Source organism: Nostoc sp. (assembly GCF_036917655.1).
Classification (GTDB): Bacteria; Cyanobacteriota; Cyanobacteriia; order Cyanobacteriales; family Nostocaceae; genus Nostoc.
Map to the genome: position 1 here is coordinate 1 of NZ_JBALCY010000058.1, position 57,671 is coordinate 57,671.

General features: G+C 41.7%; 50 protein-coding genes and 4 pseudogenes (1 of these 54 running past the window's edge). 21 read left to right on the plus strand and 33 right to left on the minus strand.

Translation table 11 applies throughout. The features are described 5' to 3' along the window. The 3 genes and pseudogenes from V7K30_RS19595 to V7K30_RS19605 all read left to right on the plus strand — a co-directional run. A pseudogene (locus V7K30_RS19595) lies at nt 1-218 on the plus strand (hypothetical protein); the annotation flags it as partial. A 453-nt stretch (nt 219-671) separates the two neighbouring features. Beyond that, nucleotides 672-893, plus strand: coding sequence for a toll/interleukin-1 receptor domain-containing protein (locus V7K30_RS19600; protein ID WP_335002066.1), 222 nt, complete (start codon nt 672-674; stop codon nt 891-893). A gap of 54 nt (nt 894-947) precedes the next feature. Beyond that, nucleotides 948-1,619 carry a GUN4 domain-containing protein gene (locus V7K30_RS19605; RefSeq protein ID WP_335002068.1) on the plus strand — a complete coding sequence of 224 codons (672 nt, stop codon included), beginning with the start codon at nt 948-950 and terminating at the stop codon, nt 1,617-1,619. A 130-nt stretch (nt 1,620-1,749) separates the two neighbouring features. Here V7K30_RS19605 and V7K30_RS19610 read toward each other — a convergent pair whose 3' ends face one another. The 3 genes from V7K30_RS19610 to V7K30_RS19620 form a co-directional block, all read right to left on the minus strand. After that, complete coding sequence (locus V7K30_RS19610) at nt 1,750-1,878, minus strand: hypothetical protein (protein ID WP_335002069.1); 129 nt, start codon at nt 1,876-1,878, stop codon at nt 1,750-1,752. 224 nt (nt 1,879-2,102) lie between these two features. Beyond that, nucleotides 2,103-3,005, minus strand: a complete 903-nt coding sequence (locus tag V7K30_RS19615) for a S1 RNA-binding domain-containing protein (RefSeq protein ID WP_335002071.1) — start codon at nt 3,003-3,005, stop codon at nt 2,103-2,105. 131 nt (nt 3,006-3,136) lie between these two features. Next, nucleotides 3,137-3,877, minus strand: a complete 741-nt coding sequence (locus tag V7K30_RS19620; RefSeq protein ID WP_335002073.1) for a dienelactone hydrolase family protein — start codon at nt 3,875-3,877, stop codon at nt 3,137-3,139. Between the two features lie 260 nt (nt 3,878-4,137). Here V7K30_RS19620 and V7K30_RS19625 point away from each other — a divergent pair, with 260 nt between their 5' ends. The 3 genes from V7K30_RS19625 to V7K30_RS19635 all read left to right on the plus strand — a co-directional run bounded on the left by V7K30_RS19625 (nt 4,138) and on the right by V7K30_RS19635 (nt 5,671). Continuing rightward, nucleotides 4,138-5,121, plus strand: a complete 984-nt coding sequence (locus tag V7K30_RS19625; RefSeq protein WP_335002075.1) for a GntR family transcriptional regulator — start codon at nt 4,138-4,140, stop codon at nt 5,119-5,121. Between the two features lie 76 nt (nt 5,122-5,197). Then, on the plus strand, nt 5,198-5,419 hold the full coding sequence (locus V7K30_RS19630) for a hypothetical protein (protein ID WP_335002076.1): 222 nt from the start codon (nt 5,198-5,200) through the stop codon (nt 5,417-5,419). A gap of 36 nt (nt 5,420-5,455) precedes the next feature. Beyond that, entirely contained in the window at nt 5,456-5,671 is a 216-nt protein-coding gene (locus V7K30_RS19635; RefSeq protein WP_335002077.1) for a Uma2 family endonuclease, read from the plus strand. Nucleotides 5,672-5,982: 311 nt separating this feature from the next. Here the strand turns inward: V7K30_RS19635 and V7K30_RS19640 are convergent, their stop codons facing one another. From V7K30_RS19640 to tig, 4 genes are all read right to left on the minus strand, one after another. After that, entirely contained in the window at nt 5,983-6,894 is a 912-nt protein-coding gene (locus V7K30_RS19640) for an alpha/beta fold hydrolase (protein WP_335002079.1), read from the minus strand. A gap of 130 nt (nt 6,895-7,024) precedes the next feature. Then, on the minus strand, nt 7,025-8,365 hold the full coding sequence (gene clpX, locus V7K30_RS19645) for an ATP-dependent protease ATP-binding subunit ClpX (protein WP_335002080.1): 1,341 nt from the start codon (nt 8,363-8,365) through the stop codon (nt 7,025-7,027). Between the two features lie 9 nt (nt 8,366-8,374). Continuing rightward, a complete protein-coding gene (gene clpP, locus V7K30_RS19650; RefSeq protein WP_335002082.1) occupies nt 8,375-9,073 on the minus strand; it encodes an ATP-dependent Clp endopeptidase proteolytic subunit ClpP in 699 nt (232 codons plus the stop codon). 395 nt (nt 9,074-9,468) lie between these two features. After that, nucleotides 9,469-10,908: a trigger factor gene (gene tig / locus V7K30_RS19655; RefSeq protein ID WP_335002084.1), complete on the minus strand. Its 1,440-nt coding sequence runs from the start codon at nt 10,906-10,908 to the stop codon at nt 9,469-9,471. Between the two features lie 869 nt (nt 10,909-11,777). Between tig and V7K30_RS19660 the strand changes: the two genes are divergently transcribed. The 3 genes from V7K30_RS19660 (at nt 11,778) to V7K30_RS19670 (ending at nt 15,892) form a co-directional block, all read left to right on the plus strand. Beyond that, nucleotides 11,778-12,821, plus strand: a complete 1,044-nt coding sequence (locus V7K30_RS19660) for an aspartate-semialdehyde dehydrogenase (protein ID WP_335002086.1) — start codon at nt 11,778-11,780, stop codon at nt 12,819-12,821. A 132-nt stretch (nt 12,822-12,953) separates the two neighbouring features. Next, nucleotides 12,954-13,838, plus strand: coding sequence for a 4-hydroxy-tetrahydrodipicolinate synthase (dapA, locus tag V7K30_RS19665; protein WP_335002088.1), 885 nt, complete (start codon nt 12,954-12,956; stop codon nt 13,836-13,838). A gap of 281 nt (nt 13,839-14,119) precedes the next feature. Then, nucleotides 14,120-15,892 (plus strand): ribonuclease J, encoded by a 1,773-nt coding sequence (locus V7K30_RS19670; protein WP_335002090.1) that lies wholly within the window; start codon nt 14,120-14,122, stop codon nt 15,890-15,892. Between the two features lie 495 nt (nt 15,893-16,387). On the opposite strand, the pseudogene V7K30_RS19675 reads toward V7K30_RS19670, so the two are convergent. Continuing rightward, a pseudogene (locus V7K30_RS19675) lies at nt 16,388-17,210 on the minus strand (SLC13 family permease); the annotation flags it as partial. Between the two features lie 435 nt (nt 17,211-17,645). On the opposite strand from V7K30_RS19675, the gene V7K30_RS19680 reads away from it, so the two are divergent. Continuing rightward, nucleotides 17,646-18,023, plus strand: coding sequence for a Mo-dependent nitrogenase C-terminal domain-containing protein (locus V7K30_RS19680; RefSeq protein ID WP_335002092.1), 378 nt, complete (start codon nt 17,646-17,648; stop codon nt 18,021-18,023). A 156-nt stretch (nt 18,024-18,179) separates the two neighbouring features. On the opposite strand, the gene V7K30_RS19685 is transcribed toward V7K30_RS19680, so the two are convergent. Then, complete coding sequence (locus V7K30_RS19685) at nt 18,180-20,060, minus strand: caspase family protein (RefSeq protein ID WP_335002094.1); 1,881 nt, start codon at nt 20,058-20,060, stop codon at nt 18,180-18,182. A gap of 199 nt (nt 20,061-20,259) precedes the next feature. Between V7K30_RS19685 and V7K30_RS19690 the strand changes: the two genes are divergently transcribed. From V7K30_RS19690 to V7K30_RS19700, 3 genes are all read left to right on the plus strand, one after another. Beyond that, a complete protein-coding gene (locus tag V7K30_RS19690; protein ID WP_335002096.1) occupies nt 20,260-20,751 on the plus strand; it encodes a hypothetical protein in 492 nt (163 codons plus the stop codon). Nucleotides 20,752-20,931: 180 nt separating this feature from the next. Beyond that, complete coding sequence (rpmF, locus tag V7K30_RS19695; RefSeq protein WP_322642982.1) at nt 20,932-21,105, plus strand: 50S ribosomal protein L32; 174 nt, start codon at nt 20,932-20,934, stop codon at nt 21,103-21,105. Nucleotides 21,106-21,383: 278 nt separating this feature from the next. Then, on the plus strand, nt 21,384-21,989 hold the full coding sequence (locus tag V7K30_RS19700) for a sulfite oxidase-like oxidoreductase (RefSeq protein ID WP_335002098.1): 606 nt from the start codon (nt 21,384-21,386) through the stop codon (nt 21,987-21,989). Between the two features lie 280 nt (nt 21,990-22,269). On the opposite strand, the gene V7K30_RS19705 is transcribed toward V7K30_RS19700, so the two are convergent. Then, nucleotides 22,270-23,652, minus strand: coding sequence for an aldehyde dehydrogenase (locus tag V7K30_RS19705; RefSeq protein ID WP_335002099.1), 1,383 nt, complete (start codon nt 23,650-23,652; stop codon nt 22,270-22,272). Between the two features lie 194 nt (nt 23,653-23,846). Further along, on the minus strand, nt 23,847-24,986 hold the full coding sequence (locus V7K30_RS19710) for a hybrid sensor histidine kinase/response regulator (RefSeq protein ID WP_335002101.1): 1,140 nt from the start codon (nt 24,984-24,986) through the stop codon (nt 23,847-23,849). Nucleotides 24,987-25,169: 183 nt separating this feature from the next. Between V7K30_RS19710 and V7K30_RS19715 the strand changes: the two genes are divergently transcribed. From V7K30_RS19715 to V7K30_RS19725, 3 genes are read left to right on the plus strand one after another with little or no spacing between them, the layout of a single operon-like run. Then, nucleotides 25,170-25,517 carry a CU044_2847 family protein gene (locus V7K30_RS19715; protein WP_335002103.1) on the plus strand — a complete coding sequence of 116 codons (348 nt, stop codon included), beginning with the start codon at nt 25,170-25,172 and terminating at the stop codon, nt 25,515-25,517. Nucleotides 25,518-25,526: 9 nt separating this feature from the next. Beyond that, nucleotides 25,527-27,677, plus strand: a complete 2,151-nt coding sequence (locus V7K30_RS19720; protein ID WP_335002105.1) for an AAA-like domain-containing protein — start codon at nt 25,527-25,529, stop codon at nt 27,675-27,677. Further along, the gene (locus tag V7K30_RS19725) at nt 27,677-29,716 is read left to right on the plus strand and encodes an AAA-like domain-containing protein (RefSeq protein WP_335002107.1); all 2,040 of its coding nucleotides are present in this window, start codon (nt 27,677-27,679) and stop codon (nt 29,714-29,716) included. The genes V7K30_RS19720 and V7K30_RS19725 overlap by 1 nt, the downstream gene beginning before the upstream one ends. A 78-nt stretch (nt 29,717-29,794) precedes the next feature. Here V7K30_RS19725 and V7K30_RS19730 read toward each other — a convergent pair whose 3' ends face one another. From V7K30_RS19730 to ureC, 4 genes are all read right to left on the minus strand, one after another. Continuing rightward, nucleotides 29,795-29,998, minus strand: a complete 204-nt coding sequence (locus V7K30_RS19730) for a hypothetical protein (RefSeq protein ID WP_335002109.1) — start codon at nt 29,996-29,998, stop codon at nt 29,795-29,797. Nucleotides 29,999-30,134: 136 nt separating this feature from the next. Beyond that, nucleotides 30,135-30,374: a hypothetical protein gene (locus V7K30_RS19735; protein WP_335002110.1), complete on the minus strand. Its 240-nt coding sequence runs from the start codon at nt 30,372-30,374 to the stop codon at nt 30,135-30,137. Between the two features lie 124 nt (nt 30,375-30,498). Further along, the gene (locus tag V7K30_RS19740) at nt 30,499-31,089 is read right to left on the minus strand and encodes a hypothetical protein (protein ID WP_335002112.1); all 591 of its coding nucleotides are present in this window, start codon (nt 31,087-31,089) and stop codon (nt 30,499-30,501) included. 3 nt (nt 31,090-31,092) lie between these two features. Beyond that, entirely contained in the window at nt 31,093-32,808 is a 1,716-nt protein-coding gene (gene ureC / locus V7K30_RS19745) for an urease subunit alpha (protein WP_335002114.1), read from the minus strand. A 201-nt stretch (nt 32,809-33,009) separates the two neighbouring features. On the opposite strand from ureC, the gene V7K30_RS19750 reads away from it, so the two are divergent. Together V7K30_RS19750 and V7K30_RS19755 are read left to right on the plus strand one after the other, a co-directional pair. Then, the gene (locus tag V7K30_RS19750; protein ID WP_335002116.1) at nt 33,010-34,137 is read left to right on the plus strand and encodes an AAA family ATPase; all 1,128 of its coding nucleotides are present in this window, start codon (nt 33,010-33,012) and stop codon (nt 34,135-34,137) included. Next, on the plus strand, nt 34,134-34,883 hold the full coding sequence (locus V7K30_RS19755; RefSeq protein ID WP_335002118.1) for a hypothetical protein: 750 nt from the start codon (nt 34,134-34,136) through the stop codon (nt 34,881-34,883). The genes V7K30_RS19750 and V7K30_RS19755 overlap by 4 nt, the downstream gene beginning before the upstream one ends. Nucleotides 34,884-34,927: 44 nt before the next feature. On the opposite strand, the gene V7K30_RS19760 is transcribed toward V7K30_RS19755, so the two are convergent. From V7K30_RS19760 to V7K30_RS19780, 5 genes are all read right to left on the minus strand, one after another. Continuing rightward, a complete protein-coding gene (locus tag V7K30_RS19760) occupies nt 34,928-35,239 on the minus strand; it encodes an urease subunit beta (RefSeq protein WP_335002120.1) in 312 nt (103 codons plus the stop codon). Nucleotides 35,240-35,260: 21 nt separating this feature from the next. Beyond that, nucleotides 35,261-35,563, minus strand: coding sequence for an urease subunit gamma (gene ureA, locus V7K30_RS19765; protein ID WP_109007733.1), 303 nt, complete (start codon nt 35,561-35,563; stop codon nt 35,261-35,263). Between the two features lie 42 nt (nt 35,564-35,605). Further along, nucleotides 35,606-36,445, minus strand: a complete 840-nt coding sequence (locus V7K30_RS19770; protein ID WP_335002123.1) for an urease accessory protein UreD — start codon at nt 36,443-36,445, stop codon at nt 35,606-35,608. A 65-nt stretch (nt 36,446-36,510) separates the two neighbouring features. Next, nucleotides 36,511-37,794 (minus strand): photosystem II assembly protein, encoded by a 1,284-nt coding sequence (locus tag V7K30_RS19775; RefSeq protein WP_335002125.1) that lies wholly within the window; start codon nt 37,792-37,794, stop codon nt 36,511-36,513. Next, a complete protein-coding gene (locus tag V7K30_RS19780) occupies nt 37,787-38,725 on the minus strand; it encodes an SPL family radical SAM protein (RefSeq protein ID WP_335002126.1) in 939 nt (312 codons plus the stop codon). Before V7K30_RS19780 ends, V7K30_RS19775 begins: the two co-directional genes overlap by 8 nt. Nucleotides 38,726-38,987: 262 nt before the next feature. Between V7K30_RS19780 and V7K30_RS19785 the strand changes: the two genes are divergently transcribed. Then, nucleotides 38,988-39,197 (plus strand): type II toxin-antitoxin system HicB family antitoxin, encoded by a 210-nt coding sequence (locus V7K30_RS19785; RefSeq protein WP_335002128.1) that lies wholly within the window; start codon nt 38,988-38,990, stop codon nt 39,195-39,197. Between the two features lie 138 nt (nt 39,198-39,335). Here the strand turns inward: V7K30_RS19785 and V7K30_RS19790 are convergent, their stop codons facing one another. The 5 genes and pseudogenes from V7K30_RS19790 to groES all read right to left on the minus strand — a co-directional run bounded on the left by V7K30_RS19790 (nt 39,336) and on the right by groES (nt 43,683). Next, the gene (locus V7K30_RS19790; protein WP_335002130.1) at nt 39,336-40,409 is read right to left on the minus strand and encodes a ParA family protein; all 1,074 of its coding nucleotides are present in this window, start codon (nt 40,407-40,409) and stop codon (nt 39,336-39,338) included. 173 nt (nt 40,410-40,582) lie between these two features. Next, a pseudogene (locus tag V7K30_RS19795) lies at nt 40,583-41,035 on the minus strand (DUF4351 domain-containing protein); the annotation flags it as partial. A gap of 96 nt (nt 41,036-41,131) precedes the next feature. Continuing rightward, on the minus strand, nt 41,132-41,449 hold the full coding sequence (locus V7K30_RS19800; RefSeq protein WP_335002131.1) for a hypothetical protein: 318 nt from the start codon (nt 41,447-41,449) through the stop codon (nt 41,132-41,134). Nucleotides 41,450-41,648: 199 nt separating this feature from the next. Further along, a complete protein-coding gene (gene groL, locus V7K30_RS19805) occupies nt 41,649-43,283 on the minus strand; it encodes a chaperonin GroEL (RefSeq protein WP_335002133.1) in 1,635 nt (544 codons plus the stop codon). Between the two features lie 88 nt (nt 43,284-43,371). Beyond that, a complete protein-coding gene (gene groES, locus V7K30_RS19810; RefSeq protein ID WP_069071443.1) occupies nt 43,372-43,683 on the minus strand; it encodes a co-chaperone GroES in 312 nt (103 codons plus the stop codon). 1,088 nt (nt 43,684-44,771) lie between these two features. Here groES and V7K30_RS19815 point away from each other — a divergent pair. Next, the gene (locus tag V7K30_RS19815) at nt 44,772-45,449 is read left to right on the plus strand and encodes a response regulator transcription factor (protein ID WP_196525356.1); all 678 of its coding nucleotides are present in this window, start codon (nt 44,772-44,774) and stop codon (nt 45,447-45,449) included. A gap of 64 nt (nt 45,450-45,513) precedes the next feature. Here the strand turns inward: V7K30_RS19815 and V7K30_RS19820 are convergent, their stop codons facing one another. The 6 genes from V7K30_RS19820 to V7K30_RS19845 form a co-directional block, all read right to left on the minus strand. Then, nucleotides 45,514-45,822: an NIL domain-containing protein gene (locus tag V7K30_RS19820; protein ID WP_335002135.1), complete on the minus strand. Its 309-nt coding sequence runs from the start codon at nt 45,820-45,822 to the stop codon at nt 45,514-45,516. A 388-nt stretch (nt 45,823-46,210) separates the two neighbouring features. Continuing rightward, nucleotides 46,211-47,611, minus strand: a complete 1,401-nt coding sequence (locus tag V7K30_RS19825) for a hybrid sensor histidine kinase/response regulator (protein ID WP_335002137.1) — start codon at nt 47,609-47,611, stop codon at nt 46,211-46,213. 232 nt (nt 47,612-47,843) lie between these two features. Continuing rightward, on the minus strand, nt 47,844-48,833 hold the full coding sequence (locus V7K30_RS19830; protein ID WP_335002139.1) for a chemotaxis response regulator protein-glutamate methylesterase: 990 nt from the start codon (nt 48,831-48,833) through the stop codon (nt 47,844-47,846). 377 nt (nt 48,834-49,210) lie between these two features. Next, nucleotides 49,211-51,487: a hybrid sensor histidine kinase/response regulator gene (locus V7K30_RS19835; protein WP_335002140.1), complete on the minus strand. Its 2,277-nt coding sequence runs from the start codon at nt 51,485-51,487 to the stop codon at nt 49,211-49,213. A gap of 131 nt (nt 51,488-51,618) precedes the next feature. Beyond that, nucleotides 51,619-52,350 (minus strand): chemotaxis protein CheW, encoded by a 732-nt coding sequence (locus V7K30_RS19840; RefSeq protein ID WP_335002142.1) that lies wholly within the window; start codon nt 52,348-52,350, stop codon nt 51,619-51,621. A 9-nt stretch (nt 52,351-52,359) separates the two neighbouring features. Further along, on the minus strand, nt 52,360-54,120 hold the full coding sequence (locus tag V7K30_RS19845; RefSeq protein WP_335002144.1) for a HAMP domain-containing methyl-accepting chemotaxis protein: 1,761 nt from the start codon (nt 54,118-54,120) through the stop codon (nt 52,360-52,362). Between the two features lie 499 nt (nt 54,121-54,619). Between V7K30_RS19845 and V7K30_RS19850 the strand changes: the two are divergent. Then, nucleotides 54,620-54,824 (plus strand): annotated as a pseudogene (locus tag V7K30_RS19850) (dihydroxyacetone kinase subunit DhaK); the annotation flags it as partial. 71 nt (nt 54,825-54,895) lie between these two features. Here V7K30_RS19850 and V7K30_RS19855 read toward each other — a convergent pair. Both V7K30_RS19855 and V7K30_RS19860 read right to left on the minus strand, forming a co-directional pair. Then, nucleotides 54,896-56,668 (minus strand): methyl-accepting chemotaxis protein, encoded by a 1,773-nt coding sequence (locus V7K30_RS19855; RefSeq protein WP_335002146.1) that lies wholly within the window; start codon nt 56,666-56,668, stop codon nt 54,896-54,898. 789 nt (nt 56,669-57,457) lie between these two features. Next, nucleotides 57,458-57,671: the 3' portion of a CheR family methyltransferase gene (locus V7K30_RS19860; RefSeq protein WP_335002147.1), read on the minus strand. Its footprint extends 1,058 nt past the window's final position; 214 of the gene's 1,272 nt are visible here — the last part of the coding sequence; the start codon falls outside the window, past its right edge; its stop codon occupies nt 57,458-57,460.

The following is a 57,671-nucleotide window of genomic DNA, read 5'->3' on the forward strand; positions in this document are numbered from 1 at the left end:
AGCTTTTGAGTAAGTCAAATGCCATTTTGCTTGCGGAAAACACCAAAATGAGAAAGCAAACACAGCTTTTGAGTAAGTCAAATGCCATTTTGCTTGCGGAAAACACCAAAATGAGAAAGCAAACACAGCTTTTGAGTAAGTCAAATGCCATTTTGCTTATTAAATTCAACTTTAGGGACTCCCAAATAAAAAATACTCAATTACTTCTTGTGAGGTGAGCAACATGAGCGCCCATAGCCAAAAGCTGTTAAGAGGATGTTTGAAAAGTTATGATTGATGTATCAAATATTTTTTACCCCACCCTAACCCTCCCCTTATAAAGGGGAGCCACTGCGTTGGGCGGCTTTGCCGACTTGAAGCATGTGGCGTGAGGGAACCGGATTTTCTTATTTCCCCCCAATATATCGGGGGGATTAAGGGGGGTAATAATTCGATTAAAATCACAACATACCACTTTTCAAATAACCTCTTAGATGACCACTCCACAAGATTGAATAATTTATTTGTTGGAAATCCCTTATTCCTTTTTCCGATGTATTAACTAATAACTTAAGTAAGTAGGCAAGAATAAATCAAACTATATTACGTAATATAAAATTAATTAAAGCAGTAAGTACAATGCGTTGGCAACTATTGCCTATATAGAGAAGTGGATATTAGGAGACTTATAGATGAGTGACGAAGATCAGTATGATGTCTTCCTTTGCCACAATAGCAAAGACAAGCCTGAAGTTATAGAAATTGCTAATGAATTAACAACACGAGGAATTAAACCTTGGCTAGATAAGTGGGCACTTCGTCCTGGTTTAGCATGGCAGCCTGCACTAGAGAAACAAATAGAAAAGATTAAATCAGCAGCAGTTTTTGTAGGTAGCAGTGGATTTGGCCCCTAGCAAGATAAAGAGATGAGAGCTTTTTTAAACGAATTTGTAAGGAGAGACTGTCCTGTGATTCCCGTTTTGCTAGGGAATACACCACAGCAGCCCGAACTCCCAATTTTTCTTAGGGGTCATACGTGGGTTGACTTTCGGATAGATACTGAGGCTATGGAGAACTTAATTTGGGGTATTACTGGAAAACCGCCAGAGCGAAAACCAAAGCTACAGCCAGTAATTCAAGCCGATGACCTCAGTTCTGAGAAGGGAGTAAATTATACGCGATTGCGAGATTTGCTAGCAGCAGGCGAGTGGAAAGAAGCGGATGCGGAAACTTTCGCTGTCATGCTCAAGGCATCTAGTAGAGAAGAGGAAGGCTACTTTGATACTAAATCCATCAATAATTTTCCCTGTACTGACTTACGCACCATTGACCAACTTTGGGTAAAATATAGTGATCGGCGTTTTGGCTTCAGCGTTCAGAAGAAAATTTATCTAAGCGTTGGTGAAATCGTACACAGTAAATATTATGATGCCTGGGACATTAAATATTATTATGCCTGGGAGAAATTTGGCGATCGCGTAGGATGGAAAGTGGAAGAAAACTGGATTGATTACTCTGATGTAGCTTTTAACACTTCAGCACCAGAGGGACACCTCCCCAACTTTTTAATTCATATATTCTTAAATAAAGAACATAAAACACTTTTTCTCGCGTCGAGACTTGTGAAATGTAACATTTAAGCACTTCAGACTTTTATAACTATTTTTAACAGGGTTATTTTCTAGGAGTTAATCAATATTTCAGAGATCCGATACCTAGCACTGGGCGCTGATTAATTCTTGTTTAGTCCTCTTGAGAGGACTTTGACTATTAGCCGTAGGTTTCTAACCTATGGCGGGTGATGGGTTCAAACGTGAGATTGTGGACTAAGGTATTTGCATCATTACAGAATGTTGGCATTGCCCACACGTCCGCCTCAGAATAAATTCTGCGGCTCATAGCGAAAGTCATCTGAAGCTGACTGAAATTCTTGTTTTAGCGTGAGTTCGACGGCTCATATCATGTCCGCTTGATTACTTATAAAACCCGGAGAACCCCACCCCGCCAAAGCTCTCCTTTGTCTCCCCTCCCGAAGAGCGGGGAGGGGTTGGGGGTGGGGTTCTTTTTTTGGGCGCTATCGGTGACGCACTATTTATACTTTGTGCAAACAGCTCACTTCAAAATTATTCAGAAGCCTTGTTATTAGCCCTATTGGCACGCGCCTCAGCCGAAGCCATCACCTCATCCATATTCTCTAGCACTTCGCCAGGGAAGTTTTCCAAAACTCTGGTAGAAAGAGCTACCCGCCCTTTACCCTCATCCAAGTCAATAATTACAGCTTTAATTGGCTGACCAATTTTAAATACCTTTTCTAAAGATTCGATGAATTTTTGGCTTACCTGTTTGATATGAAGCAAAGCCCCCATACCATTTAAATCGACAAACACACCAAAAGGTTTGATGCCAGTAACTTTACCTTCCACCAGTTGACCTAGTTCTAATAAGCTGAAGTTGCTAGAACGAGTTGCTAATCGCTGCGAAAGGATGAGTTTGTTGGTGTTACGATTAATTTCCAAAAAGCCCACAGTCAGATTTTGACCTTTGAGTGCTTCTAAATTATCACGCTCTGCCAGGTGCGATCGCGGGATAAATCCCCGCAAAGAGAGAATATCGACGGTGACACCACCTTTATTCACACCCATAACCCGGACTTGCACAGTCTGAGCGTTTTCCTGCATTTCGGCCAGTCGTTCCCAGATGTGCTGAATTTCCAACTGCTTTCGAGAAAGGGTGACTTGACCTTCTGCATCCTGATCTCGGATAATCAAAAACTGCATTTCCTCTTGCAATGGCAGCACCTCCGATAAATCGGTAACTGCTCTCAAAGAAGCCTCATCGCGCGGCAGAAAAGCTGACGATTTGCCACCAATATCGACATAGGCTCCATCATGGTCAAGTTGGAACACTTTGCCATGTACAACCTGTCCCTTTTGAAACTGGTAGTCGTGTTTTTCTAGTGCTTTGGCAAAATCGTCCATTGTAAATGACGAATTGGCTGTTTGAGAAAGTTTCGATTCGGAATTCATGACTTTTGAAGATTAATTGTTATTTGATATGGTGCAACTGGAGTTTAGATTGTCATTTGTCCTTTGTCCTTTATCTCTAGTTTTTAATGACAAATGACAAATAACAAAAAACGAACTTGGCTGCATAGGCTTCAGTTCAGTTGACTAAAGAGTTGTTTGACTTGCTCCCAAGCGTCAGCAGCAGCTTTAGGATTATAACTGGCACGAAGGTCACAGAAAAATCCGTGATTAGCTCCATCGTAGCGAAACGCACGATGAGGAATTTTATATTTTTCTAACTCTGCTTCAATTTCATTTACTTGTTCGGGTGGGATGCTAGCATCTTCTGCGCCAAAGAAGGCATAGAGAGTACCTGGAATTTCTCTGGTGCGAGTGACAGTAGGAGCGCCACCCCCTGGTGTGCGGGTGGTAATTCCAGCACCATAGAAGGAAGCCGTAGCTTTAATATCTGGTAAGGTAGCAGCAAGATATGCGACATGACCGCCAAAGCAGAAGCCAATGCAGCCAAAGCCATCTTTTTTGACTTGGGGCAGATTTTTAAGGTAGTCAATTGCTAGTTGAATATCGCTCAATAACTCTGATGCTTGAGTTTGCATGGCGTAACCTCTGCCTGTTTCAATATCTTCGGGGGTGTATCCGGTTTCAAAGCCAGGAGCAGTCCGTTGAAAAAGTGCAGGTGCAATCACCACATACCCAAGTTTCGCAATCCGTTCTGTAACATCCCGAATATGAACGTTGACACCAAAAATCTCCTGCAATACCACGATTCCTGGGTAAGAACCAGATTCTTTTGGCTCTGCAAGATTTGCAGACACTTGAATATTATCTTGCAAAAGATTAACCGTTGTGGTAATTATTGCTTGCTCTGTCATAATAATTTTTACTAGTGCTATGTGATTAACCGTGTGTTTATTTGATATAACTATGCCAGTATGTCCAGGTTATTTCCAATTAAATTATCAATTACCAATAATGAGCGCATTAGAAATTTCTCCCAGAAAAACTTCATGTGTAAATAAAATATTTGACATGTAGCAAATGCAGCTGGTCACTAAAGGAGTGCTGTGTCCGAAAGCAACACTTATATACTCAGCACTCAGCACTCAGCACTTAGTATTCAGGAGGTTTGCTGATGATTCAATTCCGTATTCAGCCAGACAGCGAAATTCCCGCATCAACCCAGCTGTTTAATCAAATCCGGTTTGCGATCGCTTCCCGGCAATATCCGCCTGCTTACAAATTGCCAAGTACACGGGCGCTGGCAATGCAAACTGGGTTACACCGTAACACCATTAGCAAAGTTTACCGTCAACTGGAGGAAGACGGATTTGTTGAAAGTATGGCTGGTTCAGGAATTTATGTTCGTCCTCAAGGTCATGAGGGCGGTAGCAGGCTGCAATCACCAATTCTCAAACAAAATCCTGATGCATATCAAGTTGTCCAGAAAGCACTTGATGATCTGCTCTGCCAAGGATGTTCACTGAATCAAGCCAGAGAGCTATTTTTAGCGGAAATTGACTGGCGCTTGCGTTGTAGTGCGCGGGTACTGGTTGCAGTCCCATCTTATGACATGGGTGCTGGTGAGTTGATGGTGTATGAATTAGAACGATCGCTAAAAATACCAGTCCAGTTGGTAGCGATGGAAGAATTGACAGCTGTGCTAGATAAAACTACCTCTGCGACAGTAGTCACAAGTCGGTATTTTATCAGTAATGTGGAAGCGATCGCAGCTCCTAAAGCTGCACGGGTAATTCCTCTGGATATCTACGACTACAGCAAAGAACTCAACCTATTGAAAACCCTACCAAAAGAAAACTGTGTAGGCATAGTTAGCCTTAGTTCCGGGATTGCACGAGCAGCAGAAGTAATCCTCCACGGTCTGCGGGGGGATGAACTACTAGTGATGACTTCGCAACCAAAAGATACTTATAAACTTCAAGCTATGGTTAAACGGGCTGAGGTAATTATAAGTGATCAAGCCAGTTTTGCGGCAGTGCAAGCAGCCGTGCAAGCATGTGATGAAGATATTATTCGTCCACCGAAGCTAATTAAGGTTGAGAATTATATCGGCATTAACTCGATTAACTTGCTAAAACGAGAACTGGGTTTGGGTTAATTCAAAGATAATTAAGAGAGGGGTAAAAACATCTACAGCTACTTATCAATCAATAAAGGAACTGTTGAGAGGGGATATGAGTATTCCACTTCTAGACCATCCCATACAAGAGAAACTCGTAACCGTCGCTGATGTTTCTTGGGAGGAATTCAAAGGTATAGAGGCACAGTTAAAGGACAACCGCAATGTCCGACTCTCTTATTTGTCAGGAATATTAGAAATTATGTCACCCATTGGTGAAAAACATGAGGATGTAAAAAGAACTCTTGGATACTTGTTAGAAGCTTACATTAAATAGTTAGGCATCCGGTTCTATGGTCGTGGTGGTTTTACTTTGGAAGAACCTGGGTATACTTCTGGAACACCAGATGAATCTTACAGCATTGGTACAAAAAGAGAAGTTCCTGACATAGTTATTGAAGTTATTATTACTAGTGGAACCATTAACCGAAAGGAGTTATACAAACCCAAGAAAGTGCCTGAAGTTTGGTTCTGGAAATCTGACCAGATAAAAATATTCTGTTTAAATGCGGGTGGTGAGTATGAATAAGTAAACCGTAGTGATTTCTTCCCAAATTTAGACCCGACTTTGTTACTGTAATATATCTATCGGACATCCTGACCAGTATGACGCTGTTGCCGAATTTGTGCAGGCTATCCGAAAATAACTTCTTGCAACTAACTTTGATGCGAGAACAGATAACAAATATCTCAATCAACAAAGAAATTAACAGAGACTTCCAAATAGAGAAATATCCCAAAACTGGCGCAAAAATCCTCTTATCTGGCAATACTTTCACTTTCTTTCAGCAAGCCCTATTTGGATAATTTATTTCTTGGAAATCCTACAATTCATCACACCTATGGTTCTGGTATGGAAATTTGCAAAAACTCTTGCACCCGTTGCAGGTAAGTTGGTGCATCTTCCAACATTGGGAAATGCGCTGTACCGGGAATCATCGCAAATTCAACTTTGTCACTCAGTGCTGCTGCTTGACGCCCCATTTCGGCTGGAATAATTTTATCATACTCCCCCGCCACGAGTAGAGTTGGCACTGTCAGCTTGGCAAACTCTTGCGGCATCACTTCAGCTTGAGCCTTACTGACTGAAGTAAAAATTGTCCCTAAAGCCGCATCGTAATCTGCTTCGAGAAAATCTTGCAAAAAAGCTTGACGCTCAGAATGTGGTATGGAAGTATACAAAAATCTGGCCATAAACATCCGGTCAGCAAATGGGATTTTACTTAACCACTTGGGACGGAATTTCACTACATAGCCACCGAATTTATGAAAGGCACTAAAGGATTTTTCGTCGTACTCAAAAATGCCGCTACAAGTTAAAATTCCTTGTTCCACTCGTTGGGGGTAACGGTTAAAAAATAAAGTGGCAACAGAGGCGCCCATTGAGTGAGCATGAATATAGACACGCTGAATATGCAACCCATCTAACAAAGCTGCCAAATCATCAGCGTATTCCTCTAATTCATAGGTTAATTCTCTAATTGCCTCTGATTCTTCCTGAGGAGACTCACACTCGGCAACAGCTTCACTTGCTTGGGCTATGGTTGGCTTACCACGAGAACGGCCAAATCCCCGCAAATCGTAGAGTAAACAATCAAATTGCTGTGATAAAGCATTAGCGGTATTTTGCCAATACTTAGCCGAACCAGCCCAACCATGCAGAAAAACCATCACTGGTTTTACCAAAGAATCAGATGGTTTTTTTACCCATTCGTAGTAATGCTCAACGCCACGAACATTAATATAAGGCATCTTGAGAGTTAGGAGTTAAGAGTTAGGAGTTAGGAGTTTTTAATTTGGAGTTTTGAGTTAATTACTCATTCTCCACTATTGACTCCTAACTTTACGGGCTAAACCATAGCTATCCGCTAACAGCACTGATTTATGCTGATTCTGGTTTCGGTAGTGAAGATGGATGTATTATCAGTTCGGCAGTCGATCGCTTCTCGACCATCTCTCGTGTTACTGTACAGCGTGTCACATCTTTACGAGACGGTAACTCGTACATTACATCCAGCATAAGTTCTTCGACAATGCCCCGTAAGGCTCTCGCACCAGTTTTACGGCGGTAAGCTTCTTGAGCGATCGCTCGTAAAGCATCTGCTTTAAAATCTAACTGGACATTATCCATCTTCAGCAGTTTTTGGTACTGCTTCACTAAGGCGCTGCGTGGTTGGGTGAGAATCGCCATCAGCGCTTCTTCATCTAGCGGATCTACTACTGCTACCATTGGCACGCGCCCAATAAATTCTGGAATCATGCCAAATTTGACTAGATCATCTGGTGCTAGATGGCGGAGAGTATCTGCTGCCCGTTTTTCCTTCGATTGACCTTCTCCCGGTTGCACAAAGCCTATTGCTTTTTTGCCAACTCTCTGATCCACAACCTTTTCTAAGCCCACGAAGGCACCACCACAGACGAACAAAATATTACTTGTATCAATCTGGATGCAGTCTTGATAGGGATGCTTACGCCCTCCTTGGGGTGGTACGTTGGCGATCGTTCCCTCTAACATTTTCAGCAAGGCTTGCTGCACGCCTTCGCCAGAAACATCGCGGGTAATTGACGGGTTCTCACTCTTGCGAGCAATTTTGTCAATTTCATCAATGTAAATAATTCCCCGCTGCGCTTCCTCTATATCCAAATCCGCCACTTGCAACAGTCGCAGCAAGATATTTTCCACATCTTCTCCCACATACCCCGCTTCTGTCAGCGTCGTAGCATCGGCGACGGCAAAGGGTACATCCAGGATTTTCGCTAGGGTTTGCGCTAAGAGAGTTTTGCCGCAACCAGTCGGGCCAATTAACAAAATGTTGGATTTTTGCAGTTCTACAGCATCATCCGCCCCAGCTTTGCCACTGGCTTTAGACTGAATAACCGCCAGCCGCTTGTAGTGATTGTAAACAGCGACTGAAAGCACCTTCTTCGCTTCGTCTTGACCAATGACGTGTTCGTCTAGATACTTTTTAATCTCTCTTGGCTTGGGTATTTGATTAAACGAAATACTAGAAGAGTGAGTACGCCGTTTTTGAGGCGGCTCTGCTCTTGGTGCTGGTTGTGCTGCCGCACCATTGGTATCGAGTAACTCCTCGTCTAGTATTTCATTACACAAGTCAACGCATTCATCGCAGATGTAGACTCCCGGCCCCGCGATTAATTTACGCACCTGCTCTTGAGACTTGCCACAAAATGAACATTTTAAATGGGAGTCGTACTTAGACATACCAGCCTCTTATTTCAGAATGGTGACGTTTTCCCCTGCTACGGGAAGATTTTGCCTGGAAATGACCTGATCAATCAAACCGTAGTTTTTTGCCTCTTCTGCCGACATAAAAAAGTCGCGCTCAGTATCTGCTTCAATTCTTTCTAAGGGTTGGCCAGTATGGTGAGCCATTAACTGATTCAACTTAGCCTTAACGTAAAGAATTTCTCTGGCTTGAATTTCAATATCAATGGCTTGACCTTGAGCGCCACCAAGTGGTTGGTGAATCATAATCCGGGAGTCGGGCAGAGACATTCGCTTACCGGCAGCTCCTGCTGTCAACAAAAATGCCCCCATGCTCGCGGCTAATCCAAAACAGATGGTAACAACATCAGGGCGAATTTGCTGCATTGTATCATAGATTGCCATCCCTGCGTAGACCGAGCCGCCAGGAGAATTAACATACAGTTGGATGTCCTTTTCTGAGTCTTCGGCGTCTAGGAATAACAACTGAGCCACAATTGAGTTGGCAACAGCATCGTCTATTGGCGTTCCCAAAAAGACAATCCGCTCTCGCAGCAGGCGGGAGTAGATGTCGAAAGCTCTTTCTCCCATGCCAGATTGTTCTACCACCATCGGCACGATGTTGCTAGGGCTGCTCAACTGGGAGTTAATGTTTATTCGACTTTGGTTGCTGATGGGGTAATTTCCCGACTGCGATACAAGCATACAAGCTTTCTTTGACGATAATTGAGGACAAATGTTTCAGCAGCATGTTGCTGCCTTTTCGAGGAATGGGATTTTTCTAAGCTACGTATTAACCATTATGCCTCATATAATTTCCTCTCGTGTAACACAGTATCAAGCTCAGGTGATAACATGTGTTACTATTTGCTGAAATTCATTAATTCTTTAAATTCTTCTGCCTTTATCCCTGAGTTTTCAGGAGTTAAGAGTCATGGGGTATTGGGCATTGGGTATGGGGCATGGGGCATTGGGCATTGGTTATTTCTCCCCCTGCTCCCTGCTCCTCCGCTTCCTTATCTCCCTCATCCCTCTTACCTTACCCATTTCACCAGTACTTTAACTCAGAACTGGTGAACTCATGGCTGTGGGATTTTTTATTATCCTTCTGTGACTTCTGTGGAAGCTTCGCTGTTTTCTTCCTCTGTCTGAGGTGCATCAGCATCAGCATCTGATTCTGCGGCTTCCGTTTCCTCGATGGGACTCAAGGAGCCTTCGGGTACAAGTTCAACTGAGGAATGTTCTAAGAGCCAATCAATGGTTTTTTCGGTTAATAGTTCGTTTTCCACGATTGAGCGCAGTTTATCTTCATCAACATCCTGCTCCTCTGAGTACTGTTCCAAAAGTTCTGTGACTCTGGCTGCGATTTCTTCTGGTGTTACCTCGATAGATTCGCGTTTACCGACTTCCCGTAAGGATAAGGAGCGTTTGATGCGTTCAATAGCTTCAGTGCGCGATCGCTCCCGCAATTGAGGAATAATATCTTGAGTAAACAACTTCCTCACATCCAATCCCTGCTGAGACAGCCGCATTGCTGTTTGCGTTAGCATTGCATCCACTTCTTGCTCAATCAAGGTTGCTGGTAAGTCAACTTCTACGTGCTTGAGCAGTTCCGTTAACAAGGCTTCCTGCTTATTTGTTTTTGTTTTGTCGTCCGCTTCTTTTTGATATCGCTCTACCAAAGAAGCACGTAACTCCTCTAAGGTTTCAAAATCGCTGATTTCTTGGGCTAAATCGTCATTTACTTCTGGTAGTTCCTTTTCCTTCAATTCTTTGAGCGTCACTGTGAAAGTTGCGGCTTTTCCAGCTAAATCTTCATTAGCATACGGATCTGGGAACTGCGCCGCAATTTCTTTGGTTTCTTCCGGATTCATCCCCACTATTCCAGAAATAAAGCCTGGAATAAACTTATCTTCCTGCAACTCAACTTGAAAATCAGTTGCTTCGGCTCCAGGAATAGGTTCTGGTTCGGCTGTTTCGTCTTCGCTCTCGGCTTTGGAGAATACACCTTTAAAATCGACTACGGCAATATCGCCGATTTGGGCTGCACGTCCTTCCACAGGAATCAATGTCGCTAATTCTTGACGTTCCTTGTCGAGGGTATTATCCACTCGTTCTGGATCGTACTTGACTTCTTCAGCTTTAGCTTGCAAATCAGTGTACTGCACTAGATTTACTTCTGGTTCTACATCGACAGCAGCCGAAATTGTCAGGGGTTTTCCTGGTTCATAATTCTTAATCAAATCCTCAAAGGAGGAGCGCAATTGCGGCTGACCGATTGCCGGGATAGCTTCTTGTTTAACTGCTTCCTCAATGCCGTCTTGAATTAGTTCTTCCAGCGCTGCTGCCTTGATACGAGTTGTACCCAGCCGTTGTAGCAATATCGGCCGAGGTACCTTGCCTTTACGAAACCCAGGAATATTGGCAGTACTCGCTAAGTTTTTAATCACCTTTTCGTAAGTTTGCTTGGTAATTTCCGGCGTAATCTCTATTTCCAGGCCAATTTGGCTGGCGGGAAGTTTTTCCTGGGTAACTTTCATGCTTCGTCTCTAGTTTTCTGGTATTTTAATCTCCGAGTACACACAAGACGCAATAATTATTCGCATTTATGGCTTGATGTCTCTTAGGGAGGATGGGAGGTTGTCACAAGGCTTCATGACATCCAAGGATGGATGGTGTGTCCTGGCACAGAGATCCAGTTTACTGCCAATGACCAAGGACTTGACAATTTCCCGTCATAACAATTCTTGACACTCCCAGAGCTTAGAGCGTCTGGGCTTTTTTGCCTAATATTTGTAATAAGTGCTGAATCATTGCGGATTGCAAAGAGTTTAATCCCTATTCCCCAGTCCGTAATCTTCAGTTAATCTGAATTTAGCACTGGAAACTCAGGAATTAATTATTCGATGGGCGAACACCGTGATATCCTGGTTTTCAGCCAGTACTTAGTACTTCAAAGTTATAGCATTGAGTCTAGCTATCTTGTGGTACAGGAGTAAATCTGCTGCCTAGCCGCATAGCTCGATTTCATGGTTTGCCGATTTTATAACATTTGCATCATAATACATTCATCATCCTGGCAACCCACTTTACAGCCAAGACGTTTATTCACCTTACAGATCAAACGCCCAAGTGCAGATATATCTATTTTGATGCTAGATGGCGGTTTGTTGTAGAATACTATAATATAGTCTAGATAAATGAAAAAATTCGATGGCGGTTGTTGTAAAATGCAACATCACTTAACTTATTAAATAACCAAGCAAATAAATTTATTAAATCTATAAAGATAGACTAAATTAGAGAAAAATCTAAATTTATTTCAAGACTGCGATCGCTATTTAAATATAAACAAATTGTCAATTGTTTCAAAAAATTGCAGATAAGTCTCTTAAAGGAGGAAGCAAGTTTGTCGAAATCCTATCGTTTAGCTATTTTGGGAGCAACTGGTGCAGTTGGCACAGAGTTGCTGGAATTATTAGAAAGTCGTAATTTTCCGGTTGCTGACTTGAAGTTATTGGCATCAGAGCGGAGTGTCGGGCGATCGCTGCGGTTTAAAGGAGAAAATATACCAGTAGAATCAGTAAGCGATCGCGCCTTTGAAAATGTCGATATAGTACTAGCTAGTGCAGGTGGTTCCACATCCAAAACTTGGGCAGCAGTTGCTGTAGAAAAGGGTGCAGTGGTAATTGACAACTCCAGTGCCTTTCGGATGAACCCGGAAGTTCCTTTAGTAGTGCCAGAGGTGAATCCACAAGCCGCAGCTAATCATCAAGGCATTATTGCTAACCCCAACTGCACAACAATTCTAATGACTGTGGCAGTATGGCCATTGCATAAAGTTAAACCAGTGCAACGCATCGTGGCTGCAACCTACCAGTCTGCTAGTGGTGCTGGTGCTAGAGCAATGGCAGAAGTCAAAACCCAAACAAGCGCTATACTACAAGGACAGCCGCCAGTTGCTGAGGTATTGCCTTATCCACTGGCATTTAATTTATTCCCCCATAACTCACCATTAAACGATTTGGGTTATTGTGAGGAAGAGATGAAAATGGTCAACGAAACCCGAAAAATATTTGGCACGCAGCAAATCAGAATAACTGCAACCTGTATACGGGTTCCCGTACTCCGCGCCCATTCAGAAGCGATTAATTTAGAATTTGAGACTCCCTTTAGTGCAGAGGAAGCCAGAGAAATTTTAAATTCCTCCCCTGGAGTAAAATTGGTAGAAGATTGGGAAACTAATCATTTTCCGATGCCAATTGAAGCAACAGGTAGAGATGAAGTTTTAGTGGGAAGAATTCGTCAAGATATTTCTCATCCTTGTGGCTTGGAATTATGGTTGTGTGGCGACCAAATCCGCAAAGGCGCAGCATTAAATGCAATACAAATCGCCGAGTTGCTGGTAGAAAAAAATCTACTAAAACCTGCTAAGGCTTACGTTTCAAGCTAGTCATTAGTAAAAATAAACAACTAATGAAAAAGACCAAATATGCAAATCACTTTTGAAAGCATTTGCAGATAGGTTATTCCAATAGAAAACCACCAAGATACAAAAACATGGGTAATCAGGAGTGAAAACAGGGTGGGAGATTTTGGTAATGTTTTAACCGCTATGATTACGCCGTTTAAAGCAGACGGTAGTGTAAATTATGATGTAGCGGCAGAACTGGCAGCGCATCTAGCTAACAACGGTACAGATACATTGGTGGTGTGCGGCACAACAGGAGAATCCCCTACTTTGAGTTGGGATGAGGAATACCAGTTGTTTGTCGAAGTATTGCAGTCCGTGGCAGGAAAAGCCAAGGTGATCGCAGGTTGTGGTTCAAATTCCACCAAAGAAGCGATCGCTGCCACCCAAAAAGCGTCTAAAATAGGAGTACATGGTTCCTTACAAGTTGTTCCTTATTACAACAAACCGCCACAGGCGGGATTGAAAGCGCACTTTCAGGCGATAGCACAAGCCTGTCCCGACCTACCATTGTTGTTATACAATGTCCCCGGTCGCACCGGACAAAACCTTCAGCCAGAAACAGTTGCCCGATTAGCTGAGGTTAGCAATATTGTCGGGATTAAAGAATCCACTGGTAATATAGATCAGGCAAGCGAAATTCGTCGCTTGACACCAAAAGAATTCCACATCTATTCTGGTGATGATTACATGACTTTGCCCTTGTTAGCGATCGGGGCGAAGGGTGTGGTAAGTGTGGCTTCTCATCTGGTAGGAAACCAACTACAGGAGATGATCCAAGCTTTTAGTGCGGGGAAAATTGAGGTAGCCAGCAAGATTCACCTCCAACTCTTCCCGTTGTTTAAAGCTCTATTTCTCACTTCAAATCCCATTCCAGTGAAAAAAGCACTGAAACTTCAAGGTTGGGAGGTTGGTTCAACTCGTCCGCCGCTATGTGAAGCTGACTTAGAAGTAAGTCAAAAGTTAGAAGCGGTTCTGAAAGAACTTAGTTTAATCTAGCCACCAGATGGTTAAGCGCTGGTAATCTGCTGCTTTCTAAAGATACATATAAACAATGACCATAATTGTTCTATAAGTTGCAATTTAAAAACCTGTGCTAGGACTGATAGATATACTATGAATCCTTGAGTGTACAGTCGATTTTATTGAATAAAAAATTGAAGATTTCAATTAAAACTTGATTGCTTTCAGACTGACTTAAGAGGCAAATGATGTTGTCTTAAATACAAGGAAAGTTAACTATCAACTTAATTAACCACAAGTAACAATCTAAGGAGAAAATGGCTAAAAACGAAGCTAATAATTCCGCCTTGAAAATTATTCCTTTGGGCGGTTTGCACGAAATTGGGAAAAATACCTGTCTTTTTGAGTATGACGATGAAATTATCCTGTTAGATGCAGGATTGGCTTTTCCTACAGAGGCGATGCATGGAGTAAATATTGTTCTGCCAGATACCACCTATCTGCGGGAAAATCGCCACAAAATTAAAGGGATGATCGTTACTCATGGTCATGAAGACCATATCGGGGGGATTGCTTTTCATCTCAAGCAATTTGATATCCCCGTGATTTATGGCCCCAGACTAGCAATGGCAATGCTAGAGGGTAAATTGGAAGAAGCAGGAGTCCGCGATCGCACAGAAATCAGAACAGTTCTACCACGTGATGTGGTGCGGATTGGCAAAAACTTTTTGGTGGAATATATCCGTAACACCCACTCCATAGCTGATAGTTTCACTGTTGCCATTCATACTCCGCTTGGTGTAGTCATTCACACAGGTGATTTTAAAATTGATCACACCCCAGTAGATGGTGAAAAGTTTGATTTGCAACGCCTAGCAGAACATGGGGAAAAAGGCGTTCTTTGCTTGCTAAGTGATTCCACTAACGCCGAGATACCAGGATTTACACCTTCAGAACGTTCAGTTTATCCCAATCTTGAGAGAGTATTTAGTCAAGCCACTGGGCGATTGTTTGTCACTACCTTTGCTTCTAGCGTGCATCGGATCAACATGATTTTGGATATCGCGAAGAAGCAGAACCGTGTAGTGACGGTTGTGGGGCGTTCCATGCTGAACTTGATTGCTCATGCCCGCAATTTAGGTTACATCAAGTGTGATGATAATCTGCTGCAACCATTGCACGCAGTCCGCAATCTCCCTGATGAAAAAGTTTTAGTTTTAACTACAGGTTCTCAGGGTGAATTGATGGCAGCAATGACCCGCATTGCCAACAAAGAACATCCTCACATTAAAATCCGCCAAGGAGATACGGTAGTATTCTCTGCTAACCCAATTCCCGGAAATACGATCGCTGTAGTCAACACCATTGATAAATTGATGATTCAGGGTGCAAAGGTGGTCTATGGGCGGGATAAAGGAATTCACGTCTCCGGTCACGGCTGTCAGGAAGAACAAAAACTGATGATTGCCTTAACTCGACCCAAGTTCTTTGTGCCATTTCACGGCGAACATCGGATGCTAGTCAAGCACGCAGAAACGGCTCAAAGTATGGGAATTCCCGCAGAAAACATGATCATTATCCAGAATGGTGATGTTGTCGAACTGACTGAAGATGCAATTCGCGTTGCTGGTAAAGTGCCATCTGGTATCGAATTGGTGGATACTACTAGTTCGGGTATGGTAAGTGCCAAAGTGCTGCAAGAACGGCAACGCATGGCTTCAGAAGGTATTATCACGATCGCAGCTGCCATTGATTGGAATGGTAAACTGTTGGCAAAACCGGAAACTCACCTCCGGGGTGTAGTGACAAGTGTAGAGCGATCGCTGCTACAAACGTGGGTAAAACAACGGATTGAAGAAATCCTCACTGTGCGCTGGTCAGAATTTGCTCCTAGCGAAGGTGAAGCAGCAGATATAGACTGGGGTGGATTGCAAGGTACTTTAGAGCGAGAATTGCAACGTTCCATCCGCCGGGAATTGCAATGTCAGCCATCTGTGACTTTGTTGATGCAAATCCCTGATGAGCCGCCTGTGAAAGTTGCTGACGGCAGAAGACGACGCACTCGGACTGCTGCTCAGGTAGCATCATAGGGAATTCAAGGTAAAAATATCACGTCAAAGCGCAGAGACGCAGAGTTTATCTGAACGTCTTTGCGCTTTGGTGTGAGAGTTAGAGAAAACTCATTGCAAAAAACTAGTCCCAAAGGGAGTTGGAAAACTTACTGTAAAAATTCAAGCTGTCTTACTTATTAAAAGGCTGGACAAGACGATATCCGTATCCTACAGGGGAATGTATATCATGGAAAGTCAAGAAACCTTTGATAACAATTGAGTTTGGAGGAGGTAGAGGTTGACCTGAAAAATCAACAATATCGTAAGTTCCAGCAACTGGAACTTTGTCCCCAGGTAGATAAATTTTTTCTTTCATCATAAAAAGGAATATGAATACAAATATACTAGCAGCATTGCAAAGCTAAAAAAATGTTTCTCTAGCTTTTATAATCCATACATTTAAATGATAGTAAAGACACGTTAGTTTTTGTAGATGAGTATATGGATTGTTGTCGTATTGAATTTTATAGTTCCTCAATGAACCCAGAGGTCTACTAGAACTGGAGTACACACTGTTAGTGGCGCTCCAAACCTTAGATGTTCCCCTAAATCAGCAGCGGCTTCTACAACTATTAGGTTGGCCACTGAACCAAACAAAGTTAGATTCCCTGCCAAAGTTGATCCATCTGCCAACAATAGCCAATACTTAGTGTCACCTGGAGGAACCAGGGGATGCAATAAGAGTACAGCCAGAACATTAGAAATTAAGTTAGATAAGACAACAGTTATACCGAAAAAACTCGCAGCAGAGTTGATTGCATAGGTAAATGGCTAGAGCAAATTCAACTTTTGCGTGACTCGCGTCAGGATAAACAATCCAGAAAACATTACCAGCAGGTTCCAATCCATCTTTTGCAAAATGCGCTGGGGTTTAACTCGCCGAGTGATTAGCAACAAGCTAGCAGCAACTAAAGCAGACTCCCCTAACGGTAAACCAACAGTAAATACAATCAGCAGCCCAATTGTGATGACTAATGTTTTATTAAATAAGGGTTTAAAAATGCGTTGGTTGCTAGTAGGTAATCGTTAGCAGGGTTTGACTGAGCGCACATCTGGGTAAAGTAGCCACAAAAATCCTACCTGAACTACCAAGCCCACTAGGGCAGCTGGGGTCAATACAGGCAGAAAATCTAGATAGGAGATGCGTGAGAAGGAGCCAATCAGGATATTTTGAGGATTACCGCTCAAAGTTGCTACCGAGCCTATATTTAGTTGCACCTGCGATCGCTAGTAAATAAGGAATCACATTTAAACCCAAAGCTTGAGTCAGGCTTAAGGTTAAGGGTCTAAAAAGCAGCAACGTCTACAGACTTCTCTCTACTTCTAAGGTATTCAACCAGCAATTAACAGGACGTTTTGACGTGGGAAAGTGGGAATACGGAGAGGAAAGACGCCTACTAGGGCATTACCGATATTTATACTTAGCAAAAATACTTTCAGCAAGGCATTATATTAAGGTTTGTAAATGTTACACTAAAACCTATCCAATGACAGATGTCTTTACTAAAATTTAAACTGTGTCAAGTTATGAACAAGATCGTAATATTACACTACCGATCCCCAGAAAATTGCGATTAACTTGACGTAGTAATAAATTAAGTTCTGACTTAAGTGGCCATTCAGGTATTGTATTATATCGCAGTCAGGACGCGATTCTTCCGGTAAAGGTCGTAGCCACGTTGTATATATTCATCAAAAAGGTGAATAGCCTCAATTACGCAGAGGATTAACCATGAAGGTATTCGACATTACCACAAAAAAGATTTTTCTGGCAAGCTGGGTATCAATCAATCAAGCAGAGACTAGTGACCAGAAAGTAACCCAGCTAAACCATTCTGCTTCCAAGCCTTACTGGGATATTCTCCAACCCCTACGGCAACGGGTAGAAAACATTCAAGTCCGCGATCGCCAAATAGCTCACCGTTTATGTAAACTGATTCCATCTCAGTGCCCCTTTGAGCGAGATGTCAAGTTATTTGGGAAAACCTTGTTTCACATTCCGCCCATGTGCAAGCTTAACCCCTTATATGAAGAAGTGGTTGGTTTACGTTTCCGAGCGCTGTGCTATCTAGCCGACGAATGCGGCGAAGATGTATCCCAGTACTGCTGAGTGCTGAGGGAAAAGTGAGGAGTAAAGAGTGATGAGTGAGGAATTAAAACTCCTAACTCCTAACTCCTAACTCTTAACCCCTAACTCCTAACTCTTAACCCCTAACTCCTAACTCTTAACCCCTAACTCTTAACTATTTTTTTACTATTTTTTTTACTATTTTTTTTGCCATTTTTGGATAGCATCCTGAGCATCTTCGTAAGCGCCTGTCTCCTCTGGCACTAAAGCAGCGGTCGCAATTGCGGCATTGCTTTCTCCTTCCACGGCGCGACGCTTGGCCAGGTCTAAAATTTTCTCACTCCATTTATTGATCGATTTTTGGGCAGTATCGAAGCCTGGTTCTCCTGGTGGTACTTTTTTGGCAACTTCGATCGCCCGATTGTAGGTAGATGCCTGTCCAGACTTAATTAAGGCATTAGCTGCATCTAAAAGAGTTTTGTTACTCACATACTGCTTGCCCTCTAAACGCCACAGGTTAATTGCTGCTTGTGCTTTGGCATAGGGGGCTTCATCTTTGGTGATTAATCGAGCGGCAGCAATAGCGCTAGCATACTGTCTTTGTTTAGCACGACCCTCTGCTAAATCTAAAATCATCCGGCTCCAAATCTTAATATTCTCTTGAGCTTGTTCGTACAGTGGTTCACCGGGTTGGATTTTCTGGGCTGTAGCGATCGCCAAGCTCAAATCGCTAGCCTGAGTTTGTCTGAGCGACATTTTCGCCAAGTCTAATACTGCTTGATTCCGCTTTTTCGACTCAGAATTAGAGGTTATTTGGGCGCTAGATTGGTTGTTGAATCTAACTAGTGGAGTGCGATCGCTTGGTAAATTCTCGATCACCTGGCGATCGCTAGCAGTAGCATTGGGTGATGTGCTTGATATTTGCTTAATTCTAAAAGTTTCTTGATTACGGAGAAAAACTACGGCGATTAAACCTGCTACCAGCAAGCTGCCTCCACCCCACAAGATAAACTGTTTCCAAAAAGGGATGTTTGGCTGATTCGGTGGCAATCGAGAGACGTAACCTTTGGAGGAGTTGGGGATAAATCTTCCCCTGGTATTCACTCCTAAAGAAGTTTCTGCCATTGGCTGGGAAACTAAGCTAGTAGCTGACTCCTGCACTGGTTGACCCTTAGACTTCTCGACCTTGTGAGCCTTCACCTGTTGGGAGGAGTTCACAGTAGATTCTCCCCATCTCCCCCGTTCTGCTGAAGTTCTAGGATAATCATCGAGGGGAGGAGCTGCAAGGGCAACAGCAAAAGATTCTTCGGGATAAATCACCGATTCTGATTGAAACTCACTTTCCATTGCCAATTCTGGCAAGATTACCTGCGCTCTTGATGGGATGATAGTGGCAGGGTTTTGGACAGGACGCCAGTGGTGGTGACATAATTTTGGCATGAGCAGGCTTAGGTAGCTTTCTAAATCTGCCAAGTTGCTGCCATTACCAGAACGCAAAGCTTCTAACAAAGCTGCTGTAAAGAATCCGTGACCTAATTCGCTGCTTTCGTGGGAAAATTGCTCTGGTTGGCAAGAAAGAATTGTCGCGAGTTGTAGTTCTTGCGCTAGTTCTATTGTTTCTTCGCCAACGGGAGCATCCGCTTGGGTGCCAAAAGCGCGGTTGATATCGAGTAGTAGCAATACATTTAGGTCAGCAAGTTGCAGACTTTGCATTAGCGATCGCAATTCTATGCCAGTCTCTTGCACCATTTCGGGGTTCCCTTCCGCTGGCATTAAATAATCTTTGCCTTTGTAATTGACCCCATAACCGCTAAAGAAGAACCACAGATAGTCTTCTGGTTGCCAACTTGTCGCTGCCAAATCCTCAAGCAGCAGCAGAATATTCTCTTTAGTCGGATAGGTGGATCTATCGCCAATCGGCGGCGAAGTATCTGTCATTAACAGACAGTGTTTGGGGACAAAACCTGCATCTGTCGCCAAAAATTCCTCTAGTGCCTCAGCATCTGCTTGGGCACAACTTAAAGGTTGAAATAACTGATATTGATTGATGCCAATCGCGATCGCCCAGTAATTTGCCATCCCGCTCTTTGTCAGTTATTGTTTGCTGGTCTTAAAATTGCGGTTGGCTTTGCCAAAAAAACAAAGCTAACCTATGTCTTATACTCTAGGTGATTCTGATCGAATCTTAAGTTAGAATGTAATTTTTATTACGTTAATTGACCGGAAAATACTTTCACCTAATTTCAATAACAGATCATCACTAAGGAGATAGAAGGTCATGAGCAAGATTTCTGCTCACCTACCATCATCGATCACTCCCTTTTCAGTTATTAGCCAAATTGCCAGAAGAATCCGGATAGTTCCTTTAGTAGTTTTGCTTATATCTAGCGTTCCTGCGTGGTTTGTGACGGAAGCGATCGCACCTCAGGTTGTGCGAGCTTACACAGCTAGAGTTGATCTAGCTATTGACCGCTTGCCAGATGAAAACTACGAAACCGTTCTCCGGAGAGCGGAAGCAGCGGCTAGGGCAGCTGCTCAACGGAGCTTTGACCAAGATATCTTGGTGACAGATGTTTCAATCATTGTGTCCGTACAAAATTATGGAGCGATCGCACCAGTTCTGACATTAGATGTTAGTCGTCCCCAATGGCGATCGCGCCCGGATGCTCAAAATTGGGCTACTTACTTCAAAACTGCGCGATCGCTACTTTTCTTTGAAAATAGCTCTAATCCAGTTCCAGCAGCTAGCGGTGTGTCAACCCAAAAATGAGGGGTTGAGCTACGCACGGAGATGCAAAGAGGGGAAGATCCAAAGAGGTCACTCTTGGAATTCCCTCTGTCTTCGTGTCCTATTTCAGTCTCAACCGATCAATTCAACTTACCTATTGTCCTTGGCGTCAGTGAATGGCCTAGAATAAGAAGGTTGTCAAGAATCGCGATATCTGCTGACATGGCTGTTCCTAAGAAGAAAACTTCAAAATCAAAACGAGATAAACGTCGAGCTACCTGGAGGCATAAAGCCGTCGTCGAAGCTCAGAAAGCCCTCTCTCTGGGCAAGTCAATTTTGACTGGACGTTCTACATTTGTGTATCCAAGTGCTGAAGAAGAGGAAGAAGAATCATAATTCCCCAGTCAGGAAAAGCATAAACAGCACCAATCTTCTTACCACTAGATAAACGCTTTTTCTTAGCTTTCCTGATTGCATTATGAATCATAGACACTCTACACAAGCTCATTAGATCGAGAAAAATTGGTAGTGAGTAATTGGGAACATCCATTACCCATTACCTATGATTCATGAGTAATGATCAAGTAATCATATAAAGAGTAAAACATCTGGTACTGTTGGCAACTCAGTAAAAAGCTTGTAAATACCTTGAGAAAACTTATTTTTCTCCAACTATGCTAGGAAAATTTTTTCATAAACCAGGAAAGGAAGAAGCGGAACGCGTCCCTCCTGGTCAACACTTAGCTAAAGGTTTCCCCGTATTAACTTACGGTGCAACTCCCCAAGTCAGCACTGAGGAATGGGAGTTTCGAGTTTGGGGTTTGGCAAAACCTGCTACCTTTAATTGGTCAGACTTTATGGCGCTGCCTCAACACGAATTTACGGCAGACTTTCACTGTGTAACGCGCTGGTCTAAACTCGATGTCAAATGGACTGGCATAAAAGTGACAGATTTCATGGGTCTGATTGAGCTAGACCCCAAAGTAGCCCACATTATGGAACACTGCTACGGCGGCTACACTACCAATATTTCTATAGAAGATTTTATGCATGAAGAAAACTTCTTTGCTTTTAAAGTCTTTGGAGAAGCCCTTCCATCTGAACACGGTGGCCCGATGCGGCTAGTTGTACCCCACCTCTACGCTTGGAAAAGTGCTAAGTGGATTAATGGTTTAGAGTTTTTAGCTGGTGAAGAACTTGGTTTTTGGGAGCGCAATGGCTACCACCGTCGTGGTGAACCTTGGGCTGAGGAGCGTTACAGCAACGCTTTTGGGTTTTAATAGTTAGGAGTTAGGGTTTTAATAGTTAGGAGTTAGGAGTTAGGAGTTAGGAGTTAGGAGTTAGGAGTTAGGAGTTAGGAGTTAGGAGTTAGGAGTTAGGAGTTAGGAGTTATTCAATTTTGAATTTTATACTTCGGCGTGACACTTGCGCCTTGGCTCAGTACCAATCAGTTGAACGGGTTTAAATTTTAGATTTTTCCTTCAATCCAAAATTCAAAATCTAAAATTGATAAAGTTAAGAGTTATAGATTTATTATTTTTCACTCCTCACTCATAACTTTTAACCCAGAAGTTTCTTGATTAGCGGCAATTTGCCCTCATAAGGAGCGTATCGCCATTTTAAATCCAGCCAGAAAGAGTTTTGCAATACACTTTTTTCATGGGAAAAGGTGTTAAAACTAGCTTTGCCGTGATAGTTGCCAATACCGCTATCTCCCACCCCACCAAATGGTAAAGACGAGGCACCAAACTGCATCATTGTGTCATTGATACAGACTCCACCAGATGAAGTTTCGTGCAAAACTCGCTTTTGCAGGTTTTTGTTTTGAGAAAATAAGTATAACGCCAAAGGTTTGGGTCTAGAGTTAATCAAGGCGATCGCTTCGGCAATATCAGTATATTTAATGATGGGTAGAATAGGGCCAAAAATTTCTTCCTGCATTACAGAATCTTCCAAAGAGACATTATCAATCACTGTGGGGGCAATATAACGCTCTGAAGCTTGAGTTTTTCCACCAATGATAACTTCACCATCTTTAAGAAAGTTAACCAACCTATCAAAGTGTTTTTGACTGATAATCCTGGCATAATCAGGACTGTTTGCTGGATTATTGCCATAAAATTCTTTTAAGCATTTTCCCAGACGATCTATTAAATCTTTTTTGATTTTTTTATCAACTAAAACATAATCAGGGGCGATGCAAGTTTGTCCAGCATTAATAAATTTGCCCCAAGCAATTCGTCTGACAGTGTGTTCAAGATTAATGTCACTATCTACGATACAAGGACTTTTACCGCCCAATTCTAAAGTAACTGGTGTGAGATATTTTGCCGCTGCTGCCATGATGATTTTGCCGACGGCTGTGCCACCAGTAAAAAAGATATGGTCAAACTTTTCTGCCAGTAGTTTTTCACTTGCTTCAACACCTCCTTCAACCACTGCAATATAAGCTGAATCAAAATGTTTGGCAATAATCTTAGCAATGACATCAGACGTATGAAAAGCAATCTCTGAAGGTTTGATAATTGCACAATTCCCGGCTGCGATCGCACCTATTAACGGTGAGATAATTAAGTTAAATGGATAGTTCCAAGGCCCGATAATTAAGACAACCCCTAACGGTTCTGGATAAATTCTAGCTGAGTATGAAAAAAAATCCCAGGAAACCGCTGCTTTTTTGGGCTTAGTCCAGTCTTTAAGATGTTTTATAGCATAATCAATTTCCTTAATGACGCTGATTTCTGTAAGGTAAGTCTCCAATTCTGGTTTATGTAAATCTGATTGTAATGCCTGAATTATTGCCTGGTCATGCTCAATAATTCCTTGCTTGAGAGTTTTGAGTTGCTCAATGCGAAAATTGACATCTTTAGTTTTACCAGTTTTAAAAAACTCTCGCTGATTCTGGATAATATCGCCAACGTTAGATAATTCAGTGATAATCATTGTTTTTTACCATAAAAAACTATTTATTTAATGTTAACGCTGTGAGAGCAGCATATTTTATTCATCAGTTTTTAGTGTTTGACTGTCTAGTTTAAATATTTACTTTAAATTATTGGTAGAGAGTAGTAAAGTTATAAATTATGAATTATCAGGGTAAAAATTCGATAATTCATAATTTATAATTGCTAACTTTCTCATGTTTTGGTGGGTAGAAGTACAATAAATACACTACCTTTGCCCAACTCAGAATTAAGCAGAATAATGCCTTGATGTGCCTCGACAATTCGGCGAGCAAGGTACAGTCCTAAGCCACTACCAGAAGTTTTGTGGCTGCCTTGGCGAAATCGTTCAAATATGGTGGCTTGTTCTGCCGGAGGAATACCTGAGCCAGTATCCGCTATCTCAATCCTAATGTAGTCAACAGAATTGGATTTTCCAGAGAAGTGAGATTGACTACTTTTGTCAAACTGGCGTTGAGAAGTAAAACGAATAGTAACAGACCCAGAATCGGTAAATTTGATCGCATTCCCTATAAGATTAGTGAATAAACGATGCAATTCTAAGCGATCGCCCATCACTGTGTTTGACTCTTCAGCAAAATCCAAATTTAGCGACAGTGTTTTATCTTGAGCTAGGGGTGCCAATTCTCCAGTGACTTCCTCTAGCAATCGGCCTAAATTAACGGGTTGAAATGCTAAAGTTTTGCGACCTGCTTCAAAGCGATAAACTTCCAATAAGGTATTGACCATAGAAAGCAGGTTGATATTGCTACGGGCCATGATGGCGATTACTTCCTGCATTTGTGGTGATAATGTTCCCAACGCACCTTGCTGAAATAGCATCAACATGCGATCGGCCGCCACTAAGGGAGTGCGTAAGTCGTGCGTGAGGCGGGAGACAAAATCTTCTCGCTGGCGGGCGATTTCATCACGTTCATCCATACTATGCTTCAAACGCAGGAGCGATCGCACTCGTGCCAGCAATTCGTCTACTGTTACAGGTTTGCGGATAAAATCATCAGCACCCAAATCTAAACCGTGGGCGACGTTGGGCGCATCATGGGCAGTTATCAGCAATATGGGGATGTATTGCGGCAATTTCATCTCTCCACGAATGTGCTTGGTGACTTCGTACCCGTCCATACCTGGCATCATCAGATCCAGCAGAACCAAGTCACAAGGAGAAGCTTTCAATTCTGCCAAGGCCGAAATCCCATTTTCTGCGGTGCTAATCGTGTAACCTTCTTCCTCCAAAATAGTTTTGATCAAAAACACGTTATCAGGAGAGTCATCAACAACCAGAATTTTGTCAGAGCGAGAAGATTGTGAAGTCATATAGATGCAAGGTACGGGGTAAAAGTAAATTTTTAGGAAAACTGGTTTATTGGTATAGTTTTGTAGGTACTACCCTTAGGTAAATTTCCTCCGAAAAAATTGTTTACCAAGAAATTTATATTAATGTATTTTGAAAACTACCTTACTTACCTTTTTAACAAATAGCCACAAGCTAATTGAATTATGGCTCGTAAACTTCTAGAACTGAATACAGAGGATGGCGGCAAGATTTTGGTAGCAGTTGAGTTACCAGATGGCTCAGTAGGCCGTGTAGCACTACCTACAGGTGATTTACCTATAGAAAAAGTAGAGGCTAGTTTCGATGCCGTTAAGGATTTGATTGTTCGCGGGTGTCGCCCAATTACAAAAGCATTTCGTACCTTGCAGCAAGAGTCGCAACCTGTGAGTGGAGAAGTTGAGTTTGGGTTGAATTTTACTGCCAAAGGCTCAGTTTATGTAGTCGAATCCAGTGGACAGGCATCACTGAAGGTGAAAATAACTTGGAAACTGACACAAGAAGAAAACAAGTAATAAATTTTCATGAGTTGGGATTTAGTTAGAGCTTGTACCGTTGCGATCGCTACTCCAGAAGGTAATATCCAAGGTACGGGCTTTTTCATCTCAACCCAAGGACATTTACTCACCTGCGCCCATGTGGTTGAGTCAGCAGGAGGTTGGGAAAAAGTGCGAGTCAATGGGCAAAGGGTTGAATTGGTTTATTTAGGCGATCGCACCTGCGATGATTTTGCCATATTGCAATTACCTGGTTATCAAGGTGCTTCAGTTCCCTTAGCTTTTAATTTTCAGCCGATGGATCGATTTCTGTCTATTGGCTATGGGCGAACGGATTTTCCCCAAGGTGCTTCGATTGATGGCACGATCACCGATATGAATCCCCAGTCTGAATTTAGCAACTTACCAATGTTGCGGTTGCGAGTCAAGGCGAATTCGCAACAAGTGCAAGGGGGTTATAGCGGTTCACCTGTATTTGATGCGGAAACTCAACGAGTTGTTGGCATAATTGCTGCTTATGACAATACAGAAGGCGCATTGGCTCTGCCTCTGGTTACAGTACGACAAAAATGGTCAAATTTGTCAATATTTCTGGATATTAATCAGAATGTACCACCATTGCCACCAAATAGCGAAAGTGCCAGAGTTTTTATTAGCTATCGCAGTCAAGATCCAGACTTGAGCCTTGCTCAACATTTTTATGAAGCAATCAAAGCTGCTGGACATGAAGCATTTATGGCAGGTGAGAATATTCGCTTGGGGGAAAACTGGCCCCAGCGGATCGATAGAGAATTAGAACAGTGTGATTATTTTCTGCTGCTGTTATCTTTGCAATCAGCAACCAGTGAGATGGTAACAGAAGAAGTAAAAAGGGCAAAGCAGTTACAGGATTTACGTCCTGAGCATAAACCAGTAATTTTGCCCATTCGTGTCAATTTTCCTTTAAGTTCACCACTAAATTATGATTTGCGGGGTTATTTAAGTCAGATTCAGCTGCGAGAGTGGAAATCGCCTGCTGATACTGCGAGGATTTTGCAAGAAATTTTGTCATTGTTGACCGAAGATGGTGGAAGCAGCGCAAATCGTGCCGCTACAGAGGAATTACCAGCTGTAGCACCTGCTTGGGAAACTCGGAAAAGTCCGCCTCTACCAGTTGCAGAACCAGAATTACCTGAAGGACAGGTGGATTTGGCTTCGGCATTTTATATTGAACGTCCCCCTATTGAATCTCGCTGCTACGAGGCAATTTTGAAGCCAGGATCTTTGATTCGGATCAAAGCACCCCGGCAAATGGGTAAAACCTCACTTATGGCGCGGATTCTTTATCAAGCGTCACAACAAGATTATCTAACCGTGCCTTTAAGCTTTCAATTGGCAGATGGAAAGGTTTTTGCAGATTTGGATAAGTTCCTTCAGTGGTTTTGTGCCAGTGTTGGACGGAGGTTGAGGATACCCAACAAGTTAGCAGATTACTGGGATGTGATTTTTGGCAGTAAGGACAATTGCACTGCTTATTTCGAGGAATATCTCTTGCCAGAAATCAACCAACCCCTAGCATTGGGATTGGATGAAGTTGATCGGATATTTCAATATCCCGAAATTGCCGCAGACTTTTTTGGGCTGTTACGCGCTTGGCATGAAGATGCTAAAAACCGGGATATTTGGAAAAAACTGCGGTTGGTAGTAGTGCATTCCACAGAAGTTTATATTCCAATGAATATCAATCAATCGCCGTTTAATGTAGGCTTGCCAATTGAGTTACCAGAGTTTAATGTCCAACAGGTTTTTGATTTGGCACAAAGACATGGACTCAATTGGAGTTTTATCCAAGTTGAACAACTAATGGCAATGGTGGGAGGGCATCCCTATCTTGTATGTGTGGCACTTTATCACATTGCCAGACAGGATACTACGCTCAATCTGCTTTTGCAAACAGCCCCCACAGAAGCTGGTCCTTATAGCGACCATTTACGTCGGCATTTGTGGAATTTAGAACAGCGTCCAGAATTAGCTGCTGCTATCAAAAAGGTAGTTGCCAATACTAGCCCAGTTCGGTTGGATTCGATACAATGCTTTAAATTACTCAGCATGGGCTTATTACAACAGCAAGGAAATGATGTAACGCCACGTTGTGATTTGTATCGTCAATATTTTCGCGATCGCCTAAGAGTTAACTGATGAACATAGAACAAAACCCAGCTTATGAATATCAAGTTGGTGGCAGTTTGCCAGTTGATGCCCCTAGTTATGTCGTGCGACAAGCAGATACAGATTTGTATGAGGCATTGAAGGCTGGAGAATTTTGTTATGTTCTAAACTCACGGCAGATGGGCAAGTCTAGTTTGCGAGTGCAAACAATGCAACATCTGCAAAATGAAAACATTGCCTGTGCGGTGATCGATTTGACGAAGATTGGTAGTCAGCACGTTACACCAGATCAGTGGTATGCGGGTGTAGTGCGTATTTTAGCCAGTAGTTTTGAGCTTTCAGGAAAGTTTAATTTACGGAATTGGTGGCGCGATCAAGATCATCTTTCTCCAGTACAGCGATTGGATCAATTTATTGAAGAAGTTCTGTTAGTTGAAGTTTCTCAATCTATTATCATTTTTATAGATGAAATTGATAGCGTTCTCAGCCTGAATTTTTCGACTGACGATTTTTTTGCTTTGCTCCGGTTCTGCTATAACCAGCGTGTTGATAAACCAGCTTACAAACGCCTTGCATTTTGTCTATTAGGAGTCGCTACTCCTTCGGATTTGATTAAAGATAAAAAGCGCACACCGTTTAATATAGGTCAAGCAATTGAACTAAAAGGCTTTGAATTGCAAGAAGTTCAGCCTTTACTTGATGGATTGGTAGGTAACGTCAGTACCCCTCAAACGATTCTTCAAGGAGTTTTGGATTGGACAGGTGGGCAACCATTTCTCACTCAGAAGCTTTGTAAACTCATCCAAAATAATATGAAGGCATCGGGGGTAGAAGAAGTTGAGGAATTAGTCCGATCGCACTTTCTTAAAAACTGGGAATCACAGGATGAGCCAGAACATTTGAGGACAATACGCGATCGCATTCTTAGGAATGAACAACGTGCCAAACCTTTACTAGGATTGTATCAGCAAATTTTGCAATCGGGGAAAGTCGTAACTGATAACAGTTCAGAAAAAATGGAATTGCGGCTATCTGGTTTAGTAGTACAACAGCAAGGGAAGTTAAGAGTCTATAACTGTATTTATGAATCTGTTTTTGACCAGAGTTGGGTTAACAAAGCGTTAGCAGATTTGCGTCCTCATGCTGAAGCTCTGACAGCCTGGATTACTTCCAAGGATGACTCATGGCTATTACGCGGACAAGCATTGGAGGATGCATGGACATGGGCAGCAGACAGAAGCTTAAGCAATGAGGATTCTCAGTTCTTAGATGCAAGCCAAAAATTGGAAAGGCGAGAAATTTTCAGGCAACTTAACCCAGGTTCCCAGAAGCTACAAGGAGCCGAACAAATAAAAAAAGAGTTTTTAGCCAATATTTCCCATGAACTTCGTACTCCCCTTAATGCCACGATAGGTTTCTTGAAGCTGATTTTAGATGGTATGGCAGACAATCAAGAGGAACAAAAACAGTTTCTGGAAGAAGCTCACCAATCATCACTATACCTGCTCAATATCATCAATGACATGCTAGACATTGCCAAAATCGAAGCAGGCAAAATGGAGATGGAACTTGGAGCGATAAAGCTAAATGAACTATTCAGTGATGTAGAAAATTTCATGCGTCCTTATGCGGAGGTAAGAAACCTTAGTTTTCTTATGCAAATGTCTGATACCTACGATGAAGTTATCGTCCACGGCGATTATCAACGCCTAAGGCAAGTGATGTTATATCTAGTTGACAACGCCATCAAATTTACCCATCAAGGCGGTATAACAGTCAGCAGTCATGTAGTTCGTAAAAAAGTGATATTTCAAGATCAGCAATTCCCTGGCATGGTAACAGTGCAAGTAGCAGACACTGGCATCGGTGTTTCCCTGAACAAACTAGACAAACTGTTTCAATTGTTCAGTCGTGTCGATGATTACCCTACTCACAAATATCGTGGTACAGGCTTGGGACTAGCAATATCCCAAAGGCTAATAGAGTCAATGGCAGGTACTCTGAATTTTTACAGCCTGGGTGAAGGACTTGGTTCCACAGTGACATTTACTGTACCACTGTACCAATAACCCATAATTATTTAGCCTGAATTCAAGAATTCACAAGTGTTGGAATAAAACTGGTATCTAAAAAAATTAAAGGTTGTATCAACGCCACTCATCCCTAATTTGCTGCTGATATTCCAAAGGGTCTTGAGTTAGTTGAATTACACCTGCATACTGGTTTAAATTAAACTCTTGTTTTTGTTGTAATTGATGAGCTTCTAATATCTTCTCAATTTGCTGCCAGTCCTGATAATCAATCAACACCGCTACCGGACACATGGCTTCATCAGTCACAATTTTTTTCATAAAAGGTAGCATGATTTTGTATATCAGATACAACGTTTTACTATTTTATCGTAACCTTAATACAGAAAATTGATGGGGCAACTTTACTCTCATCTTTAAGAGCGATATCTGGCAACAAGCCGCTTGATACCTACGCTTATTTCCCGGAGTTGAGACTATCTAAAACTTGCTGGAATTCTGTTGTGGAAGGAATAGCGATCGCACTTTTATGAAGCATTTTGAGTACAGATGGTTCTTCTATCTTATTGATAACTTCGACAATAGGGCTTGGCACTTCTCCAAATCGCGTTTGTAGGACTGTAATGATGCTTTCTCTCGCATTTTCGACAATTCCTTCTTCTTTTGCTAGCCTTTCAATACTAGTTACGTACCGCATTCTATCTGCCTCCTCGTAACTTCTAACTTCTGTTTTAAAACTAAGTGCCAACTCTTTTGGCAAAACCATTATCCAGTCGATAAACCGAAATAATTCCCGAATATCTTCCCGGCTATATCCCCGTTCATACAGCCGTCTGACTAGGCTTAGTTTCCACTGTAGCCGATTTTCTTTCTTTTCGTTGCGTTGCTTTGGTCTTGAGATGCGCCATCACAATTACACCAAAAGGGTTGCTAGTTTGCTCTAGGGTTTCCCACTCTTGCTCATAGTCCAACAGTTTCGCCACAGGGAACTCTAAGCTGACGCGACATCCGCCCAGTTGATAGCTGTAGCTGGAAGGTCGCCAATTTGCTTGTTCATCTGCTAAAACTGCTAAACTAATGACTCGCTTTTTATGGCGGTCAAACAAGCGGTAATTATATGTGTACATCCGTTCGGCAAATTGGCTGTCATATTGCCCTTGGACTTCCACATGAACCAATACCCAAGCTTCTTCGCCATCCAGTAGCCAAACTTTTGCGACTTTATCAACCAAACGCCGCCCAATTTCTGCATCCGGTTCTAGCTGTTGCAGTTCTGTGTCCAGAAATTCATAAGGTCGCGTCCAGTCGATTTCGGCATAAGCTTGGGTAAAAAAGAATTCTAGAAATCGGGGAAAATATAGCTCAATAACTTCTTTCCAAGGACTATCGTAATCAGTAAGTTGCTCAGTCATGAATTAAAACAAAAAGTACCTCTGCGCCATTGGTAAAACTGTCGCAGGTTCACAAATCAGCAACTCACCATCTGCCCTTACTTCGTATGTTTCTGGATCAACTTCAATGTGGGGTAGTGCATCATTCAACTTCATATCCCGCTTACTCAATTGGCGTGTTCCAGAAACTGCAACTGCTGCCTTTTGTAAACCTAGCTGGCTGGGAATTTCTTTCTCTAAAGCTGCTTGCGAAACAAAAGTTAATGACGTGGCATTCTTAGCACCGGCAAAACTACCAAACATCGGTCGCATATACACTGGTTGCGGTGTAGGAATACTGGCGTTAGCATCGCCCATTTGCGCCCATGCAATCATTCCGCCTTTAATCACTATCTCTGGTTTCACCCCAAAAAACGCCGATCGCCACAAACATAAATCTGCTAATTTTCCCTCTTCTACTGAACCCACATATTGAGCAATTCCGTGAGCGATCGCTGGGTTAATCGTATACTTAGCAACATACCTTTTTGCCCTAAAATTATCTGCTTTTTGCTCAGTTCCTTGTGGGTTAAGACTTCCCCGTTGCACCTTCATTTTGTGAGATGTCTGCCAGGTGCGAATTATCACTTCGCCTACCCTTCCCATTGCCTGGGAGTCGGAAGAAATCATGCTAAATGCGCCTAAGTCGTGCAAAATGTCTTCAGCAGCAATGGTTTCCCGACGGATGCGAGATTCGGCAAAAGCAACATCTTCAGCGATCGCAGGATCAAGATGATGGCATACCATCAACATATCCAGGTGTTCGTCTAAAGTGTTGACAGTGTAAGGACGTGTGGGGTTAGTAGAAGATGGCAGAACGTTTGCTTGTCCGCAAACTTTGATGATATCTGGCGCGTGTCCGCCGCCTGCGCCTTCGGTGTGGTAAGTGTGGATAGTACGATTCTTAAAAGCAGTGATCGTATCTTCCACAAATCCGGCTTCGTTCAGGGTATCAGTATGAATCGCTACTTGTACATCATATTCATCCGCAACGCTGAGACAAGTATCAATTGCTGCGGGTGTGGTTCCCCAGTCTTCATGTAGTTTTAACCCCATTGCACCGGCGGCTACTTGTTCTATAAGTCCTTGGGGTTGACTGGCGTTACCTTTACCCAAAAATCCTAAGTTGACGGGAAAAGCATCAGCAGCTTGTAGCATTCGGTAAATGTTCCAAAGTCCAGGGGTGCAGGTAGTCGCATTTGTACCCGTAGCTGGGCCAGTACCACCGCCGATCATGGTGGTAATCCCAGAAGCGATCGCCACTTCAATCTGCTGAGGACAAATAAAATGAATATGGGCATCAATACCGCCAGCAGTGAGAATCATTCCTTCACCAGCTAAGGCTTCAGTTCCGGGGCCGATAATAATATCTACATTGTCTTGAATATAAGGATTTCCGGCTTTACCAATTTTGAAAATCTTGCCATCTTTAATGCCGATATCCGCTTTGACAATACCCCACCAATCGAGAATTAAGGCATTAGTAATTACTAAATCAACAGCACCATCGGCGTTAGAAATGGGGGATTGTCCCATCCCGTCTCGGATAACTTTACCGCCGCCGAATTTCACTTCATCGCCGTAGGTGGTGAAATCTTGTTCAACTTCAATAAATAATTCTGTGTCTGCAAGTCGGATGCGATCGCCTACTGTCGGGCCGTATGTTTCGGCGTAAGCGCGGCGATTCATTCTGTAAGGCATAATGGCACTCCTGGGGGTGGTATTACTTTGATTATTTTTGACTAAGTTTAGAGATATTCAGAGGAAATTTTGTATAAATTTATAATTTTGTTGTGACCGTAGATGTAAGTAAATAAATTTTAATGGTAGTTAAAGCGAATTTATAAACGCGAAAATATAGAATGATATTTGGAATATAGGCAGATATAAAGCTGAGGTAGAATGTTATCTAAACTGAGAGTTCAACACTACAAGAGCCTCTTTGATATCGAAGTTGATTTAAAACCATTAACTGTATTTATTGGACCGAATGGTTCTGGAAAGTCGAATATTTGTGAAGCTTTATTTGTATTATCTAATTTTTTTGAAAGATTAATAGCGAATACAGGTCATTATGAAGTAATACCTTTTTTCGCTCAATCTTTAATAGCCGTAAATACAAACCAGCAGAAAATAGAATCAAAATTCTGGCAGGGAAAACAAGATTATATTTTCTTGGAGGTTAGCACAATCTCAAATATAGAAAACCAAAAATTTATTTCAGTTCTATCAATTCATATTGATTATCCTCAGCGAAGAGTGACTATTAAGAGTCAAGAAAATTCTGAAAATCCTGGTAGTGTAGGAAATACGGATACACATTCTATAAGAAATTTTTTAGTTTCTAATAATTATTTAGATTCTCCTCTAGCCAAGGCAATCAGAAAAGTTAATATTTATGATTTTGCCCCAATTAGTCTCTCTAATAATATTCCATCAACTGGTGGAATGGATAAAACAGGACAGGGAATTGTTGATGCTCTAGCTGATATTTTGCTCAGTAATCGTAAAAGTTTTGATGAGTTGGAGGAACGTTTGACACGGCTTGTTCCTAATATACAGAGAATTTCTTTACTGCGTAGAGAAGATAGAACTTTTTTACTGGAATTAATCGACAGATATTCTGAACATCATATACCTGCTTCGGATATATCAGATGGTACACTTAGAATTTTGGCATTTCTAACCGCACTGTATCAAGAAAATACCCCCAGTATTATTTGTTTTGAAGAGATAGAAAACGGAGTTCATCCTTGGTTGTTACACAAAATGATGGAATTATTGCAAATAATTTCCACAGAGGGGATTACAGGTAAACCTGTTCAAGTATTAATCACAACTCATTCTCCCGTGTTGCTAAATTATGTCGAACCTCACCAAGTGCGTGCTGTTGAGTTAGACACCGAAGGTAAAACTCAAATTCATGCCTTACCAATTGATTCTGAACGCTTCCAAAAAGCCCTAGAAGCTTATGATGGAGCATTAGGTGAACTTTGGTTTACGAATGTGTTTGGAGGTAATCCGGTATGAATCGGGCGATTCGTATTGGGCTAATTGCTGAGGGAGAAGCAGAACTCGGAGCAAGTATTCCCTATATTAAACCAGAAGATGGTGGAAAAGTTATTGAAAGAGATAGAGAAGGGGCACTTCATACCTTAATCAGACGAGAAATTAATAATTTGGGATTGCCTGATTGTAATTTCGTACAAAGACATCCATCCATCAGCGAGAGTCGAGTCTTTAAACGGCGTGTAGGACACTCAATTTTAGATCCAAAATATTTAGCACAGGTGATTATCGCGTGGAAACCTGAAGAAGTTGATATGATCCTAATTGTGGTTGATGCAGATGATAAGCTTCACCAAAGGCAAATTGACTTGGAACGGGCTTTAAATAAAATCCGTGATAATCACCTGGATGTTAATGAGCAAAAAATTAGCGATCGCAGTGCAGGAGGTTTAGCGATTAAAAATTTTGAAATGTGGTTGTTGGCAGACACTCAAACTGTGTCAAGGATTTTAGGTTTAGAGCTTGAACCTCTGGAAAATTTAGAAGAATTAGATGGTGGAAAAGGGATTTTAGAAAATGCGATTGCACAATCAACATATCTATATGAAAATAGTAGCAATCAACGCCCTCTACAAATTCGATGGAAACTTGCTTTTGAGATTGATTTAGTAATTATCAAAAATCGTTGTCCGAATGGATATGCTACTTTTTCACAACATTTAATTGCGGCTACAACGGTAGTTGCTAACTCAATCGCAGGTACGTAGCATTTATTCCCCACCTAGTTTAATTAGAATAGCATCTAATGATTTTAAGTATCTAAATTTCCGTTAATTTTGCTGTTGAAGCCGTAGACTTGGCGGCTACCAACTAAGGCGACTAAAGTGACTTCTTTTTCATCGCCTGGTTCAAAGCGAACTGCGGTTCCGGCGGGGATATCGAGGCGCATTCCTCGCGTTTGTTCTCTGTCAAAATTTAAGGCAGTGTTAACTTCATAAAAGTGATAATGGGAACCAACTTGTATGGGGCGATCGCCTGTATTTGACACTTGCAATTTTACAGTTTCACGACCAACATTTAGCTCAATTTGACCTTCTGGTGTAATGATTTCTCCAGGAATCATTTTTTCTCCTTGGCGCAAGCCTTAACGAATTGGATTATGTACTGTCACTAACTTTGTACCATCAGGAAAAGTAGCTTCAACCTGTACATCATGCACCATTTCTGATATTCCTTCCATCACATCATCTCGCGTTAATAGAGTTGTACCATAACTCATCAATTCAGCTACAGTTTGTCCATCTCTCGCCCCTTCTAAAATTGCAGCAGAAATATAAGCAACGGCTTCGGGATAATTCAGTTTTAAACCCCTTTCTTTACGTCTTTCTGCTAATAAAGCAGCAGTAAAAATTAATAGCTTATCTTTTTCCTGCGGCGTAAGTTGCATTCCTACCTCCTCCTCTGTGTTCTCTGCGCCTCTGCGGTTAGTTTAAACCTGCCAAACTCTTGGTATAGAATTACCACGATTCAAAAAAGAAACTCGCAGCAACTGCCAAACATCAATAAACCAGTTTCTCACCTCAGATGTAGAAGAACCGCGATATCGACACAATAATCCATGTTGTAATCGGCTAACACCCGCTTCTCCTTCCCCATCCCACAGATTCCGCGCTTTTTCGACGACTTCTGCGGAAACGGCACTACCAACCCAAACTAGACTACCTACAATTGGTTTTCCAGCCAAGCTGTGAGGACTGTGGAAAATGTCTTCGCTACCGGGTAAGTATTGGCGATCAATCCACAAAGGAATACCTTCTTGCCAAATTTCGGTGTGCGATCGCAATTCCCCTTGCAAGAATTTTTCTCCTCTAGCAGTGCGACCAAATCGGGTAATTTCCCAGCCTAACCAACTAGCCCCGGTTGCTAATTCTACCCGTAAATCTTGCCGATAAATCGCGCCGTTAAATAAAATTGTCTCTTGCGGCAACCATTCTAAGCAAGCACCAGCATCAACTTGCATCTCGATGGTTTGTCTAGCTTGTAAGCCATTGCTGCGATATATCTTACTAGCAGCAGCCGTAGTGATTAAGGCTTGGGCTTGGGGTTGGAGGTGGATGTTAGAGGATAAGCGATCGCCTCCCACCATTCCCCCAGCTGTATGTAAAATGACGCTATGACAAACTTTTTCCCCTTCTGGATAAAAGGGGCGTTGTACCTTCAGGGGCGCTTGTTGGTAATTGTAAATTAACTGGGTTGTGTCCTGACGATCGGCATAAACTAAATTAAGTTTGCCATGCCAACCTTCTGCTATTTGTGAGTTGCAGCTCATTTATAAATTCAAGATTAAAGTTCAAATACCTTATATTTATTTAATACTTTACCTGCATTAGATGATTACTTTTTTGCCAAAATTACATAATCATCTAATGCATAGTTTGACTGATACTTCTGACCAAAATACTGTTGTATCATTGGACTCATATAGAGTTTTTTCGGTAATTTATCTTGAGCAAACTTAGCAAATTCAGCACCTGGTAAAGATGTTCTTAAACCTGTTGAAGTTAGATATTTATACCAGACTAACTCCAATCCAAGTTCTGCCAGAAATTTGTGCACTACATTTTTTTCCTGCTCTTGGTTTTCAACTTGGTGAACATCGTAAACTTTGAATAATTTTTTATCTTGCACAATTAGCAGAACATAACCTGAATTTTTTAAGCTAGTAGCAAATATTTGCTTGTAAGTATTATTAGCTTCAAGCCTCTTAGCTGGATCTAAAAAGAAACAGTGGGAAATTACGATAAAGTCGAAAAAGTCTTTTGGGAGATTATTCGATTGAGTTTTCCAAGTAAAAATATCAGTAGTAACAAAGCGGAAGTAAGCATTCACTGTGGTTAGACGCGACTCTATATATCGTCGCCAAAACTGAAGTCCACGAAACTGGAAGGCATCTTGTTTTTCTAAAGAGTAGTAGGATATGTGCATTTGCGGGATATCAAAAAAACCGCTACTACTTTGGAGAAATAAAGCTAAACCATAAGCAACTGTTCCTGGGCCTGCTGCAATATCAAGGATATTAACCTTACTTGGTAGTAAAGCATCCTGGTAAATGAGAAACCAAGCTAAATATGTGCAATATACATTTTCTAAAAAATACTTCATAAAGTACACATGAGGAGTTAGACTAAAACGGTAGTCTGGGTCTTGTCCAATTTTTAAGTTATTAATATCCTCAAGAGCATCTTGTAACTTAATAAATAACTGTTTCTCAGGGATTTTATTAAATTCTTCTTTGAGATATTCAACTAGCCTTGATTCAAAATCATCAAATATACGTTCATCAATGCCAGTAGATTGCAGTTTATATTCATCGTGCTGGATTAAATTAAAAATTTTATAGATATATTTAATGAATTTCTCATCTGGCATTAATATTAGATTAGGTTTTTGCTGAGATGCTTCTGTTAGTTGTTTAGTTAAAGTTTCTGTTTGTCGTTTGTATTCTTGGGAATAACGTTCAAGTTGAAGCTTATCCCTAAATAGTTTTTCTAACCATGAGAATGTTGCACCTGATTTTTGAATCTCTTGCAATAGTTGCATTGCACGTCGGATATCCCCGCGTTTTAAAGATAATTTTAGCTGCTGACTTCGCCACCAATTTACGATAGGATTATTCATAACCAAATCCCTGTTTCCCTTCCATAATTTCTACACCTGGAAGCCGAGAAACTAACTTTTCCTTAAATTTCATATAGCTTAATTTCTCATCCTCATACCACCAAGCGTATTTTTGCTTAATTTCTTCAGCTTCTTGGCGAGTTGATGCTATGAGAGAACGACTCTGGTTAGGATGAAAAGCTTGAATTACAACTCTATCGGCGATGGCTAATTTTTCAATAAAAGCAGCTTCATCAGTTGGTAAAGTAGGAAGTAGAGGGGTAATAGTGATAGAAATTTTGGGAAGAAAACCTTTGAAATAATCAATACTTTGTTTAATTTTAGTTATAGCATTTAGTCTGGCTTTAATACTGGGCGATCGCGGTTCAAAATCTTTTCTCACTAATTCGCTACCAGTGGGAATACTCATATTAATTCGCAATCGCTTAAATCGTTGTAAATAATCAATATCTCTAGTAATAATTGGGCTACGAGTTTGAATCACCAAAGTTGGAGTTGGATAACCGTCAATGCTTACATCAAGCATTACATCCAACAACCGGCGAGTCAGTTGATGTTTAGACTCAAGTGGTTGATAAGGATCAGTAACGCTACTCATGTATATACTAGGAGGAATCTGGGGATTTTTTTCATACCATTTTTTTAATTCTTTCGCTAAAATCTCAGCAGAATTTTCCTTAAAAATTACCCATTTACCCCAGTCTTCGCGCATTTGAGCATTAGGGCTAAATGCAGCAGCATAGCAATAACTACAACCGTATTGACAACCTCTATAAGGATTTAGAGTAAAATCATAATTACCAATAAAACCAGTAGCTTTTGTTAAGAGTGATTTAGCATTTTGTGCATAAACATTGACATCTCCAAACTTTTCTCTGACTAATTTCGTAGGAGTGCATTCGCAATAACCTTCATATTTTGGTTGTGCCATGTGAATCCTGATATTTATTGAGAGTGAATTAACGCACCCTACTTCTTATGATGCCCATTTTTATTTTAAAATGCTCTGTCAGAAAATCGGTTGAGTGGGTTTAAGGTATGTAAAGGGGTTGTTTCAGGATTAGTTTGGCTCATAGGTTTTTATGTAAAGGTAGAATATGGTGCGTAGTTTACCGCCGTAGGCATCGCTGTAGTTCAGAAAAGAGATACGATAAGAATTAAACCGTTCCAAATAGTAACATCTACATACAATAATGGAAAGATTGCTAAACATCCACATTGAAAAATTACCTGAAGGCGTTTATTTAGCAACATCCGATGAGCTTCAAGGTTTAGTAGCTCAAGGACGGACTGTTGCTGAAACTTTAGAAATTGCCCGCGATGTAGCACGTAAGTTATTAGAAGCACAATCTCAAGATCAAGATTATTTGCAACCAATAGCTGAACAATTTAACTATCCTTAAATTTGAAATAAGTTTTTCGTATCTTTTTATAAAAAAGCCATATAAAACAACCCGTAGGATGCTGCGTTCTTTTATATCGCTTTCCTGTACCCAACTTACATTGCTACCCTATATCAAAATAGATTTATATTTATTTTTTCAAATACAGTGTTTAATTACCTTGTCAGCTATCGAGAAAAAACTAGTTTTTAATCTCTTGATTTGATCTAATTGATTTGGCGACCATTGTCCCCGATCTTGAAGATTTCTTACTGGTTCCATTTGATCTAATGTTGCAATAGGGCAATTTAGCCACATACTATTTTGAATAAGAATGTTCATATCTTCTATTCCACCTAACCAGAAACCTTCCGATGGGTGATTTTGCAAAACAGAGGGATGCTCCTTTATTTTATTTTCTAGTGTTTCTACAAGTTCTTTGACCTTTTGCACAATCTGCATCCCCATTGCCTGATCTGCTGCAATTATTCTCTTATGTTTCTCATCTTTAGGCTTTCTTGTGTCGTATCCATTGAAAATCCAACCTGCAAATACAGGTTTACCAAGATTTATATATTTTTGATTATGAGGATTATTGGTGTCGTGTAGTTGACATCCTATTTCCCATTCCTTAATAAACCGTGCTAGTGTTTCTCCTATTAGCCCAACACAATACGAACAAAAAATATCAGATGTACAAGGAACAATAAAATAGTTAGAAGAATACAGTGCAGTTCTAACCAAATTATTAAATGAGGGTGGTAAGTCAATTAATACATAATCATACTGTTTATCTTCCTTACTATTAGCTTCTTCTATTAGCCTGTTTATTATTGAATATTTTTCAAGCCCATTACCAGTGAGTAAATCCGACCCAACACTTAGTGATTCTGAATAGACATTCAACCAAGCATCACTAGCAATTAAATCAACATTATTGCTAGTTCTGTATCCTTTGTGTGTATAGAACTGTAATGGTCCTTCATTTTGTAAAAACCTCTGTAGATATGCTCTTATTGTAGTTCCATAAGGATTTTCTGGGCTTGGTAAAATATTTGTAAATCGATCACCTAAAATTGCTATTGAAAGATTTGATTGGGGATCAAAATCTATTAACAGCACTTTTTTGCCTCTTCGTGCAAGCGCATCTCCTAAATTCCATGTAATAATTGTTTTGCCAACACCGCCTTTATTGTTAAAAATTGAAATTACTTTAGTTTTATTGCTACTCATGTCTTCCAACCTAGTGTTTTTTTCGTAACTATACTTGTTATATTAATGATGCGTCAATTTATCCAAAACGTCGATTTAGTAGACGTAAGGTTATAGTTTCTTCACCTAGTTTTATTGCTGCAAAATATCTTGATAAATTACAGACTCTTTTATAAGATCCTACAGCAAAAATTTTAGTCCCTGTCTTGCTGCTCTAACCAACCTACCAAATCAGCAACTTCTGAAAAATCAAGCAACTCTTCGCCTAAATTTTCTAACTGTTCAGCAGATAAATTCCGAACCTGCTCAACTAATGATGCATCAAGATCACTAAAGCGCCGTCTAAGCATACGACTAATCAATTTAAACGCTTCTTTTTGAACGATATCTTGATAAATTACAGACTCTTTCATAATATCCTCCCGTAAAAATTGACGAACCAAATCCCTGTCAAACCGCAAACCCGCCAGAATTTCTACACAACCCGCGATATTTTGTCGCTTCTCCCTATCTGGAATTGTAGCGACTTGTTCAGCCACTTGTGCCAGTAAAGTTTGCGGCGAGTCAGTTCGCGTCAAACTTGCTAAAGGTAACAGCGCCGGATTAACTAAAAATATTGTTGAATCTTGCTCCCAAAGACGAAGCACGCCAAGGAAATTACTTGAGTTTATAAAAATTATAAAAAGTGGCTAGTTTTTAATAAAAGAAGCTGCTTTTAAAAATAAAAAATAGTAATAAATAAGCTATTTAAACGTATAAAAATTGCACAAAAATAAGGTATTAATATCCAATAATCTTGCCCAATGTTGGGTAGATATGTCTAACAATCGTATTCTTCTTTCCACTTCGGGATCTATATAGGGACTTCTTGACAATTGCTGTCTAAACTTACTTGTAATAGATGTTAATTCCCAAGCATCAGCATATCTTAAATGAACAAGCTGATCTTTTATATCTGGACTTAGGCTTTTATCATTATCAACTGCATCAAGAAAATCTTCTAGTCTTTGCTCAATATTTTTCCTAGCATAATTTGCTTGTGTTTCTAAGATGTAATTCATAGTGAATGTCATTAAATATTCATATTATAACTGTTATTTTTATACTGTTCATTCATTAGCAGAATATTTGTACTATTATTTTTGCGCCCTTTGTGTCCTAGCCTCCGGGAACAGCTTCATCAAAGGCAGTTAAAACAAAAAACAGCCGCCTCCATATAAAGGAAGCAGCCGTTTTCACAAATTATGTGACTACAAAGTATTAGTAATCGAAGTCTCCGCCACCAGCGCCAGCGCCAGCAGGAGCGCCATCCTTAGGCTCAGGCTTGTCAACTATGATACATTCGGTTGTCAACACCATACCAGCGATGGAAGCAGCGTTTTGCAGAGCAGAACGAGTCACTTTAGCAGGGTCAACAATACCAGCAGCAAACAAATCGACGAATTCGTTTGTCGCAGCATTGTAGCCAACATTAAATTCTTTCTCTTTCACACGTTCAGCGATCACAGCACCATTCTGACCGGCGTTTTCAGCAATCCGCTTCAGAGGTGCAGGTAAGGCGCGAACGACAATCAAAGCACCAATCAACTCTTCATCTTTAAGATTTTCCTTCGCCCAAACTTCCAATTCAGGAGCAAGGTGAGCCAGAGTTGTACCACCGCCAGGAACAATACCTTCTTCCACAGCAGCTTTAGTGGCGTTGATAGCGTCTTCTAGGCGCAGTTTCTTGTCTTTCATTTCAGTTTCGGTCGCTGCACCCACTTTCACCACAGCGACACCACCAGAGAGTTTAGCAAGACGCTCTTGCAGTTTCTCTTTGTCGTAGGAAGATTCGGTTTCATCGATTTGACGACGAATCTGTTCGACACGAGCCTTAACAGGAGCTTCGTTACCTTCGGCAACAATTGTAGTGCTGTCCTTGGTGATGGTGATCCGGCGAGCTTTACCCAAGCTATCCAGCTTGGTGTTATCTAGCTTCAGACCAGCATCTTCGGTAATTAGTTGACCACCAGTTAAAACAGCGATGTCTTCTAATAGTGCTTTGCGGCGATCGCCAAAGCCAGGAGCCTTAACAGCAGCCACGTTGAGTACACCGCGCAAACGGTTTACTACTAAGGTTGCCAAAGCTTCTTTTTCAATATCTTCGGCGATAATCACCAAAGGACGACCAGCACGAGCTACTTGCTCTAACACTGGTACGAGGTCTTGTACTAGGGCGATTTTCTTATCGGTCAGCAGTAGGAAAGGCTCATCAAAAACCGCTTCCATCCGTTCAGCATCGGTGGCGAAATAAGGAGAGATGTAGCCTTTGTCAAAGCGCATCCCTTCAGTGATTTCCAACTCGGTGAACATAGATTTCCCTTCTTCTAGGGAAATTACGCCTTCCTTGCCCACCTTGTCCATTGCTTGAGCAATCATCTGACCGACTTCTTCGTCATTACCAGCCGAGATCGCACCAACTTGGGCAATGGCTTTGGAATCTTCCACTGGACGGGCGTGTTCTTTGATTTTCTCTACTAGGAAGGCAGTAGCTTTATCAATACCACGCTTCAGCGAAATTGCATTAGCACCAGCTGCAACGTTCCGCAAGCCTTCTTTGACGATCGCATGAGCTAAAACGGTGGCAGTTGTGGTGCCATCGCCCGCAGCATCGTTGGTTTTAGAAGCAGCTTGACGAATCAAAGCTACGCCAGTGTTTTCAATGTGGTCTTCTAATTCGATTTCTTTGGCGATCGTTACACCGTCATTGACAATTTGCGGTGCGCCAAATTTCTTTTCTAGAACTACGTTACGACCTTTGGGGCCAAGGGTAACAGCTACAGCCTCAGCCAGAATGTCAATGCCTCGTTCTAAGGCGCGACGGGCGTTTTCGTTGTAGATAATGCGCTTTGCCATAGGTGTCTAAATTCCGAGAGTTAAGTCAATTTTTTCTTGAATTGGGCATTGGGCATTGGGAAAACTCTTCCCTCTTCCCCATTCCCCACTAAATAACGACTGCTAAAATATCTTTTTCAGAAAGCAGTACATATTCTTCAGTGCCGAGTTTGATGTCAGTGCCGGCGTACTTAGAGTACAGCACCTTATCGCCGACTTTAATTTCCAATTCCTGACGGCTACCGTCATCGTTACGCTTGCCAGGACCAAGGGCGACTACTTCCCCTACCTGGGGCTTTTCCTTGGCGGTGTCGGGCAAATACAGACCACCTGCGGTCTTTTCCTCAGAAGCGTTCACTTTTACGAAAACGCGATCGCTCAAAGGTTTAACTGTAGAAACGCTTAAAGATAAAGCAGCCATATTATTTCCTCCAGAGTTTAGCACTCTCAACTCCTGAGTGCTAATCTACCGAAAAGTAGCATCCAATGGCAAGAATCCCTTGAGTACGGGTTCCCGAACTAGAAGATCATCGGTGTACTTAAGTATAAATGCTTAATTATTCTTATCTTTCAGGTTCGGTTCTATAAGTTACGAAGAGAATCGGGAGTAAGGAGTAGCCAGTTATAAGAATTCTTCCCCATTCCCCACTCCCCACTCCCGATTCATTGGAAATTGTTATAGAACTGTAATCAGAGAGCCGCTCGATGAGTAACAATACAGTGATCCAGTCCACCCATCAAATCCCAAAAACCACTAAGTCTCCAGAACATAAAGCCCTGAGTAATTGTGTAGAAACTTTAGGACTTGCAAAATTCAGCGACACATTTTTTTATTTGCGCTGACCAGACAATTGTTAATTGCTGCTCAAAACGAGCTAGTCTGGAATCCTGGGAATACTTAAAAAAGCGACTTAAAGAGTTAAAATTTGATGAGCCGCAACAGAGTCATCCCATTTGGGTCTTTAGAACTAAAGCCAACTGCTTGCGTGTTTCTTGTTCTAGACCCATAATGGTGGTTTACCGTGATGGTGTCTGCTTTCGCCAAGCAAACCCGGAAGTTACCCTGCGGATCATCCGAGAACACTGAATAGGCAATAAGGTGGTAGAAAAATATGCGTTTTTAACCCATCCTTTGCCAGAAACTTGCGTAGTTTCTTGTGAACACCTCATAGAGGCTTAACGACCGAAAGATATGGTATAGCAGTAAGCTTAAAGAAAGTGCGGGTTGGTTTTTAGCTAGGGTCATCTTTAAGCCAATACTTACTTGTGAGTCAGAAAGATTATTATTTAATCAGTGTTTTTTCGCCCGCCCCTTTCAATGCGATATATAATAGCGCATTATAGATACTACTGCTATACGTATCCTTGCTGGACTTTAGCTATCTAGCTACTAGTCTCTTGAAAATGCTCGGCATTTTTGAGGCTTCGAGACAGTAAAGGCAAGTTAAGTAGGAAAAAGGACAACATCTCGAAATAACCCACCAGAGAGGATAAATATTCAAGACTTTGATGGACCGAAGCGCGACAAGTGCCACTGCTATGAAAGAGCCCAGCATGAAAGATCACAAACGACTTCTATTGATTGATGATGACCCTAACCTCATCTTGCTGGTGAAGGATTACTTGGAATTCCGGGGATATGAAGTCATCACCGCCGAAAATGGACGTGAAGCTCTGGAAATTTTAGAGCAAGATGTTCCAGACATGATCATCTGCGACGTGATGATGCCGGAAATGGACGGATATACTTTTGTGGAACAAGTCCGGCAAAACGAACGCACCAGCTGGATTCCGGTTCTTTTCCTTTCAGCTAAGGGACAAAGTGCAGACCGAGTTAAGGGTCTGAATAAAGGTGCTGATGTTTATATGGTCAAACCCTTTGAACCAGAAGAACTCGTAGCGCAAGTTGAATCCTCGCTGAAACAAACTATCCGTTGGAAAGAACACCAAGCGAAAGGAGGCGAAAGCGGTTCCCGTATCCAGGTTCCCTTCGATGTGCAATTAACCCCAACCGAACTGAAAGTAGTCCAGTTTGTCGCTAGGGGTTTAGCTAACCGGGAAATTGCTGAAGAACTAAATGTTAGTCAGCGCACGGTTGAAAGCCATGTGTCCAATATGTTGGGCAAAACCAATCTCCATAACCGCACTGAATTAGCGCGGTGGGCGATTGAAAATCAAATGGCATAGCCGATTTTAGATTTTGGATTTTGGATTATCAATCTAAAATCCAAAATCCGAAATCCGAAATTGATTACCACCCATCTTCTTCAGGGCTGGATTGGTGCAAAACTTCTAAATCCAGTTCATCCAGGTAAGTTAGGGCGCTTTCAATCTGAGAAACAGTACCTCGCAGTTCCAGATCGAAGCAGCTATATTGTGGCACGTTTGCGCTTACCTGAGCATCAGTAATAATGACTGTTACCCCATAGTGAGAAACCAGTCGTGAAATGACTGGTTCCTCATACAAATCTTTAGGAATGCGAACTTGGATACGAGTTTGGGTGCGTCTATTATCTAAAATATCAGTATTAGATTTTACTTGTTTATTTGGAATTGCCATTGGAGCTTCCTACTCGACTTCTTGGATGAGGGTTTTGCTTTGCACGATTTCTTTTAAGACTAGCGTCACTCATCCCACGTAGGCAAGCAGTGGTAAATTATTCATAATCAAGATTCGGTGATATACAGCATAAATATTGGCGTCAGTTGTCAGGAATAAACAGTCTTCATATCTGGCTACCAGAGCTAAGTTCTGTACATCACACAGTTGTAAACTACTGTAAATTATCAGGAAAGAATAAAGCTGTCAGAATTAGGCATGAATTGGAGTTCAATTGACGGTTTAAGACCCCTACAAAATTAAAGATTTGGTGCAAAACAATTAGGTGGCGAACTAAAACTACACCTAACTGGCAATAGCTGAATTCTGGATTCTGGATTTTGACTTCTTATACAGGAATTGTACTAAAATTAGTAACTGGTAAGGCTATTGGAATTTCAATCGCAAATTCTGTTCCATAAGCAGGTTCAGATTTTAGCTGGATATTTCCCTGATGCTTTTCAATAATTTGATAGCTAATTGCTAAACCTAGCCCCGTTCCTTTGTTGACAGGTTTAGTTGTAAAAAAAGGATCAAATATCTTACTTTGGATTTCGGAATCAATTCCAGAACCGTTATCTCTAAATCTAATTATGACTGTTGACAATTCAGTTACTTCAGTTTGAATCACAATTTGCTTTTGTCTCTGTTCATGTAGCTCTAGTAAAGCATCAATACCATTACTAAGAATATTCATGAATACTTGATTAAGTTGGGCTGGATAACATTGAATTAGTGGAAGATTTCCATATATTTTAATAATTTCAATTTTTTGTTTTAGCCGATGGTTTAAAAGTAATAAAGTACTTTCAATACCTTCATGAATATTAACAGCTTTTTTCTCGGAATTATCCAGTCGAGAAAAGTTTCTTAGTGACAGCACAATGTCACGAATCCGATCAGTCCCTATCTTCATGGATGAAAGAATTTTTGGTAAATCATCGATGATAAAATCAAGGTTAAAATCGCCATAATCATCTTGCAATACAAAATGTGATTCAGGATGTTTTTGTTTATATAGTCCGATTAAATTTAAAAGACAGTTAACATGGTTATTCAAGTGGTTAAAATTGCCCTGAATAAAATTCACAGGATTATTAATTTCGTGGGCTAAACCTGCAACCATCCGACCCAAGCTAGACATTTTCTCTGTCTGGATCAATTGAACTTGGGTAGTTTGTAATTCCCGTAAGGTCTGTTCTAATTTTTGTGCTTGAAGTTGGGCAGTAGCAGTTGCTGTAGTCAGTGCTTTGAGGTTATTGTATGCCTTGGAATGATAATGGATGCGGGCAATTAACTCAACTGCATCCGGTAACTTAATTAGGTAGTCATTTGCACCCTCAGCAAAGGCATCGGCTTTGAGCTTTGCTTCTTCTTTACTGGATAGCATGACAATAGGAATATCACGAGTTACTGGATGAGAGCGAAACCAACGCAGTAGCATTAATCCATCGATATCTGGCATGATCATATCCAAGAAGATCACCGTTGGTGCAATGGCGATCGCATCTTGAATAGCCTGAGCCGGATTACTTGTGTAGTGAAGGGAAATATCTGTTTCTGTCGCAATCATCCGACGGAAAGCTTCGCTAATAATTACCTGATCGTCAATTAGCAAAAGCTTCACTGTGGATGTTTTGGAATTCAGAATATATGGCACAGCAGATGGGGTTTGTGGTTCACCCCACTTCGGTGATAATCTTTTTGTCTCTTGAGATATTTGTAAGAGTGCTGTTTGTTGTCGGTTCATTTAGCACCTATAAATGGTGTTTGTTTGAAAAATCACAAAGTAATCACGGAAATTTATATTCCACAATGTCGCAATTATATACCAGTAATTCAGTAGTTATAGTAATTTGAAATACTTTTTAAAGGTATCTTAATCATGGGTATCCAATTTAGGGTAACTTATTATACTAAGATATCCCACAGTAATCCAAAGGAAGTTAGATGATATAATTAAGTAGTAATATATTAAGTATTTACCGTAAACCAGACGGTAAAAAGTTGATGCAGGCTGGTGCGATCGCCTCAACTGGCAAAACCTCCACCGCAGCTCCTAATTCCACTGCTATTTTGGGCATACCATAGACAACGCAAGTTTTGCGGTCTTGGGCAATAGTGTGCCAACCTGCCTCGCGCAATCGTTTTAAACCTTGAGCGCCATCTTGACCCATCCCCGTCAGCAACACCCCAACCCCCTTTCCTGTCCAATGTTTAGCCACACTGCTGAAGAAAACATCGACCGATGGATGGTAGTAAAAATCTAGTGGTTCTTTGTCATAGCCAAGCGTGAGGTCGGGACGCATCACCAAATGAAGATTTGTGCCAGCAACGAGAATTTTACCAGACTGTGGTATAACGTCTGCGATCGCTAGTTGCACAGGCAGAGGAATTTGCTCGTTTAACCAGGTGGCAAAACCTGTGATAAATTCGACATCAACATGCTGGACAATGACCACAGCCGCCGGGAAATCTGGGGGAAATTGGGAGAGAATAGTTGTCAATGCTTTAGGTCCACCAGTGGAAGCCCCCATGACTATTAGGGGTGGGAGTGATTTTGGGCGATGGAGAGGGGGCGATCGCTGATGTGAAGATTTACCAATTAAGCGGGCGATCGTCGCAATTTTATTTAGTAGCCCATCATCACCTAATGCTGGCGTGTTGATGGCATCCAAGGCTCCATAGCCCATTGCTTCAAAAACCTTGGCTGCATAGCGATTAACGCTAGCAGTAACCATCACAATAGCGCAGGGAGATTGGCTCATGATGCGCCGTGTAGCTTCTACTCCATCCATGCTAGACATCAGCACATCCATCAAAATCAAGTCGGGAGTATCAGCCGCACATTTGTTCACCGCTTCCACGCCATCGTAAGCAACCCACGCCAGCTTATAGTCTGGTACTTTTACCAGAACACGCCGCAGTGCTTCTACAGCCATGAACATATCGTTGACGATCGCAATTCTCACAGGTTATACCATTTTGGATTTTGGATTTTGGATTTTGGATTGTGAAAGATTTATTGCTAATCGATTTTAGCGCTTTCTTCCTTTGCGGTTCGTTCCTTTATTTCTCAATTTAAAGTTGACACACTAAATAGGATGAATTCTGCAAAATCAGGCTACAAATACAACCCTAGAAACCCAGATTAAGTAAGAGCGCTTCCAATACTATTCGGTTAAGGCAAGAGACGCGATAAATCAGCGTCTCTATGAAAGATTGATATTGTCAAGACGGCGATTTATCGCGTCTTTGCGATCTAATTATACAAAATTGGGATAAATAGTATTGTTTGAGAATAAAGACTTTTAATCCAAAATCCAAAATCCAAAATTTGGTATTAATATTAAGCCTCTCCAATTAGATCAATCACCGCCTTTAACAGAGTGTCATCATGAAAGCTACTCTTAGTGAGGTAGTAGTCTGCACCTGCTTCTAACCCTTGCAGTCGGTCTTCTTCCTGGTCTTTGTAAGAAACGATAATCACAGGTATTTGCTTCAACTTGGGATGAGTTTTGATCTGGCTGGTGAGTTCAAAGCCATTCATTCGGGGCATATCAATATCTGTGATCACCAAGTCATAATCGCCACTACGGATTGCATTCCAACCATCAATACCATTGACCGCCACTTCAGCTTTATAACCATTGTTTTCCAAGAGTTTGCGCTCCATTTCGCGCACCGTGATCGAATCATCCACCACTAACACTCGCTTGTAAACTTTGGTAACTGCTTGATGAGCAGATTGATTTACCTGAGAGAGTTGTCCACTGGAAAATACCTTAGCAATGGAACGTACCAAATCTTCGACATCGACAATCAACACTGGCGAACCATCATTCATCAGGGCGGCGGCGCTAATGTTGGCGATTTTACCAAGGCGGGGATCTAAAGGTCGGATAACCAAACTGCACTCACCGAAAAACCGATCTACAACTAATCCATAACGGTTAAGGCGATCGCTAATTACAATAACTGACAGCGATTCTATATTCACCGCAGGTGATGCTAACTCTAAAACTTGACTTGCCAAAATCAACTCCACAGGTTGATTTTTCATGAGGAAAAATGGGCGATTTTCCGATACAGCAATATTAGACTTGGACAAGATCACTACCTGTTCAATGCGTGCGAGTCCAAAGGCATAGGGTTCGCCGGCAATTTCTACTAGCAGGGTGCGAATCACAGATAGCGTCAATGGTAACTGCAAATAAAAGGTCATGCCCCTTCCCAACACAGAAACCGCCCGCAACGTTCCGCCAACTTCCCGCACTGTGCTATGGGCTATATCCAGCCCCACACCTCGACCCGAAATTTCGGTGACAGTCTGAGTTGTGGAGAAACCAGGTAAAAACAGGAACTCCATTAACTCGACTTCGGTAAGTTGGGCGGCCATTTCCGGGTTTGTCAGTTGTTTGATGATCACTGCTTGGCGCAAAAACTCGATATCGATTCCCCGTCCATCATCTGAAACACTGATAAACAGCATTCCGGCGCGATGAGTAACTTCAATGCGAATAATTCCTTCTTCTGGCTTTCCTACTGCTAGACGCTCTTGGGGCGGTTCAATGCCATGATCGATCGCATTCCGCAGAATATGAGTCAACGGAGCTTCCAGACGTTCTAGAATATCTCGATCTACCAAAGTAGACTTACCGACGATTTCCAGTTTCACCCGTTTACCCAATTGTCTTGCTAAGTCACGCACCATCCGCGGAAATCCCTGTCCCCCATCAGCAAAGGAACACATCCGGGTAGTAATAATTTCCTGATACAGGCGATGGGCAAGGTTAGCAGAACGCTGAGAAAATAGTTCTAGTTCGTTTTGGCGATCGCTCATCATCTGGTAACATTCTTTAGCTTTTTGATGGGCTGCACTTAAGTTTTGTTTAATTTGCCGATCCAGATGATAGTTGCCCAATAATTCCTGTAACTTCTCCAGCAGGTTGGACAATTCCCCCTGATTGCTTCTCAACTTCAGCAAAGAGTTAGCAAATGGTTCTAAGGAGTTCGCCTCAACTAAAGACTCTCCTGCTAAACCCATCAAGCGATTCAGATTTTCAGTACTCATTCGCACCGCCCGATTTTGGGTAATGCCTAGTTCTTCTGAAGATGTGGAGATATTTAGCGGGGATGGGGAAACAAGGATTGTCTGTTGGTTCTCTTCTAACTGCGCTGTTGTGATTAGGGGATGAATTTCTGTAGAAGTTGCCTTTGGAGTTAAGATATTAGCGATCGCACTCACTAGCGATTGAATGCCAACATCTTCTAACATCTGCAAATTTGGGTTAGCTGTAACCGTTTCAGCTATATGCAGGAGCATATCTACCCCTTGCAGCAACACATCAATGCGATCGGCAGTCAAGATAACTTTTCCCTCTTGAGCCGCAACAAAACAGTCTTCCATCACATGAGCAAGATTGACAACCGGCTCAATTTGGACAATTCGGGCAGCGCCTTTAATGCAATGGGCTGCCCGCATTAAGGCTGCCAATTCTTGCTGGGGATCGGCCTTAGTCTCCAGTGCCAACAGGCAATCATTCAACACCACAACTTGAGCTTTTACTTCCATGTTGAATAAATCAAGCAAGGAAAAATTGCTGACATCAAATTCTTCTAACATTACTGTACCTTCCTAGAACACCGATTCATTAATCCTGGAAGAACCTCTCCCCCGACCCCTCTCCTACGAGGAGAGGGGGGCTAAACTCCCCCTTCCCTTGTAGGGAAGGGGGTTGGGGGTTAGGTTTTTGATCACTGTACCTTCCTAGCCAAGGTGGTGAATAACAATTCATCATCTAAATAGCTGACGCTGTGCGATCGCTCCATTTGTGACACCACAGGTTGCCAGTTGAATAATCCTTTAGTGTAGGTTTGAGTCACTTGAGTCAGGCTCTTAGGCGCATTTTGTAATTCATCCCGGTGAAATCGGTGTATCCCATAAAGTTCATCTACAGCAAAAACCCAAGTGTTAGCTGCCTTTTCCAGTATCACCATGCGCGAATATACCACTCGACTTACCGTTTGTACTGCTGTATCAGTAGCTTCCAGATTCAGCAGATCACTCAAAGAGATACACAATAGCAATTCGCCTCGGATACTCACCAATCCTCGCAAGATTTGGTTGCTGCGATGCGGTAGGGTATGAATCACAGTTGGAGGGGAAATTTCTTTAAAGATTTGGGCAGAAAGTGCGAGCCATTCCCGTTGCAGACGAAAAATTACAACCGTCAGAGTTTGAGTTGTGGGTAAAGCATGGGATATCTGGGAATTTTCATCGGCTCTAGATTTAGCCAATAGCTCAGTCCACTCTTGCTGATAATCTTCAGGTATAGAGCGCTCTAGCAAATGACGGCCAGCAGTAGAGTAAACAGGGCAATTGCGGCAATGGGTATATATGGCTAATTGGGGACAGGAGCGATCGCCCTGAATGCCGATAAAATTCCAACAACGTTCAATATTTGATGAGGTAGCGATCAAGTTCATAAGGGCTGCTCAAGAAGTTTGATGAATCAGCGGTATAGCGTCTTCTGTTTTCACCTGAAAGCGGGCAATCTCTTGACGCAATCCCTGCACCACTTGGTTAAGTTGGGTTATGGCATGATTAATTTCCCGCAAGGAATCCATAGCTTGCACGGAGGTACTGCTCAACAGCACCATCGCATCATTAATTTGTTGCGCTCCCACAGATTGGGTTTCCATACCGTGGTTGACAAACTCAAATCGCGGATTCATGTCTTGCACTTGCTCGATAATTTGCCCAACCTGTGTATTGATGCTGCCAACATCTTCTATATTCCGCCCTACTTCTGCGGCAAACTTGTCCATCTCCATCACACCCGTAGAGACTGACGATTGCATCTGCTTCACCGTCTGTTCAATATCGAGGGTAGCAACGGCGGTTTGATCTGCTAGTCGGCGAATTTCTCTAGCAACTACAGCAAAGCCTAAGCCATACTCTCCAGCTTTTTCGGCTTCGATGGCAGCATTTAATGACAGCAGATTCGTTTGGTCTGCCACCTTGGTAATTGTGACGATGATAGTATTAATATTGTTTGCTTTTTCGCTAATTACTCCCAGTCGGGCAGCAACAGCACTAGTGGCTTCTGCTAACTGCCGCATGGTGGTTTCCATCCGCAAAATGTCTTTTTGGCTATTATTCGCGGCTGTCGTCGTGACTTGTGAAATGGTCGCAACTTGCTCCATTGCACTTACTAGTTCCCTAGAGGTGGCGGAAATTTCTTTGGTCGCGGTAGTTACCTGATTAGTAGAAGCTACCTGCTCGATAAGCGTCCCTTCTAATTGTTTACCCGAAGCTGCTATTTGAGTAGCTGAGGTAGTCACTTGGATGCCTGAATGCTGTACCTGACGAATCAGAGTGTTGAGATTCTGGGTCATGGTTTGGAAAGTAGCTAAGAGTCTATTGATTTCATCTTTGCTGTTGGGGTCAGACTTGACCTGAGTTGTTAAGTTCCCCTCGGAAATTTGCTCTGCAAGCTTAACGACACCAATAATCTGAAATGCAACTTGTCGAGCGATTACAAACCCCAAAACAATTGCAGTTGTGGGGCCAACGAAAATTCCTACAGAAATCCAGAAATTGCTGCGAGCCACATTCTGTTCGACTTCTTTTTGGATATCTGATATGTAACCTTCATTAAGTTTTAAAAGTTTGCCTGCTTGCTCGTCAGTTATTTTAAATAAAGCTTCCTCCTTATTTGCCCCCTCAGAATCCATGTGATTACGTAATTCCAATGCCGTTTGAATATTGGCAAAATCCGATGGGTTTTCTTTTCCTTGAGGCATTAATTCAATTTGTTTTTTCCAAGGATTGCGAATACCAAGTTTATTGAACTGTTGCTCACTCTCTAACAATTTTTCATGAATTTGCGTCCAGACATTCAGCTGTTCTTTAAGTATGTTGTACTCTTTTTTTTCTTGTTCGCTGAGTGGCGTTGCTTCGTACTGCCTAATACCATCGTTAATCTGTTTCCAAGCGTCTTGGATTTGAGCTATTGCACCCTGTCTTTCACTAACGCTGACTTCAGGATCAAATAGTAACCGTTCTGCCGATTGGATTTGTGTCTGACCTTTGTTAATCTTCCATATCCCGGACAGACTGGGGATGTTATCTTTACTTAGTATGTTAATATACTGATTTAACTCGTTGGTGGTGAACCATCCTGGCAAGGCCATTATGAGTACAATCAGTCCCATGAATAAAAATGAACTGATCAACCGTATTTGTAAGGTCATATTCTTAAACATTGGGTATCCTAATGTTGGTCTAGTGGTGCAAAACGCCTTCACCCATTAAAGTTCCCAAATCACAAACAAAATGAACAGTCTGTATTTTAAATTTTGAAACAAATTATTAAGTAGGTAGCTTAGTTTAGAGACTAGTACCGCAAGGCGGAATTAAAAATTAAAAATTAAAAATTAATACAGCGTAAGCGTTTCGTTTATTTGGAATGGGTGGCTTATTTACGCCGTGCTGTACTAGCTTTTCCTTCTGATTGGAAAATGCTGAGGACTGAGTAAGAAGTTTGAGTCTCTGAGGTGGATGAATGAGTATTTAATTCTCTTTGTTCTCTCTGTCTCCCCTTAGCTCGACTTTATCCAAAATTAAGAACTCGGTTTTCTTTAAGCAAAACGATGTTAAAGTCTGTCTGTATATAGATTTGAGGCTTTTTTATGGGTGTTTTTTGTCTAAGTCCCATTATTCGTTCGTTGTTCATTCTCAATAAAAACGCCAGCCGCAGAGGTGGGGTATGATTTGCCACAAATAGCAAATTTATGTCGCCGAGTAAATCTGAATGGGCGAAGTATGGGAATTGCTCTAACATCTTGTACAGTGCGATCGCAAAATCGAATTAGGTATCGGTATCCACAGGGAGCCAGGAACAGAACGCACAGTCATCAAATCAGTAGATGAGATTGCCGAAATTTTGACGCGATCGCCCTGAATGCCGATAAAATTCCAACAACGTTCAATATTTAATGAAGTAGCGATCAATTTCATCAGGGCTGCTCAAGAGATTTGATGAATCAGCGGTATAGCGTCTTCTGTTTTCACCTGAAAGCGGGCAATCTCCTGACGCAATCCCTGCGCCACTTGGTTCAGTTGGGCTATGCCATGATTAATTTCCCGCAAGGAATTCGTAGTTTGCACGGAGGTACCACTCAACTGCACCATCGCCTCACTAATTTGTTGCGCTCCTACAGATTGGGTTTCCATACCCTGGTTGACAAACTCAAATCGCGGATTCAAGTTTTGCACTTGCTGGATAATTTGCCCAACCTGTGTACTGATGCTGCCAACATCTTCTATACTCCGCCCTACTTCTGCGGCAAACTTGTCCATCTCCATCACACCCGTAGAGACTGACGATTGCATCTGCTTCACCGTCTGCTCAATATCGAGGGTAGCAACGGCAGTTTGATCTGCTAGTCGGCGAATTTCTCTAGCAACTACAGCAAAACCTAAGCCATACTCTCCAGCTTTTTCGGCTTCGATGGCAGCATTTAATGACAGCAGATTCGTTTGGTCTGCCACCTTGGTAATTGTGACGACGATAGTATTAATATTGTTTGCCTTTTCGCTAATTACTCCCAGTCGGGCAGCAACAGCATTAGTGGCTTCTGCTAACTGCCGCATGGTGGTTTCCATCCGCAAAATGTCTTTTTGGCTATCATTCGCGGCTGTCGTCGTGATTTGTGAAATGGTCGCAACTTGTTCCATTGCACTTACTAGTTCCCTAGAGGTGGCGGAAATTTCTTTGGTCGCGGCAGTTACCTGATTAGTAGAAGCTATCTGCTCGGTCAGCGTCGCTTCTAATTGTTTACCCGAAGCTGCTATTTGAGTAGCTGAGGTAGTCACTTGGATGCCTGAATGCTGTACCTGACGAATCAGGGTATTGAGATTCTGGGTCATGGTTTTGAAAGCAATTAAGAGTCTATTCATTTCATCTTTGCTGTTGGGGTCAGCCTTGACCTGAGTTGTTAAATTCCCCGTGGAAATTTGCTCTGCAAGATTAACGACACCCATAATCTGACTAATAATCTGAGATGCAACTTGTCGAGCGATTACAACCCCCAAAATAATCGCAGTTGTCGGGCCAATGAAAATTCCTACACAAATCCAGAAAATGCTGTGAGCCACATTCTGTTCGACTTCTTTTTGTAGATCTGATATGTAACCTTCATTAAGTTTTAAAAGTTTGCCTGCTTGCACGTCAGTTATTTTAAATAACGGTTCCTCCTTATTTGCCCCCTCAGAATCCATGCGATTCCGTAATTCAATTGCCGCTTGAATAGTGGCAAAATTCGATGATTTTTCTTTTCCTTGACGCATTAATTCAATTTGTTTTTTCCAAGGATTGCGAACACCAAGTTGATTGAACTGTTGCTCAATATCTAACAATTTATCATGGGCTTGCTTCCAGACATCCAGTTGTTCTTTAAGTAAGTCATACTCTTTTTTTTCTTGTTCGGTTAACGGCGTTGCTTCGTACTGTTTAATACCATCGTTAATCTGTTTCCAAGCATCCTGGATTTGAGTTATTGCACCCTGTCTTTCACTAACAGTGACTTCAGGATCAAATAGTAACCGTTCTGCCGATTGGATTTGTGTCTGACCTTCGTTAATCTTCCATATCCCGGACACACTGGGAATATTATCCTTCTCTAGGATGTTAATGTACTGATTTAACTGGTTGGTGGTGAACCATCCCAGCAAGGCCATTACGAGTACAATCAGTCCCATGAATAAAAATGAACCGATCAACCGTGTTTGCAAGGTCATGTTCTTGAACATTGGGTATCCTAATGTTGGTCTACTGGCGTAAAACGCCTTCAACTCTTAAAATTCCCAAATCACAAACAAGATGAACAGTCTGTATTTTAAATTTTGAAACAAATTATTAAGTAGGTAGCTTAGTTTTGAGACTAGCTTTTCCTTCTGATTTGAAAGTGCTGAGTAAGAAGTTTGAGTCTCTGAGGTGGATGAACGAGGATAAAAGGTGGATGAACGAGGATAAAAGGTGGATGAACGGAGTTCTGAGGTGGATAAATCCCAATACTGCTCGGTTAAGAATATAGCGGTTCTCAGTTTAGCCCAATACAGACCTAACCCCCAGCCCCTTCCCTTCTAGGGAAGGGGAGTAAGATTTAAAGCCTCTCTCCTTTTAGGCTAGGGTGTACACACAAGTCATCGAATTAGGGACTTCCAAATAAAAAAATACTCAACTACTTCTTGTGGGGTGGGCGACACGAGGGCACATAGAGAAGGGCGGACAAGATGTCCACCCCACAAGATTAGATAATTTATTTCTTGGAAGTCCCTTACCCAAAACAAAAACCTCACCCTGTCCTGACTTTAATCCCTCTCCTTACCAAGGAGAGGGACAGGTTTTGCCTAGCATAACCAGGGTGAGGTTTCTTTGGAGTATTCGATAAAGCGTAAATTGCTTCAAGACAGATTTGTGTGTACACGGTAGGTCAGAGTGTATTGCATACAAAGGAGAACCGCTACACATTTCTATTTTTTAGGCAAAACCTACGCAGTATTGCCTCCTACTTGATCTCCTCAGACCTACCTATTCTTCGTTAATCGGTAAATTCGTTGCCAGAGAAGATTAGCACTATCGGCATCTCCTTGATGTTCTTTGAGTAATGCCAGATGAGTCAGCGCCTCTTCGTGAGTAGGTTGTAAATAAATTGCTTTTTGAAAAGATTGTGCCGCCCGCTCATTTAGTGCCATCGCTTGCTGCACCTGACCGAGTAAAAGATATGCTTCAGTACTCACC

Excerpts from the sequence above, each read along its gene's own strand:
- V7K30_RS19600 (WP_335002066.1), top strand. The coding sequence starts at position 672 with ATGAGTGACGAAGATCAGTATGATGTCTTCCTTTGCCACAATAGCAAA.
- V7K30_RS19610 (WP_335002069.1), bottom strand. The coding sequence starts at position 1,878 with ATGAGCCGCAGAATTTATTCTGAGGCGGACGTGTGGGCAATGCCAACA.
- V7K30_RS19615 (WP_335002071.1), bottom strand. The coding sequence starts at position 3,005 with ATGAATTCCGAATCGAAACTTTCTCAAACAGCCAATTCGTCATTTACA.
- V7K30_RS19620 (WP_335002073.1), bottom strand. The coding sequence starts at position 3,877 with ATGACAGAGCAAGCAATAATTACCACAACGGTTAATCTTTTGCAAGAT.
- V7K30_RS19625 (WP_335002075.1), top strand. The coding sequence starts at position 4,138 with ATGATTCAATTCCGTATTCAGCCAGACAGCGAAATTCCCGCATCAACC.
- V7K30_RS19630 (WP_335002076.1), top strand. The coding sequence starts at position 5,198 with ATGAGTATTCCACTTCTAGACCATCCCATACAAGAGAAACTCGTAACC.
- V7K30_RS19640 (WP_335002079.1), bottom strand. The coding sequence starts at position 6,894 with ATGCCTTATATTAATGTTCGTGGCGTTGAGCATTACTACGAATGGGTA.
- clpX (WP_335002080.1), bottom strand. The coding sequence starts at position 8,365 with ATGTCTAAGTACGACTCCCATTTAAAATGTTCATTTTGTGGCAAGTCT.
- clpP (WP_335002082.1), bottom strand. The coding sequence starts at position 9,073 with ATGCTTGTATCGCAGTCGGGAAATTACCCCATCAGCAACCAAAGTCGA.
- tig (WP_335002084.1), bottom strand. The coding sequence starts at position 10,908 with ATGAAAGTTACCCAGGAAAAACTTCCCGCCAGCCAAATTGGCCTGGAA.
- V7K30_RS19670 (WP_335002090.1), top strand. The coding sequence starts at position 14,120 with ATGGCTAAAAACGAAGCTAATAATTCCGCCTTGAAAATTATTCCTTTG.
- V7K30_RS19680 (WP_335002092.1), top strand. The coding sequence starts at position 17,646 with ATGAAGGTATTCGACATTACCACAAAAAAGATTTTTCTGGCAAGCTGG.
- V7K30_RS19685 (WP_335002094.1), bottom strand. The coding sequence starts at position 20,060 with ATGGCAAATTACTGGGCGATCGCGATTGGCATCAATCAATATCAGTTA.
- V7K30_RS19690 (WP_335002096.1), top strand. The coding sequence starts at position 20,260 with ATGAGCAAGATTTCTGCTCACCTACCATCATCGATCACTCCCTTTTCA.
- rpmF (WP_322642982.1), top strand. The coding sequence starts at position 20,932 with ATGGCTGTTCCTAAGAAGAAAACTTCAAAATCAAAACGAGATAAACGT.
- V7K30_RS19700 (WP_335002098.1), top strand. The coding sequence starts at position 21,384 with ATGCTAGGAAAATTTTTTCATAAACCAGGAAAGGAAGAAGCGGAACGC.
- V7K30_RS19705 (WP_335002099.1), bottom strand. The coding sequence starts at position 23,652 with ATGATTATCACTGAATTATCTAACGTTGGCGATATTATCCAGAATCAG.
- V7K30_RS19710 (WP_335002101.1), bottom strand. The coding sequence starts at position 24,986 with ATGACTTCACAATCTTCTCGCTCTGACAAAATTCTGGTTGTTGATGAC.
- V7K30_RS19715 (WP_335002103.1), top strand. The coding sequence starts at position 25,170 with ATGGCTCGTAAACTTCTAGAACTGAATACAGAGGATGGCGGCAAGATT.
- V7K30_RS19720 (WP_335002105.1), top strand. The coding sequence starts at position 25,527 with ATGAGTTGGGATTTAGTTAGAGCTTGTACCGTTGCGATCGCTACTCCA.
- V7K30_RS19725 (WP_335002107.1), top strand. The coding sequence starts at position 27,677 with ATGAACATAGAACAAAACCCAGCTTATGAATATCAAGTTGGTGGCAGT.
- V7K30_RS19730 (WP_335002109.1), bottom strand. The coding sequence starts at position 29,998 with ATGAAAAAAATTGTGACTGATGAAGCCATGTGTCCGGTAGCGGTGTTG.
- V7K30_RS19735 (WP_335002110.1), bottom strand. The coding sequence starts at position 30,374 with ATGCGGTACGTAACTAGTATTGAAAGGCTAGCAAAAGAAGAAGGAATT.
- V7K30_RS19740 (WP_335002112.1), bottom strand. The coding sequence starts at position 31,089 with ATGACTGAGCAACTTACTGATTACGATAGTCCTTGGAAAGAAGTTATT.
- ureC (WP_335002114.1), bottom strand. The coding sequence starts at position 32,808 with ATGCCTTACAGAATGAATCGCCGCGCTTACGCCGAAACATACGGCCCG.
- V7K30_RS19750 (WP_335002116.1), top strand. The coding sequence starts at position 33,010 with ATGTTATCTAAACTGAGAGTTCAACACTACAAGAGCCTCTTTGATATC.
- V7K30_RS19755 (WP_335002118.1), top strand. The coding sequence starts at position 34,134 with ATGAATCGGGCGATTCGTATTGGGCTAATTGCTGAGGGAGAAGCAGAA.
- V7K30_RS19760 (WP_335002120.1), bottom strand. The coding sequence starts at position 35,239 with ATGATTCCTGGAGAAATCATTACACCAGAAGGTCAAATTGAGCTAAAT.
- ureA (WP_109007733.1), bottom strand. The coding sequence starts at position 35,563 with ATGCAACTTACGCCGCAGGAAAAAGATAAGCTATTAATTTTTACTGCT.
- V7K30_RS19770 (WP_335002123.1), bottom strand. The coding sequence starts at position 36,445 with ATGAGCTGCAACTCACAAATAGCAGAAGGTTGGCATGGCAAACTTAAT.
- V7K30_RS19775 (WP_335002125.1), bottom strand. The coding sequence starts at position 37,794 with ATGAATAATCCTATCGTAAATTGGTGGCGAAGTCAGCAGCTAAAATTA.
- V7K30_RS19780 (WP_335002126.1), bottom strand. The coding sequence starts at position 38,725 with ATGGCACAACCAAAATATGAAGGTTATTGCGAATGCACTCCTACGAAA.
- V7K30_RS19785 (WP_335002128.1), top strand. The coding sequence starts at position 38,988 with ATGGAAAGATTGCTAAACATCCACATTGAAAAATTACCTGAAGGCGTT.
- V7K30_RS19790 (WP_335002130.1), bottom strand. The coding sequence starts at position 40,409 with ATGAGTAGCAATAAAACTAAAGTAATTTCAATTTTTAACAATAAAGGC.
- V7K30_RS19800 (WP_335002131.1), bottom strand. The coding sequence starts at position 41,449 with ATGAATTACATCTTAGAAACACAAGCAAATTATGCTAGGAAAAATATT.
- groL (WP_335002133.1), bottom strand. The coding sequence starts at position 43,283 with ATGGCAAAGCGCATTATCTACAACGAAAACGCCCGTCGCGCCTTAGAA.
- groES (WP_069071443.1), bottom strand. The coding sequence starts at position 43,683 with ATGGCTGCTTTATCTTTAAGCGTTTCTACAGTTAAACCTTTGAGCGAT.
- V7K30_RS19815 (WP_196525356.1), top strand. The coding sequence starts at position 44,772 with ATGGACCGAAGCGCGACAAGTGCCACTGCTATGAAAGAGCCCAGCATG.
- V7K30_RS19820 (WP_335002135.1), bottom strand. The coding sequence starts at position 45,822 with ATGGCAATTCCAAATAAACAAGTAAAATCTAATACTGATATTTTAGAT.
- V7K30_RS19825 (WP_335002137.1), bottom strand. The coding sequence starts at position 47,611 with ATGAACCGACAACAAACAGCACTCTTACAAATATCTCAAGAGACAAAA.
- V7K30_RS19835 (WP_335002140.1), bottom strand. The coding sequence starts at position 51,487 with ATGTTAGAAGAATTTGATGTCAGCAATTTTTCCTTGCTTGATTTATTC.
- V7K30_RS19840 (WP_335002142.1), bottom strand. The coding sequence starts at position 52,350 with ATGAACTTGATCGCTACCTCATCAAATATTGAACGTTGTTGGAATTTT.
- V7K30_RS19845 (WP_335002144.1), bottom strand. The coding sequence starts at position 54,120 with ATGACCTTACAAATACGGTTGATCAGTTCATTTTTATTCATGGGACTG.
- V7K30_RS19855 (WP_335002146.1), bottom strand. The coding sequence starts at position 56,668 with ATGACCTTGCAAACACGGTTGATCGGTTCATTTTTATTCATGGGACTG.